We start from the raw sequence: 42,544 nt of genomic DNA on the forward strand, positions 1-42,544 counted from the left end.
TTAAAAAATCAAGGGGAAAATAAAGTGAATCATGGTCAAACCTCCTATGAAAAATCCAACGACCGCAATAAGAGAGGGTAGCTGCAAATTGCTGAGTCCAGAAATAGCATGTCCAGAGGTACAGCCTCCAGCGTACCGTGCACCAAAGCCCACCAACAAACCACCTATACTTAAAACAGCTAAACTTTTGATATTGGATAATGCATCAAGATTAAATAATTCCGTAGGCAAATAAGCTTCTCCTGCACTGCCAAATCCCAAACCATTCAATTCTGTAACTGTTTCCGGATTTATAGCCACCGCAGTATCAGTTGAGAGAAAAGTTGCACCAACATATCCTCCCATTATTGCACCTAAAACTACGATCAAGTTCCATCGGTGTGCTTTCCAGTCAAACTTAAAAAAATCAGAAGTGTTGCCCGCACCACAGATAGTACATAGCGTACGTAAGTTGGACGACATTCCAAAGTTCTTGCCCATCATCAGAAGCAGAAACATTACAAAAGCTATCATAGGGCCGGATACATACCAAGGCCAAGGTTCTAAAATCCAATCCATATCAAAAATTTATTTAGTGCAAAATAACATTCTTTTTTAGGATACCATGTAACTTATGTCACAACACTTTTGAATAACATAGAAATTTGTTTCCAAAATATTCTTGACATATTTTATTGAAGCTGCAAACTAAAATTGTTTTCCAAAATATGCCGATGGAAGTATACTATTAAGCTTTTGAAGGTAATACCTTATATATAGTGCAATTAAATCCATTAATACAGTGCCGCTACAATTGAAGTAGTTTCCCAAACGACAACCGAATTTACCGTACAGCGCTATAACAACGCGGTCAACGCTATTAACGGAAGTTGGTTTTTCACGGTCATAGACCTTTAGTCCGCTCTACTATACACAATAGAAATATTCCCGTTCATAAGTAGTTGAATCCTTCGGAATCTTAAATGCAGCACATTCTTAAAAAAGAAAAAGCCACTCCAATAAGAAGCGGCTTTCTGAAAAGTAGTGGTCCCACATGGGCTCGAACCATGGACCCCCTGATTATGAGTCAGGTGCTCTAACCAGCTGAGCTATAGGACCTGCAATTTGCGGATGCAATATTACCATTTATTTTTTGACGTTGCAAGCATTTACAAGCCATTAAATAGGTTGGTAGAAAACTATGAACATTACTCCCTCTCCTTAGGGGAGGGTTGGGGAGGGGCCTCTTGACATAACTCTACCAGTACCCCATTAGAAGTTTTAGGGTGTACAAAAGCGACCAATTTATTGTCCGCTCCTTTTTTTGGCTCCTCGTTCAACACAATAAACCCCTCATTTTTTAACCTCGCTATTTCGACCAAGATATCATCAACTTCAAAGGCTACATGATGTATGCCCTCGCCTTTTTTCTCTAAAAACTTGGCAATAGGTCCGTCTTCCTTAGTGGACTCCAAAAGTTCAATCTTATTGGGGCCGTTCATGAAAAAAGACGTTTTTACGCCTTCGGAAGCAACTTCCTCCTCTTTATAGGGAGCCACTCCCAAAAGTTTCTCAAATAAATCATTGGACGCATCCAGATTCTTTACGGCTATTCCCAAATGTTCTATTTTCTTCACTTCTATTCCTTTAATCGCAACATCCGAATTAGAAAGGATGCTTTCCGTTCTATTTTACTAAAATACGTACTATTCTGCGTATTTTTGTCCTATGGAAACGCAAAGACAACGAAAAATTGCAGGGGTCATTCAAAAGGATATTGTAGATATTCTACAAAAGGCGGCGATTGATGGCGGACTAAAAGGAACCTTGATTTCCGTCTCAAAAGTATCCGTAACTACGGACCTTTCCATTGCAAAAGTGTATCTGAGTATTTTTCCAACCGGTCAAGCAGCTGAATTATTGGAAGGTATAAAATCCAACCAGCCACTGATTAAGCACGAACTCTCCCAACGTACTCGAAATCAATTGAGAAGAGTGCCCGAACTACTATTTTATATAGACGATTCCTTGGATTATATCGATGGAATCGAGAAATCCTTGAAGGGAGAAGAAAACCCCATCGAAAACCGAGATTTGCTCGAAAGAAGAAAAAAGTCCTGATTTCTTGAACTTTCCCTTATATATCGCCAAACGATATCTGCGTTCCAAAAGCTCACAGAACGCGGTAAACATCATCAATTTCATCACCTTTTTAGTCATTGTAATCGGTTCTGCCGCACTGTTTATCGTGCTGTCCGGTTTTGCCGGGCTCAAGACCTTTAGTCTTTCCTTTACCAACTCTTTTGATCCAGAACTAAAAGCGCTTCCCGCTTTCGGAAAATATTTCTCTATTACACCGGAGCAAGAAGCACAATTGCAACGTTTAGATGGGCTGGCCCATTATTCCAAAGAGATTGAAGAAAAAGTTTACCTGGAACACAAAGGGAAAAACCACATCGCTTTCATTAAGGGAATCGATTCTAATTATACTAAGGTCACGGGGGTTGACAGTACTTTGTATATTGGGGATTGGACCATAAACGAGCAACAAGTAGTTTCCGGAATTGGGATTGCCAATATTCTGGGAGTGACCATCAACCAGTTTAGGAGCCCCATGCAAATCTATGCCTTTAAGCCGGGAAAAGGTTCCATTACCCAGGGTGCATTAAGTTCAAGTTCCCTTTACAATAGATTGCCCGTTGTTATTGGAGGAGTATATGCCGTAGAGGCCGACTTGGATAATAAATATGTATTTACGGATTTGGCATTGGCCCAAGCGTTACTGGAAAAAAAACCTTCTCAACTTTCAGGAATCAATTTTAAGGTCGATCAGGATGCGGACATAACAAATCTTAGGGCGAAAATAGCATCCATTTTAGGAAAAGACATTCAACTCAAAAACAGGCAGGAATTGAACAGCACGCTCTATAAAATGCTCAATACCGAAAATGTGGCCACTTATCTTATTTTTACGCTTGTACTCATCATTGCCTTATTCAATGTGGTAGGCGCCATTATCATGATGATATTGGACAAGCAGCAAAATTCTAAAACCCTTTATAGTTTTGGCACGACCATTAAAGAATTGCGACGCATCTATTTTGTTCAAGGGGTTTTGGTCACCGGATCGGGAGGATTGATCGGAGTGTTGATCGGGTCTATTTTGATTTGGTCTCAAATGGCTTTTGGATGGCTCAAAATAACGTCTTCTGTGGCCTATCCCGTGGCCTATGAATTCATCAACGTCTTTATAGTGCTGGCCACCATTTTGGTGCTAGGTATTATTGCTTCCAAAATTGCAAGCAGTAGAATCAATAAAAAATTAGTCCAAGCCTCCTAACCTCTAAAGAGGAAACTGTCACTGTTATAAAATTTAAGTTCGAGTAAGAGTTCCCCCTTCGGGGGCTAGGGGGCTGCGAATTCGTAATCCCCAAATTTTTCCAGTACCTCATCAAACGCGGCAAAAACATCGGCCGACTCATCGCTTGTCACCATTTTCATCCGGTATTCCTTAAAATTCGGAATGCCTTTAAAATAATTGGTGTAATGTCTTCGTGTTTCAAAAACACCTAATTTTTCACCTTTCCAGTCAATGGACATTTGTAAATGTCTCCTAGCGGCTTCAACACGTTCTATCATGGTTGGTGGTGCCAAATGGCTGCCTGTTTCAAAATAGTGTTTTACCTCTCTAAAAAACCAAGGATATCCTATACTTGCCCTACCGATCATGGCACCGTCCAATCCGTATTCATCACGCATTTTCATGGCTGCCTCGGGACTATCCACATCTCCGTTTCCAAAGACGGGAATATGCATTCTGGGATTGTTCTTTACTTTGGCTATAGGCTCCCATTTGGCATGGCCCTTATACATTTGCGCTCGGGTGCGCCCATGAATGGCAATGGCTCTACAACCTACATCTTGGAGTCTTTCCGCCACCTCCACGATTCTTATGGAATCATCGTCCCAACCCAATCGCGTTTTTACGGTCACAGGCAATTTGGTATGTTCCACCATGGCTTTGGTAAGGGAAACCATTAAATCAATATCTTTTAAAATACCCGCACCTGCTCCTTTTGATACTACCTTTTTTACGGGACAGCCAAAATTAATGTCGATGATATCCGGCCCGGACTTTTCAACAATTTCTACGGATTGCAGCATGGAATCCAGGTTCGCCCCAAAAATCTGTATCCCAACGGGACGCTCCTTTTCATAAATATCCAGTTTCATAACGCTTTTCGCGGCATCGCGAATCAATCCTTCGGAAGAGATAAACTCCGTGTACACCACATCCGCACCCTGCTCCTTGCACAACGCACGAAAAGGCGGATCGCTCACATCTTCCATGGGCGCAAGCAGCAACGGAAAATCGGGCAACTGAATGTCTCCTATTTTGGGCATGGTACAAATTTACAACATCTCGCTAAGCCCCTAAAACTATTCATTGACCTACCTTTGGTATCTTATACTTTTTAGTTGATGCTATTGCAACATATAGAACTTTCACTCATAGCTTTGGGAATAGTTGGGATAAGCTTGCCTTTTGAACCTATCGTATTCGGTGTAAAGTTAAACATGCATCTTATTCTGGAGTATCTGGCATTTTTCGTTGGTTTCCGGTATTATGTATTCCTTCGGAAGAAAAATAACGATACCATTTCTTCCAACAACAGACTTTCCATTATTATCGGAGCAGTTTTTGGGGCTTTGTTGCTGTCCAGAATTATTGCTTTTTTTGAAAACCCAACACTGCACTACGAACAGGGTTGGCTATCCATCTTAAATAACAAAACCATCATGGGTGGACTCTTTGGCGGGCTTTTGGGGGTGGAACTTGCCAAAAAAATGATTGGCGAAAAAGAGTCTTCCGGAGATTTGTTTACGCTCCCGATTATTTTGGGGATTATCATTGGTAGAATTGGTTGTTTTTTAGCCGGAATCAAAGAGTTTACCTACGGAAAAGAAACCGGTTTCTTTTTAGGTATGGATCTGGGCGATGGGCTACAAAGGCATCCTATTGCGCTGTATGAAGTATTCTTCCTTATGCTACTTTTTGCGTTTATCAAGCAAATTCAGAATAGAAAATCGGCTTTAAAAAACGGAACTTCGTTTAAGATATTCATGATCGCCTATTTTTCCTTTCGGTTTTTAATCGAATTTTTAAAGCCGAATGCCTTTTTCTTCCTAGGCTTGAGCAGCATCCAATATTTATGCTTAATTTGTTTGATGTACTACTCAAAAACTTTGAAAAAAGGACTTATTTATGCCGGAAAGAAGTTATACCTATTATGATTTTACGCTAAGTCTTTGTCCCGAATGCCTTCGCCGCGTAGATGCCAAGATCGTCTTTGAAAATGAAAAGGTCTACATGCTCAAAAATTGCAAGGAACATGGGAAAAGCAAGGTGCTGATCGCCGATGACATCGAGTACTACAAGAACATTCGCAACTATAACAAGGTTTCCGAATACCCAAAGACGTTCAATACAAAAACACACTACGGCTGTCCTTATGACTGCGGCCTATGTCCGGACCACGAGCAACATTCCTGTCTAACGGTCATAGAGTTAACAGATCGGTGCAACCTTACCTGCCCCACTTGCTATGCCGGCTCTTCCCCAACGTATGGGCGACATAGAACCTTGGCAGAAATCAAAAAAATGCTGGATGTCATCGTAAAGAATGAAGGTGAACCGGACGTAGTGCAATTAAGTGGCGGCGAACCCACCATACATCCGGAGTTTTTTGAAATTATGGATTATGCAAAAAGTCTGCCCATAAGGCATTTGATGCTGAATACCAATGGCATTAAAATTGCCAAGGATTTTGATTTTGCAAAACGATTGGCCACGTACGCGCCCGACTTTGAAATCTACCTTCAGTTTGATTCGTTGAACGATTCCGTTTTGCAGGCCCTTCGCGGGGCGGATCTGTCCGAAATACGATTGCAAGCTTTGGAACATCTGAACCGATTAAACCTCTCAACGACTTTGGTCGTCACCCTTCAAAAAGGATTGAACGATCATGAAATGGGAAAAACGATAGATTTCGCTTTACAACAAAAATGCGTTCGCGGGGTTACGTTCCAACCCACACAGATAGCAGGGCGATTGGAGAACTTTGAAGTTGATGAAAACCGGATTACCCTCACCGAAGTACGAAGAAAAATATTGGAGCAATCCCCTATTTTTGAGGCCGACGACCTTATTCCGGTTCCTTGCAATCCAGATGCGTTGGTCATGGCCTATGCCTTAAAATTAGGTGATGAGATTAGTCCTTTGACGCGCTATATTAATCCGGATGATTTATTGAACGAAGGAAAAAATACGATTATCTATGAACAGGACGAACAACTTCACGGTAAAATGATCGAATTGTTCAGCACCGGAAATTCGGTAGAAAAAGCATCCGAAAACCTGAAGAGTATCATGTGCTGTCTTCCCGAAATCGATGCTCCCGAATTAGGGTACGACAATCTTTTTCGTATCATTATCATGCAATTTATAGATGCCCATAATTTTGATGTCAGGGCCATTAAAAAATCTTGTGTGCACATTGTAAACAAGGATTACAAGATTATTCCCTTCGAGACGATGAATCTTTTTTACAGGGATGATAAAATAGAACGCCTAAAAGAGCTTCAAAACGAAGTGTTATGAGAAGTATCTTTCCTTTGGAAATCTATATAAGCGATGCCGTGTTCATCGGTTTCCTCTTATTGATTCCCGGAATCCTACTATTCATAATAGGTATCATTTTTTTAATTGCCAAACAGAAAAAAAGTGCTAAGGTTATTCTGATCCTATCTGGTTGCTTACTTTTAATAAGCGCCGGGTTATGTGGTCTAGGATAGCGTGCTTAAATTTAGAATAGTATGAAATACCTTTTACTTTTGGAAGGCGGGACATTGGACTTGGGCGGAATTATCATCATGATATTTTTGATTATGCTTGGTCCTCCATTATTGTTTTTGATTATAGGAATTATTTTGATCATAAAGAAGAAGAAAAAAGCCGGAAAGATTTTCTGTATTATTGCCGGTATCTATCTTTTGATTTGTCTGGGGATTTGCGGTGTCCTATGAGCGGTTACTCTTTAAATCCGTCCGCGTTCCTCAACTCTTTTTCGCTTTTTGTTGTTCTTTATCTTAGTATTCCCAAAGGAATACCTGAAACCAAGCACCAACAATCTGTTCTCGGCCCTGAAGGATGATGTATTATCTTGATTAAGGTAGCGTCTTGTATTAAAGAGTTTGCCTCTGTTGAAAATATCTCTAATTGCCAGGGAAATACTGGCTTTCTTGTCCCATATGGTTTTTCGAAAAGCCAATCCGGTCTCATTATAGGATTTCTGTCTTGAGTTTCCACTGACCGTAGGCGAAAAATAATCCAACGTCAAATCAGCAAATAGCGATTTGTCTTTCAACAAGGTAAAGCTATTGTTAAATCTCAAGCGGGCAGTCCAAATATCATTGGTAAGCTCCGTTCCCGTATCCAAATCCGTAAATCTACTCTCCCTATAAAAATAAGCGAACAATAAATAAGTATCCCAGAAGTCGGTAACGTTTTTGTTTATGGAAATATCCCCTCCGTAACTGGTATTCAGGCCTAGATTCGTGCTTATAAAGCGTAAAAAATTGGACTCGTTATCTTGAAATACCTGTTGTAAATATTGGTTTTTACGTTCGGTAAAATAAAATTCCAGTCTGTAATCCTTATCGAACGTGTACCCTAGGGCAATGTAGTTTCTTGTAGAAGGCAATAGATCGGGATTGCCCTCGATCACGGAATTATTCGTCTGAAAATATTGAAAGGGGTTCAACCTATTGTATCTAGGTCTGGTAATCCTACGGTAATAATTAAGGTTGATGCTATGCTTTTCTGCCAATTCATGGGAGACGGATAACGAAGGGAACAATTCAAAATAGGTATTCTTGGTGACTGTTGGTTCCGTATCCAAATCTCCAACAGTCTCCGTGTATTCTGCCCTAAGACCAAATTTCAATTTCCATTTGTTCCAATCATTGGATAAGCTCACATAGGCCGCGGAAATATCTTCATCATATGAAAAAGTACCGGCTTCGGTCGGGTCAATTCCGGGCTGGCTCCTGTCAAAGCCTTCCTGGGAAATATCGTTCTCGGAATTTATGCCCGCATATCTCAGTCCCGTTTCGAACTTAGTAGATGCTCCAAAAGGTGTCGCATAGTCCACTTGTATGCTGAACAGTCCCGTTTTTTGACCGGACATGGTAGTAAAATCATTCTCGCCCGTGAGTGTTCTGTTTACGTCGAAAAAATCAGTCTCCAAATTCTGTACCCTATCATAATCATAATAGGTATAATGGGTATTAAAAGACAGTTCTGCACCTTTCTTTTTAAAACGATGCACCCAATCAAAATAAATGGCCGTATTGTAAACATCATAGTCCGAATCATTTGTTGTCTCAAAACTAGAATTCAAGTTCCCGTTTAAATCCGTTATCAAGGTCTCCGAATCATAAAACCGATTTACGGAAGGTGTCAATGCGTTAATAGTAGAAACACTTATCGTATTTCTTTCATTGGGCGTATAATCAAAAAAGGCGCTTACATTATGTTGTTTTCTGTTAGTTGTAGCGTCTTGTTCTGCCGTCCATTTTTCTGTTATCGTACCGTTTTCAAAGAAATTGGCGACATCTGTGTAACGGGTAATATCTTTGTTATCCCTAAAGCTATACGCTAAAGAAAAATCGGTTTTTTTTCCTTTGAAGAAATGGTCCGTTCCCAGGGTATGCTTTGGGAAAATGCCTTGGGTATAGCTATTGTATACTGCCCCATTGTAACCCGCAATAAGGTTGTTCTTCATTTTAATATTGATGAGAAGCCCTCCTTCCGCACTGTACTTTGCCGGAGGATTGGTAATCACTTCAATGGCCTCCACATTACTGGCAGAACTTCCGGATAGCAGGTTGACCACATCGTTCTCAGGGATGTTCACTCTTCTACCATTTATCAAAATACCCACATTGGATTGTCCTTTTATGGTCAACTGGTCTTTAACTACTACCACACTGGGTGTGCGCTTTAGCACACTCCAAATATCATTATCGGAAAGTGCCGTGTTTTTAATATTGAATACTATACGGTCAACTTTTTGTTCAATAGTAGGTTTTTTATAGGTAAGGGTAACTTCTTCCAGTTCTTGGGCATCTTGTGCAATGATCAAGGAGCCGATATTCAAATCGGCCGCGATGGTAATCGTTTTTATCTGGGAAACATTTTCGATATAACTTGCGGAAATAAGATATTTTCCCTTTTTGATGTTCTCCAATACAAAAGAACCATTGTTGTCCGTTGCGGTTCCTTTAGCTAAAACCGTGTCCATGGTTTGCAAGAGCACGTTCGCAAAGACCAAGGGCTTTTGTTCATGGTCCAGAACCTTACCTTGAATAGTGAACTCTTGTGCATTTACGAGGGAAAATAAAAACACAAACATTATAAAAAACCAAAAATCCCTCTTCATGAATACGCTGTAGGTAAGCTGTAAATATAACAAAGTTGTAGAGAAATACCTTACATGTATACAATACTTCTTTTACAAAAGATATTAATTTAGTGAAACAGAAAATCATTCCGGGTTTAAGCGGTCTATTTCAATCTTATCAATATTGCGCTGATTGTCTTCCAACCTGAAGTTTCCAAAGTTATAGGTGAAGCCAAAACGCACGTATTGTGTTTCCGGTACTGTAAAATAATTATTGTCCTGATTTAAATATTTGGAAGTTATTTTGGCATTGGCGAGGCCTAAAATATCGTTAGCGGAGACACTGACCAGTGCCCTTCTGTTCCAAAAAGACTTGCGAAGACCCGCAGTGAGATTTATGGTTTCGGCCTGCTTATAGGAACCTTCCAGAAATCCGGAGAGGTACACAAAGCCCAGCTCCCCTTTGAAAGTACCGTCTTTGGATAGGGTAAGATAGTTTGCAAGGCTTACATATATACCATCTACGCTATTTGTAGCTTCATTTTCCTCACTCTCCAATGCTAAAAAGGTTTCGTCCTCATGAAAAATAGAAATGTAACTGTATACATACCAATTATTACTGATGGACTTACCATGATTAAAATCGAACCCGTAAGAGGTGCTTTTCAGTACATTTTGGGTAATGTCTCGTAACACCTGATTCTCATTATCCTGAAATGAGAGCCTACTGATATAGTTGCCATTGTCCCGATAGTAAAAATCGAAGAAAAACTCCTGTTTAAGCGTGTAGTTAAAATTGAAATTATTGCTAAAATTGGGCAACAAATTTGGATTCCCTTCAATAAAATTATTCTCATTGATAAAAACCCGAAACGGGTTCAGATCCTCATAGCGCGGTCTCGACAATTTACGCGAATAGTCAAAAGCAAAACTGTGGTTTTCACTGGCCGTATGCAATACGTAAAAGGTAGGGAACAGCTCAAAGTACTCCAGATCGTTAATCTCCGAAAGTGCCACGGACGTTCCCGTGCTTTGTGTATGCTCGGCCCTTAGACCTCCTTTTAAACTCCATTTCTCCCAGTCCTTGTTCAGGCTAAAATAACCTGCATAAACGCTCTCATCATACTTGAAATTATCCGATAACTCCGGAACGAAAGTGCTTCCATTGTTCAAATCAAAATAATCAAGTATGCTGGTAGAATTGATAAAGGAGCCTTTGACTCCGGCTTCAAAAGCAACGGTTCCCAACAGATTGGAATAATCCAATTGTCCGGTGAAAATCTCAATATCTTGATTGGCATCCGTTAGAAAATCAAAATCCCTGATGAAACTTTCGTCCGGCGAAAAATAATTGGAGCTTATGTCCTGGGTTCTGGACAAATCAAAATTTGTGTAATGGCCGTTTGCACTTAAACTGCCTCCTTCTTTAAAACTGTGTTTGAACGATAAATCGGCTGAAATATTATTTTTGTTTCCTTTTATCGAGCTAGCTGTGGTGAACGTGGAATCCAATACTCCTACCCCATTTCGCATTCGGGTTGTTTGGAAAGCAGCTTCATTTCTTACGGGAGAAATTTGGGAGTTTGAAGTAAAGTTCAAGGTGTTTCGCTCATCGATTTCATAATCCAAAGTGAGGCCAATGCTGTGTGTTCTATTTCGTTTGGTGCGGTTGTCATCGGTGTTCCATCTGGAGAAAATTCCGGTATCATCAATATAATTAACATTACTTTCTATAGATTTCAACCTTTTTTCAGGTGCATAGGCATAACTCACGTTCATATTTAATTTATCGGTTTTATAAAAATGTGATGTGCCAAAATTATACTTGGGGAATATTCCCTGCGTATAGTTCGTGTTGATGTTTCCTTTATAGCCCAAGGAAATGTTTTTACTTGTTATGATATTAAGTACGGGTCCTCCTTCGGCATCATATCGCGCAGGAGGATTGTTGATGACCTCTACGGATTTTACATTCGCTCCCTGATAATTTTCCAATAGGCTGCGAACCTCTTCGCTAGAAAGTTGCACCTTTCTATCGTTAATATAAACGGTAGTGGATTGCCCCCTAATTTGAAGTTCATCCTGAGAGACGATAACCCCCGGCGTTTGCTTTAAGATATCCCAAGAACTTCCTTGCGAGACCACTGTATTTTCTACATTAAAAACTAGACGGTCTATCTTCCGCTCTACTTTTGGGCGAGACGAAACCACTGTAACCTCATCCAACTCGTTCGCGTTCTGTGGTATGATCAAAGCCCCTATTTTAGTATCGCTACCAATATCCAACGCGAGCGATTTTGAGGCTGTCCCTATATAACTCGCTTTTAAAAAATAAAGACCTTCCAAGATTGCATCAAGGGAAAAATATCCGCTTTCATCCGCAGAGGTTCCCTTTACCATGGTGGAATCTGAAGTGTTCAAAAGAAATACCGATGCGAAAGGAATTACTTCACCATTTTCGTCCTTGACCTCCCCGGTAAGGGAATAGGTTTGACCGTGTATCGTTTGAAGCATACCAAAACCAAGCAATAAAAAAAGTAGTGGTCTCAATTTTCGTTTGGGTTGAACATCAAATCTAACAAAATATTCCTATTTTATAAGTTAAATCTGTCAACTAGTGTAAAGTGCATAAGTACTCCATACGTGTTATTTTAGCGAAAACCCCATGAAATAGCGGTTTAAATTAAACTATATTTGCAATTGATTTTGTTCCTTTTGAAAACATGAGGATTTTGGGAGCATCATTACCTTTTTATCGCTATGAAAAATATTCGGAATTTCTGCATTATTGCCCATATAGACCATGGTAAAAGTACCTTGGCCGATCGTCTGTTGGATTTTACAGGCTCCGTTACGGAACGTGAAAAACAGGATCAACTGCTGGATAGTATGGATTTGGAACGGGAGCGTGGCATCACCATAAAAAGCCATGCCATACAGATGGAATATACCTACAAAGGGGAGGAATATATACTAAACCTCATTGATACTCCGGGCCATGTGGATTTTTCCTATGAAGTCTCCAGGTCTATCGCTGCTTGTGAAGGCGCGCTTTTAGTGGTTGATGCCGCACAAAGTATTCAGGCGCAGACCATTTCCAATTTATATTTGGCCTTGGAAAACGATTTGGAAATTATTCCTGTGCTCAATAAAGTTGATCTGCCCAGTGCCAATCCAGAAGAAGTTACGGACGATATTGTAGACCTATTGGGATGTGATGCCGAGGAAGTGATTCCCGCTAGTGCCAAGACCGGTATCGGTATCGAGGCCATATTGGAGGCTATCATAGAACGAATTCCTGCTCCTAAGGGCAATCCTGACGAATCCTTGCAAGCCTTAGTGTTCGACTCCGTGTACAATCCTTTTCGTGGGGTGGAAACCTACTTTAGGGTCATTAACGGCGAAATAAAAAAAGGTCAAAAAATAAAATTCGTCGCCACCGATAAAGATTATTTTGCGGACGAGGTAGGTACGCTTAAATTAGAACAGCATCCGCAAAAAAGCGTAAAAACCGGAGATGTGGGTTATCTGATTACCGGAATCAAAGATGCCCGTGAAGTAAAGGTTGGCGATACGATTACCGATGCCGCAAAACCTACCGAAAATGCCATTGCGGGTTTTGAAGATGTAAAACCTATGGTATTTGCGGGTATATATCCTGTGGATACGGAAGATTTTGAAGAGTTACGCTCTTCTATGGAAAAGCTACAACTTAACGATGCTTCCTTGGTTTTTACACCGGAAAGCAGTGCAGCGCTCGGTTTTGGTTTTCGCTGCGGGTTCTTGGGAATGTTGCATATGGAAATCATTCAAGAGCGTTTGGAGCGTGAATTCAACATGACGGTCATAACGACCGTTCCCAACGTAAGCTATTATGCCTATACGCGTAAAAATCCGGATACGCCCATTACTGTAAATAATCCTACGGACTTGCCGGACCCCTCTACCATTGACCGTGTAGAGGAGCCTTACATAAAAGCTACGATTATTACAAAATCGGATTTCGTGGGCAACGTAATGAGTCTTTGTATTGAAAAAAGAGGCCAGATTACCAATCAAACCTATTTGACTACGGAACGTGTTGAGCTAAATTTTGATATGCCGTTGGCCGAAATCGTATTCGACTTCTACGACCGATTAAAAACGGTTTCTAAAGGATATGCTTCTTTTGATTATGCTCCCATAGGAATGAAGGTTTCCAAATTGGTGCGTGTTGACATTCTTTTGAATTCCCAGCCAGTTGATGCTTTATCCGCTTTGATACATGCGGACAACGCCGTGACCATTGGCAAGAAGATGTGCGAAAAGTTAAAGGAACTTATCCCAAGACAACAATTTGATATTCCCATACAGGCCGCTATTGGTGCCAAAATCATTTCTAGGGAAACCACCAAGGCCCTTCGTAAAGATGTGACCGCAAAATGTTATGGAGGTGATATTTCCCGAAAGCGTAAATTACTGGAAAAACAGAAAAAAGGTAAAAAACGTATGCGCCAAGTGGGTAACGTAGAAGTGCCGCAAGAAGCCTTTATGGCCGTACTGAAATTAAATGATTAAAATACAGACGCACCCGAATATGTAGATAAGGGAGTGTATTTATTTCAAAAACATATTCGTTATTCGGAATTGTCATCCTCATCTAAAGAGTCCTCCATTGGGAACTTTTTCCCAAGATAGGCCAATTGATCTCCCTCCTGAATATCCGTTAACTCTTTGCTGAAGGCAGGAATGATCTGTATTTCTCCATCGGATTTTTTAACGAACAATGGTACAATTTCTTCATCTGCCTTAGTGATTTCAATCAATCTTTGATAGTGCCCCGTGTCGTTGAGGTCAATTTCATGGATTACCGGATTTTTCCGTGCGGCCTCTGATAACTTTATAAAATCGTCCGTATGGGAAAAGAGCCCCACCTTTGGGTTATTCTCCGGATCGTTCATTTCATCGGCATCTACCAATCTAAAAGAACCATTCTCGCCGAACTGCTTTTCAAACTTGGTGATTGCATATTTATTGATATCCGAGTTGCCCGTGAGTGCCATTAAATAACCAATATCATTGAGTTCGATATTATTGGTCAGCGCATCCGAAAATATGTTGGCCGAAAAGGCCTCAAGACCATTTCTCTTTGCTTTATTGATATTGGTCTGGTTGTTATCGATCAAAACCACATGGCGATTGTTCTTATGTAAATATTCCCCGATCAATCTGGAAACTTTTGATGCGCCTACAATGAGAATCCCTTCCGATTTTTTCAAAAACACCCCTACAAGTTTTGCAAATAATCTTGCTGTCGTTGCATTTAGGAGTACCGTGCCCAAAACGATTACAAATACCAATGGCGTAATATATTCCGCACCAGGTTCTCCTTTTGATAATAATTTGGAGCCAAAAAGCGATGCGATACCTGCGGCTACAATACCACGCGGACCTACCCAACTCACAAAAAGCTTTTCGTTCAGCTTTAGATTGGAGCCTGCGGCACTCAGAAAAACACCGAGAGGCCGTATTAAAAAAACGATGGCCGCAAAAAGAGCCGCCGTTTTCCAATTTAAAATAAGTTCCAAATCTGAAATATTGATGTTTGCTGCCAATAGAATAAAAAGAATTGAAATAAGCAGCACACTGAGCGATTCTTTGAAATACAATAGTTCCTTAATATTGGGCAAGTCCATATTTCCCAATACCATACCCATCACCACTACCGCCAATAAGCCCGATTCGTGCGCAAAAATATCCGACTCCACAAACACCAAAAGTACCACTGATAGAGAGACTACATTCAATAAGTAATGTGGTATAAAGTTCTTTTTAATGGCATAGGCCAAAGCATGCGCAAAAGTGAACCCAAAGGTAAATCCAAATAAAAGGATTTTCCCGAACTCGATCAAAGCGGTCTTTGTATAGGCCTGTCCTTCGCCCACACTAATGAATTCAAAGACCAATACTGCTGCCAAAGCGCCAATGGGGTCAATAAGTATTCCTTCCCATTTCAGTACAGCGGACAAGTCTTTCTTTAACGGAATATTTCTTAGGATGGGAGTGATTACGGTAGGACCCGTAACTATAATCAACGCCGAAAACAAAAACGATATCTGCCAAGAAAGTCCAAATATAAAATGGGCGGCAATGCCTGCTGCAAAAAAGGTAACTATACTGCCCAATGTAATCAGTTTCGTGATGACCGGCCCTACGTTCTTGATTTCAGAGCGTTTTAAGGTAAGTCCTCCTTCAAAGAGAATGATACTAATGGCCAAAGAGACAAAATAATAGAGTCCTTCCCCGGGGAAGAGTCCTTTTTCCCCGTTCCAAATAGGTTCAATAAGTTTCGTTCCATCTTCCGTGTACAATGTGGATAAAGGTCCAACTAGAAGACCGATCAATATTAAGGGCAAAATAGCGGGCAACTTTAAACGCCAAGCGACCCATTGTGCTATTATTCCCAAAATAATAATTCCTGCCAACTCCAGCATAAATCTTCGTTTTGCGTAAAAATAATCATTAAAGCAGTGGAAACGGTAGTGGTGGGCAACGAAAAAATTAATGATCTTTCATGGTCAGCCTTAAAACCGAACATGCAGATTTTTCAGTGTATTTATCTTTTCCCGTACCAAAAAGAATGCTGATCCAATTGTCTTGTTGGGGCGTTCCCAAAATAAGCAAATCATAACTTGCGGAAATTTTAGAAATGGCACCAATGGAGTCATTGTTTCTCTCAATAATTACAGTACTTTTTGTATCAACCTTTTTCAACAGTTTTATGGAATTGGCTTCCATCTCTAAAATTCCTCTTTCCGGCATGTTCTCGGGAACTACATGAAGCAGGGTTAGGGAAGCATTGTAAAACGCACAAATTCTATCCGCAACGGCAATAAAATTCTTGTCTTTTCTGCCGGGCCTCAAGGCTAACAATACTTTGCCAATATAACGCACACCATCATCCTTGAATAAGGCGAAATCAGAGTTAATGTGGGTCAACAGCCATCCAATGGGATTACTCACCAAAATACCGCTATGCGCCCTACCGTTCCATCCCATGACCAACCAATCACAATGCGTCTGGTCACTTAACTCATGAATGGTATCCGAAATTTCATGGGTCACGGCAGCTTCAAAATCGATGCTTATTTTCTGTGATTTGCCCAAACGTGCCAGACGCCTTTCCAAAGAAGCAATTCTTGGATTCTCCTCTACCATGGCATCCAAAAAGGTTTGATTGGGCACCTCGGTAATATTGACCGCCTGTATTTTTTCTCTCTTATTAATGGCCGCGGCAATTTCTACCAGCATTTCGGGCGATCTTTCATTTCCCAACAAAGGCACCACCACTCCGGCATCCGAAGCTAATTTCCCGTCCAAGTTCTGCATACCTTCCGGCTGGTTGTTCCGGTAACTGATCTGTCCTCTTTTCTTTCGCTTGTACAACAAATACAGGGCAGGTCTATGACCGTATTTACGCAATATGCCTGTTCTTGTGGCGTTCTTCCCGAAATAGATATAAATCAATACCCCTAATATCAAAATAGCTAAAATGGCAAGTAGCGGTGTTGCCCCCAATAGGACCAATAACGCTACTCCACTAAAAATTCCGAATAGCTGTACAAAAGGATACAATGGCGATCGGTAAGGAGGCGCATACCACTGCGCAGCTGTTTCCCGTAGCACAATAACACAGGCATTCACCAAAATAAACATCATTACCATAAAAGCACTGGCCAGTTTTGCGATTTTTTCAACATCCAAGAAAAGTATCACCATGGCCATTACAAAACAGGTTATAATAATGGTCACTACCGGAGTGAGATATTTAGAATGGATTTTCGCCATAAAATCCGGCAATAGCTTATCTATGGCCATGGCAAAAGGAAATCGAGAGGCCGCCAAAACCCCCGAATTGGCCATGGAAATCAAAGTGATGATCCCAATAATAGCGGCAATGTAGCCTACGTAGCTTCCCCCGATAATATTGGCAATCGTATAAATAGGTTTAATGTCGGACTGTAATGCATCCAACGGAATATTACCGACCAAAACAAAGGCTACGAACACATAGATGGAGGTCATGATGCACAAGGACAAAATCATTGCCCTTGGTAGATTTTTACTCGGGTTCTTTATTTCACCGGCTATTGCAGCTACTTTGGTTACCCCGGCATAGGATATATACACAAACGCAACAGTAGATAGTAGTCCCATATTTCCTTTCAAAAGAAATGGGTCCAACAATTCCGATGAAGTTCTTGGCAGTCCAAAGAGCAAAATAAGGCCTAATGTTATCAAGCTGATGGTTACGATTACAATTTGAACCTTACCAACTTTCTTGACACCGAGGATGTTCAAGAACAATATCAATCCTAAAAACGATAAGGCAATATATTTTGTGAGCCCTGCATCTATATTGACCAAAATAGAGAGATAGGCACCAAAACCTACAAGTGCAAATGCACTCTTGAGCAAAAGGGAAAGCCAAAGCCCTATTCCTGCAATAGTTCCAAAAAGTGGCCCAAATGCCCGTTCTATATAGACATAGGTTCCCCCTGAAGAAGGCATGGCGGTGGCCAGCTCCGATTTGGAAAGTGCAGCGGGCAAAATACAAACAGCGGCCAATAAATAGGCCAACCAGACGGAAGAACCCGTTTTTGCGGCCGCCAAACCCGGCAACACAAATATACCACTGCCCAACATACCACCAATACTAATGGCTATAACAGAGGTTAAGGATAGGCTGCGTTCTAGTTTTTTCAAAGTTAGTTGGGTATGAACGCTAAAATAGGCTTTTTAATATAATTGAAAAATGATAATATCTTCTTAATAAATAAGGGATTTCCCATTGTTTTATTAATTTGCGCAGCATGAAAATCTACCCTGTAGAAACCGGTAATTTTAAATTGGACGGTGGCGCAATGTTCGGAGTAGTTCCCAAAACCATTTGGCAGCGAACCAATCCTGCGGATCACAACAATTTGATAGATTTAGGGGCAAGAAGCCTTCTTATTGAGGACGGGGACAGACTTACCTTGGTAGATACCGGTCTGGGCAACAAGCAATCCGAAAAGTTTTTTAGCTATTACCACCGTTGGGGAAATTTCACCTTGGACAGTTCTTTGAACAAGTTAGGTTTTCATTCGGACGATATTACGGATGTTATTCTAACGCACCTTCATTTTGACCATTGTGGTGGCTGTATAAAATGGAACAAGGACCGGACGGGTTATGAGCCAGCTTTCAAAAATGCACGTTTTTGGACGAACGAAAATCATTGGAAATGGGCAACGGAACCCAATGCTAGGGAAAAAGCTTCTTTTTTAACGGAAAACCTGCTTCCTATGGAAGAAAGTGGCCAGCTGAATTTTATAGATCGAAAAGATTCGACGATGCTAGAAAAATCAGAACTTGGTTTTGGCATTCGTTTTGTAGATGGTCATACGGAGAAGCAAATGTTGCCGCAAATCAAATACAAAGGAAAAACTATTGTTTATGTGGCGGATTTAATTCCAACCGTTGGGCATATTCCCTTGGTTTACGTAATCGGTTATGATACAAGACCATTATTGACCCTCGCGGAAAAAGAACGTTTTTTGAACGAAGCAGTCAAAAACAAATATTACCTCTTTTTTGAGCATGATGCCCACAACCAACTTTGCACTTTAAAACAAACGGAAAAAGGAGTGCGCTTGGACCGGACCTTCACATTTGACGAGGTCTTCAACTGATAATTTTTAATTTACGAAAGCTAATTTTAATACCTATATATGACACGCTCTTTTTATAAATCGATTCTACTGATTTCGTGTTCCGCCTTAATTTTTGGATGTGGCAGCACAGGACCTGTAGGCGGACTCATTTCTACTCCTGTTGAAAATATTGATGCCATTCCCATAAAGATTGCCGACCTGACCAAAGCCGAAAAACAAAACTGGGGGCATTTGGATCTGGTTTCGGATACCATTCCGGGTATGAGCGTAGACAAGGCCTATAAAGAAATCATTAAAAATAAAAAAGGAAAAAAGGTAATTGTAGCCGTAGTGGATTCCGGAATAGATTTGGATCATGAAGATTTGGACGGCGTCCTTTGGACCAATACCAAAGAAAGACCGGGCAATGGTAAGGATGACGATAATAACGGTTACGTAGATGATATCCACGGGTATAATTTTTTGGGGGAATCCTATAACGAGCAATTGGAATATGTCCGTATGCTCCGTTTGGGTATTGGTGACGCCGCTACCCAGGCAAAGGCAAAGGCGGAATTACAAAAAAAATACGCCGAAGCGCAGCAAAACAAGCAACAGTACGAACAAATTCTACAAGCGGTCAAAGGTGCGGATGCTGAAATGAAAAAGCATCTTGGAAAGGATAGCTATACCAAAGAAGACGTTGCCGGGGTCAAGGCCACGGACCAAGCCATGCAACAAAACGTGGCCATTCTTACACAAATGTTTTCCATAAAAGAAACAATTCCAGAAGTATTGGAAGAATTGAACGATGGGGTAAAATACTTTACGGAACAATTAAACTATAACCTCAACAAAGATTTTGACGGTAGAAAAGTAGTTGGGGACGATCCTTATGATTGGAACAGTACCGATTATGGTAACGGCAATCCGCAAAACAGGGTAGATGATGAAAGTCATGGAACGCACGTAGCGGGTATTATTGCCGCTGAGCGCAATAATGGCATAGGGGTTAACGGAGTTGCCAACAATGTAGCCATTATGAGTCTTAGGGCCGTTCCCAACGGGGACGAATATGATAAAGACATTGCCCGTGCCATTCGCTACGCTGTGGACAACGGTGCCAAAATAATCAACGGGAGTTTTGGAAAGTCCTATTCTCCAAAGGCACAGTGGGTATATGACGCCATAAAATATGCAGGTGAGAAAGATGTGCTTTTTGTACACGCGGCCGGAAATGATGGTGCTAATCTAGATGACCCTGCGAATCCTAATTTCCCCAACGACCAAATAAACAATGGACCGGAAATATCGGATAATGTATTGACCGTTGGCGCCTTGGACCCAAATTACGGGTCGGAATTATTGGCTTCCTATTCTAATTACGGAGATATCAATGTGGATATTTTTGCACCGGGAACGGACATCTATTCTACCTATCCCAACAATGAATACGAATATTCTCCGGGTACCTCTATGGCTGCTCCTGCTATTTCAGGTCTGGCTGCGTTATTATTTTCACAATACCCTAATTTATCGGCTCCACAGGTAAAACAAATTATTATGGATTCCGGTTTGCCTGTAAAAGCTCAGGTCATTCTTGGTGGTGATCCTTCAAAAAGTGCTTCCCTTAGTCAGATTTCTACTTCAGGTAAAATTGCCAATGCTTACAACGCCCTGATCATGGCAGATCAAGTGAGCAGGGGCAAGCTAAAACTATAATTAAATCTTTATGAAAACGAACAAACTTTTTTACGCGCTTCTAGTTTTTCAAATTAGTGTGTTTACTGCCTTTGCGCAAGGAAATTCCGCCTACTGGCAGCAGCATGTTGATTATACTATGGAGGTAGACATGAACGTGGAGGATTATACCTATACCGGTTCCCAAAAATTAGTTTACACCAATAATTCTCCGGATGAACTAAGTCGCGTTTATTATCACTTGTATTTTAATGCGTTTCGGCCGGGAAGTGAGATGGATATTCGTTTACAGACCATTAAGGACGGGGATTCTAGAATGATGATCGAGGGAAAGAGTAGGATCATGGGCCTTTCCGAAAACGAAATGGGATATCTACATGTGAACACCTTAACACAGGATGGTCAAGAAGTACGTTTTGCAGAAGAGGGAACCGTTTTGGTAGTAGATTTGGCAAAGCCTATTCCGGCTGGCGGAAAAACGACTTTGGAAATGAGTTTCAAAGGACAGGTGCCTTTGCAAATAAGGCGTTCCGGAAGAAATAATGCAGAAGGAGTTGCCCTTTCCATGAGCCAGTGGTACCCCAAGCTAGCAGAATACGATTTTGAGGGATGGCACGCCTATCCATACATTGCGCGAGAGTTCCATGGTGTTTGGGGAGATTTTGATGTAAAGCTCACCATAGACAAAAATTACGTAGTCGGTGGCTCCGGTTACCTCCAAAATCCAAATGAAATTGGGCACGGTTACGAAGACGAAGGAACCAAGATCAAAAAGCAAAGAGGCAAAACCTTGACTTGGCATTTTAAAGCGCCCATGGTTCATGATTTTATGTGGGCGGCAGACCCAGAATATTTACATGACAAGGTGCAGGTGGAAAACGGACCAATGCTTCATTTCCTTTATAAAAACGACCCTGAAATTCTTGAAAATTGGAAAAATCTGCAACCCAAAACGGTAGCGGCCATGGAATTTTTCAGTAAAAATGTTGGCAAGTATCCTTATGACCAATATTCAGTCATCCAAGGTGGGGATGGTGGCATGGAGTATGCCATGAGTACCCTGATTACCGGAAAACGAAAATTTGAAAGTTTAGTGGGTGTCATGATACATGAAATGGCGCATTCCTGGTTTCAACATATCTTGGCCACCAACGAATCCAAACATGAGTGGATGGATGAAGGATTTACCTCCTTTATTTCCAGCCTTTGTATGAATCAGGTGATGGAGCAGAACAAGGAAAATCCCTTTGAAAATTCCTATAAGGGGTATTACAACTTGGCCCGCTCCGGCAAGGAGCAGCCTCAAAGTACCCATGCGGATCGTTACGATCTTAACTTTGCCTATGGGATCTCGGCCTATAGCAAAGGTTCTATATTTCTATCCCAGTTGGGATACGTTATCGGTCAGGATAAATTGATGGAGACACTTCGTAAATATTATGAGGATTTCAAATTCAAGCACCCTGTTCCCAATGATATCAAAAGAACGGCAGAAAAAATTTCAGGCATAGAACTGGATTGGTATTTGACAGATTGGACGCAAACCACCAACACTATAGATTATGGCATTAAAGAGGTTATGGCCAATGGGGAGGAAACGGAAGTTATCTTGGAACGTATCGGCCTCATGCCAATGCCCCTTGACCTTTTGGTGGTATATGAAGACGGTTCCCAAGAAACCTTTTATGTTCCTTTAAGTATGATGCGCGGTGAAAAAGAAAACCCTTATCCACAGCTAACGCGTTCGGTTTTACCCGATTGGGCATGGGCCTACCCAACCTATAGCTTTAAGATAAGCAAGCCCATGTCAGCTATAAAAGCAATAGTTATAGATCCATCACAATTAATGGCGGATATAGCAGCTGATAATAATGTTTGGCAAAAGACCCCCTAGCCCAAACTAGGAGAATTTATTCGTATTTTAAGGTAAATCGTAATATGACCGTGTTCTCCTATCCAAAAAGGGAAAAACTCAAAAGTAAGAAAGCAATACAGGCACTTTTCTCCGAAGGGAAGAGTGTTTCTGTATTTCCATTAAAACTTATTTATCTAAAAACGCAGCTTCCGGAAAACGTTTCCGTACAGTGCGGTGTGGCCGTTCCTAAAAAGAACTTTAAAAACGCCGTAAAGAGGAATAGGATAAAACGACTTATGCGAGAAGCCTATAGGCTTAATAAAGCGTTGGTTTTTAACAATACTGAGGCCAAGTTTGCGTTTCTTATTTTATACCTTGGGAAAGATATGCCTTCTTTTCAAGGATTGGCGCCCAAAATGAAATTGCTTTTAGACAAATTTAATACCCTTCCACATGAATAAAGTCTTCAAAAAAAGAATTATAATTCCCTTTTTAGCCATAGCCTTTCTTATTGCCGGAAGTAGTTTTAAGAGCGATTTTTTTGAAATAGCCAAGCAAATTGAAATTTTCACTACCCTGTTCAAGGAACTGAACATGAATTACGTAGATGAAACCAATCCAGCAGAACTTATGGATACCGCCATAAAGAACATGCTGGAAGATTTGGATCCCTACACTAAATTTTTGAACGAACAAGATGTAGAGGCCTATCGCATTAACAATGCGGGCGAATATTCGGGTATTGGGGCCTTGGTACGTTCCTATAAAGACAGATTGTTGATCATTGAGCCACACGAAGGTTATCCGGCGGACAAAGCGGGACTTAAAGCGGGCGATGAAATTATCCAGATCGGGGATATCAAAGTGGCCGATTTTGACGATAATGCCAGCGAACTGCTAAAAGGTGCCAACGACACCGAAGTGGAGATTACCTATAAGAGACAAGGTAAAACAAGCATCACTACCATAAAGCGTGGTGGTATAGAGGTAGATGCCGTTCCGTTCTATGAAATGATAGACGATAAAACAGGATACATCGTTCTGGCAAAATTCAATGCAAAAGCTTCGGGCCAAACAAAATCGGCCTTACTAGACCTAAAAGGAAAGGGTGCTAAAAAAATCATTCTAGATCTTAGGGGAAATCCTGGAGGGTTATTGTCCGAAGCCATCAATGTGACCAATCTTTTCGTTCCCAAGGGAGAGTTGATTGTCACTACCAAATCAAAAGTCAAAAAATTCAATCGGGAATACAAAACTAGAAATGAAGCAATAGATACTGAAATCCCCTTGGTGGTTTTAGTCAACGGAAGTAGTGCCTCTGCAAGTGAAATTGTTTCTGGGAGTTTACAGGATTTGGACAGAGCTGTTATCATGGGCGCAAGAAGTTTTGGAAAAGGTTTGGTGCAAAGACCTTTAAAGCTTACCTACGGCACACAATTAAAAGTGACCATTTCCAGATATTATACCAGTTCAGGGAGATGCATACAAGCTTTGGATTATTGGAATAGGGATGATAAAGGAAACGCCGTAAGAAATACCCAATTCAAGGATTTCACCACCCGTAACGGCAGAAAAGTACAAGATGGTGGCGGCGTATTGCCGGATATTGAGGTGGCAGCGGTAAAAACAAATGACCTGACACTGGCATTATTACAAAACAATGTCATTTTTGATTATGCAACGGACTATTATTACCAGAACAATTTGGCCGATATTTCCGATTTTAAATTTTCCGATACCGACTTCAACAGCTTTAAGGATTATGTAAGGCAAAGTAATTTCTCTTTTGAAACCAAGGCGGAAGAAGCCATCAAAAAAGCACTTTCCGGTGAAGAAAACGATTTTCTGGGCAATGAGGTCAAAGAAAGCTATAAAACACTTTTGTCCAATATTGAAAAAGGTAAAATAAATGCCTTGGACAAATATCAGGGCGAAATACAAAAAAATCTTGAGGACGAAATCGTAAAGCGTTATTTCTACAGAAAAGGGCTTTACAAGTATTACCTTTCCAATGACGATGCCATTCTAGCGGCTACAGAACTTTTAGGCAACGAAACCAAGTACACAAGCGTTTTAGAATAATCTTTTTTCACCAAGTATAGGAAGGCGGTTACCGTAAGCAATGTATCCATTTGCGAAGATAAGCTGGGTAGAGTAATTAGACGCCATACCATAATGCATGTGCCGAATATGGTCAATTCCGACAGCTCGGTTTTTTGTTCACTGAGAGAATTATACTCTTAGTGGGTTTTGCAATCGTACTGCTTGGTAGATAATAATAAATAGTTCTAGATACACAGGTTTTTCTTCAATCCCATATGTTAGGCCGTTCAATTCCTATTGTTCTTAAATAATCTAGCATATGACCTGTATGAACAGATTCGTGGTATGCGATTCGGTTCAGATAATCCCCAAGTTTTTTGCTTTGTCCAACTTCTTTTCGCTCAATCCTTACGTTTTCTAAATCCGCCTCTTCGAGTCCTTTTATCATACCTAAAAATTCTGTCCGATATTTTTCGGAAAATTCGAGTTCGTTCTTCAAGTCCGTATATATCAGTCCGGTCCAAGGTGACCGATAATTGCCCAGATTTCCTCTATTATTAATTATTTTATGGAACAAATGCTCGCCTTCTAAAACATGTCTAATCATTTCAATGACCGTGAAGGCTTCTTCGTCAGGTTTCCAATTTAGATATTCATTTGGAATTCCGCTCCATAATTTTATACTTCTTCTTCTAATTTCAGAAAAGTTTAATATGATGATTTCGATTGAATTCATTAATCGTTCTTTTGCTTTGTGTTTTATTTTCAGTCTGTAGTTAACGGCTATTATATATTTAGTTCCTGCGGCGTACTTTTCCAATCTGGTCTCAGCGGCCGAAGATAATAAATTCAAAATCGGATAACAGTTATACCGATTTGCCATCACCATGTCATTATTTATAAAAAATTACCTTTGAGCAAGATGTTGGGCAGAAACTATCATTGGTCTTGGATTATGTCTCTATTGATCTTGGGGAGTTGTAAAGACAGCCCTGACGAAAAAATAGCGAAACGAAACTCCATGGAAATCACGGAGAATTTTTCCGCGCTACCTCAAAATGTGCTGTCGCCAAAAAACAACCCTTCTACCCCGGAAAAAGAAAAACTGGGCAAATTGCTTTTTTATGACCCCATCCTCTCCGGTAATAGAGATGTGGCCTGTGCTACTTGCCATCATCCAAATAATGGCTATGCCGAATTTTTGGATATCTCCATCGGTGTGAACGGAAAAGGCTTTGCCAGCCAGCGCACCTTTAAAAGTCCCAATGACATTCCCTTTGTAAAACGAAACGCCCATACGGTATTGAACACCGCGTTCAACGGGATAAGCATTCAAAATGCCTATAATGCGAAAAAGGCACCCATGTTTTGGGATCTAAGAGCGGAAAGTTTGGAAAAACAAGCCTTGGAGCCTTTGAAAGCCTTTGAAGAAATGCGCGGACACGATTTTTCCGAAACGGAAATTTTAGACGAGATAGTTGATCGACTAAAAGCTATTGCGGAATATGAGTCGCTTTTTGCGGAGGCTTTTGCGGATGGGGTCACTATTGAAAATGTTTCTAAAGCCATTGCTGCCTTTGAAAGGACGCTAGTGGCCAATAATTCAAGGTTTGACCAATATATGCGAGGAGACGACGATGCTATTTCCATGGCCGAAAAAGAGGGTTTTAAACTCTTTAAATCCGTGGGTTGCGCCCAATGTCATAATGGGCCCATGTTTTCGGATTACAAACCGCATGTACTTGGGGTTCCCGAAAATAAAAAACTATCTGTCCCAGATGGTGGCATTCAAGACACTTTTGCTTTTAGAACACCGTCTTTAAGAAACTTGCGTTTCACCGCTCCTTACATGCACAATGGTACTTTTACGGATTTAAAACAGGTATTGGAGTTTTACGAGGACATCACTTTTAAAAAGTCGAGAAACCCTTTGGTTCCAAAAGAAAAGCTGGACCCGTTAGCGTTAGATTTGAAATTAAGCGTTAAAGAAATGTCCCAGATTATTTCTTTCCTCAATACCTTGAACGATAGTGATTTTGACAAGGAAATTCCGGAATCCGTTCCGAGTGGACTCTCCGTTGCAGGAAATATTCAGTAAGTACAGCGCTCATCGTTGGACTTCACATAATAGGATTTATAATTTTTAGCCTTTGGATCCTTGCACCCTTCCAGATTTTTAATTCTCACGTTTCTAAAATCTACAGGTTGGCCTTCGCTTTGTAAAGCGATAAAACCTTCCTTTAAAAGTACTCCGCTTTTATCTTCCATCTCCGGACGGCCTCCTTTAACCACGCCTGTACGGCCAATTTGAGGTTGGGTGTACTCCAGGACCACCTTATCGTTTACGATATGCTTTACCAGAGAATCTCCATAAACAATTACATCGGCCTTTACCCATTGCTCCCCATAATAGGTTTTAGAGGTTGATTTGATACAATGTCTAGGGTCTATTTTTCCTTGATAAACAACATCGGTACCCGGAGAGCACATGTTTCCAGTAGGTCTTGGCTCACCTTCATTGATGCCGCCAAGAAACTGCATCTCTACGGAAATGGGCCAGTTTTGTTCTTTCAACATTTTCCTTGGGTCTTCCGAGTGGAACATTACCCCACTGTTCTTTTCTACAAAAACCGGAGCTCCGGGATGCATTTCCCCTACAAAATGATATTCCATACTCAGATGAAAATAGGAATAGGGCCTATCATAATACAAGTGCCCAAAACGGTCATTGTAATCTCCCTTATACTGGTCATAACGTACTTTTAAAATACCGTCTTCCACCCTGAACGTGTCGCCGTGATTGTCGTTCAAATCATAATGGTGTATTTTGACCGTCCATCCAAGTTTTCTCCATTAAACAAGTTTGTCCATTGGCTTTCGGTCGTGTTCACTTTTGCCGTACCGCAACTGCTAAGAAATAATGTGGCCGAACAAAGCAGAATAATCAGAAGCAACTGTCCAGGATAGTCATTTTTAAGAAATGGAGCCATGGCTTAGGTGTTGTTTGGTTATTCTAAATATAGCTATTTATTTACTACATTTAAGCTTAGCGAAACAAACAGCCCCACAGGAAAAATTCTATACAAATGAGTAAAAATTACATCTTTTTAGTACTTCTGCTTTCGGGTGTGTTCACCGTGGCCCAAGACAAAAAAGAGGAAGCACCAAAACCAATACCGCCGGCCAAGTCTTTTGTAACCTATTATCAAGGTACGTTCGGGGGTAAATCCATACCCTATACCGCTACTGCGAAAGAAACCTATCTTACCAACATGAAAGGGGATTCTGTGGCTTCCTTTTGGTCCGTTTCCTATGTAAAGAAGACGGATGGCAACTCCGCCAAAAGGTCGGTGACGTTTATTTTTAATGGTGGTCCCGGCTCTGCTTCGGTATGGTTGCACATGGGACTTTTTGGACCCCAGTTGGTCCAAGTGGATACCGATGCGAAGAAGGACGACGGTGCTGCGCCATATACTTTAAAGAAAAATGAAAACGGGTTGTTGGACCTTACCGATATGGTATTTATTGACCCCGTGGGCACGGGATATAGTCGCGTCATCGGAAAGGGAAAAGAAAAAGACTATTGGGGATTGATGGAAGATGCCAAATCGGTATCCCAATTCATCAGAACTTGGATTACCCAAAATAAACGGTGGATGTCACCTAAATACCTTGCTGGAGAAAGTTTTGGCACGACCAGGGCGGCAGAAGTAGCCAAACAACTGGAAGGCAACGGTCAGAATATGGCACTGAACGGGTTAATTCTCATCTCCCAAGCGTTGGATTATGCAGGATCTACCTCCACACATCATAATGTAACGTCCTATATTACATATTTGCCTTCCATGGCCGCCACGGCATGGTATCATAAAAAAGCAGGTCAAGGAAAAACGCTGGAAGCATTTGTAGAAGAATGTCGTGATTTTACCTATAACCAATACGTGCCGGCACTTTACAAGGGCAATGGTATTAATACGGCGGAGAGAAACGAAATAGCGGAAAAGCTGGCCTATTTTACCGGATTAAAAAAGAACTATATTCTACAATCCGACCTTCGGGTCTTGATGCCTCGATTTCAAAAACAATTGCTATACGATAAAGGCCTTACTATAGGGCGGTTGGACGGGCGTTTTATGGGGGACGAGTATGATGATGTAGCCGATCGCCCAACGCTTGGTGATCCGGCAAGCTATCAAATTGGTGCTGCCTATACCGCAGCTTTAAATCATTATTATGCTTCCGTCTTAAAAGTTGAGATGGATAGGCCCTACTTGACCAGCAATAGCAAAATTGGTCAAAAATGGCGTTGGCGTACTGTTCCGGACGAAAGTTATTGGGAGCCTACCCCCGTTAATACAGCTGGTTCATTGGGCGAGGCCATGAGAAGGAATACGGCTATGAAAGTTTTGGTGGCCAGCGGTTACTATGACTTGATTACTCCGTTCTTTGATGCCGAATATACCTTCGCCAGAAACGGCATTGTAAAAGACCGGGTTAAAATGACCTATTACGAAGGAGGGCACATGATGTACACCCACCAGCCGGATTTGATAAAACTGTCGTCCGATATCCGTGAATTTCTGACCCAAAATTAGCATCAACATATGAAAAAGACACTATCGATATTTGTTTTTCTCTTTTTTGCCGTTTTTTTGACGGCCCAAGAAAATCAATGGAAAATCATATCTAAAAACGAAATTCAAAGGGAGTTTTCCGAAACCGATCCCAAAAGGTATTCGGACAATATTGAAATGGCCGGTAAACGAGTGGCCGGAATTGTTAGTTATACCATTGATTCTTTGGGAAATCTTTCTGTTGAGCGAGAAGTTTTTTTTCCACAACTACATCCGTTCATCAAAGAAAACGACCCAGATTGGTTTGTATACCGATCTTATTTAAAAAACACCCATACCGATGCTATTTTGCCACAATTGTTTCTGGGCGAAAAACAATTTGCCCCCGGAACGCTTAAGAATATTTCTATTGATGGGATGTTGCATTTTGAACACTATCCGTCAAAATCGGGGATTATTTTGGAGCGAAGTTTTTTGCCTTCCATGAGCGAACGTCTTTTTTTAGAACGGCTTCGATTAACAAATACAACAGATGAAACAGTGCGCTTGGTGTCTGCAAACACCTATTCGGAATATGAGGATTTTGGTGCGGATGGCACTTTTAAAACAATTGTAACGTCAAATGCGCCAGAAACAATAACTTTAGAACCCAGAGAATCGATTTCTTTTTCCGTTGAAATCATGGCGGTGTTGAACGATGAAAAACCACCTTCCAAAACCATGGAGGAAGTCCTTGCAGAGCGCCAAGCATTTCTACAACAGCTATCCGGTTCTTTACAATTGGAGACACCAAATCCAGTTTTGAATACCCTTTTCGAATTTTCAAAGACGAGAGCTTCCGAAAGTATTTTTGAATCAAAATTAGGATTGATTCATTCTCCCGGAGGCGGGCGATATTACGTAGGTATTTGGGCCAATGACCAGGCAGAATATGTGAGTCCGTTTTTTCCGTATTTGGGCTATGAGATCGGGCATGCTTCCGCTATGAATATGTACAGGGCCTTTGCACAGAAAATTAATCCGGAATACACAAAATTGCCTTATGCCTTCGAAGTGGAAGGCTTGCCACCGCCGAGCCCTTTAGATCGTGGTGACGCGGCCATGATCGCTTACGGGGCCAGCCAATATGCATTGGCCACGGGCGACAAGAAAATAGCGGAAGAGCTCTGGTCCCTTATAAGTTGGTGTTTGGAATATTGCAACAGGCAACTAAATAGTGAAGGAGTGGTCCTATCGGAATCGGACGAGATGGAAGGACGAATAGAAACAGGTAAGGCCAACCTCTCAACTTCATCCTTATACTACGGCGCTTTGAACTACGCCATGGACTTAACCAATGCTTTGGGGAAATCCAGATCGGTTTTCAAACAATATCGCAAACAGGCCAAAAATCTTGAAAAAGCTATTGAAAACTATTTTGGTGCCACTATAGAAGGTTTGGAAACTTACCGTTATTATGATGGGCATAAGACCTTGCGGCACTGGATTTGCTTGCCCTTGGTGGTAGGGATAGATGACAGAAAAGACGATACGATTACTGCTCTTTTTGACCGGTTGTGGTCCGGAAAAGGAGGTGTACACGTGGAAAAAAACAATCCAAATAAGTCCGTATCGGAAATTTTTTGGGACAGGGGAACCTTGTACGCGTTGCGTGGTACTTTTATTGCAGGAGCCACTGAAATTTCATTGGACAAGCTAGAATCTTTTTCCCAAGAGCGCTTGTTGGGCAACCGAGTACCCTATGTCGTAGAAGCATATCCGGAAGGCGGTATGGCCCATCTATCCGCGGAAAGCGGATTGTATTGCCGTGTTTTTATCGAAGGACTTTTTGGAATGAACCCTACAGGGCTCAACAGCTTTACCTTAAAACCAAGATTGCCCAAGGGATGGGATAAAATGGCCCTTAGAAATATTAAAGCTTTCGGTAAGGATTTTGATATTGAAGTAAACCGAAAGGATGATAAAATGCTCGTTAAAATATTGAACAGTGCCAATGGCATAATTCTATTACAACAAATAACGAATCTTGATAAACCCGTTTTCTATCATTTTTAAGGTGAACTCGTTTCTACACCAAGAAAAAACAAAAATCCGGAGCTTTCTTTATATAAGCTTCTAAGTAAGCCCTATTTTTTAGCAGCTGATCGCTAAGATGTCATCGTTATGAACAAGGAACTTATTGCTCATTTAGAATACTTGCTTTGTACTAAAATCCAAAAAACAAGGGCTATTTCCGGGGGCGACATTTCAAAAGCATATCTACTTGAAACCGATGGCGAACATTTTTTCTGTAAAATAAATTCGGAAACTTATGCGCAGCGTATGTTCCAAGAAGAGAAGCTGGGTCTGGAAGCCATCGCAAGTACCAAAACCATAAAAACGCCCAAAGTACTTTTGTATGAGCCTTTGGAAAAAGGGGCTTTGTTGCTGATGGAATATATATCCCAAAAAAAAGCGGATAAATTTGATATGAAGCATTTAGGTCACCAATTGGCCATGCTGCACGAGCTTTCAGAATCCAATACGTTTGGATGGAAAACCGATAACTTCATTGGGAGCTTGCCACAGTCCAATATTTCAAATACCGATTGGAACTTATTTTTTGCCAAAGAAAGAATACTGCCGCAGCTCCGTTTGGCCCGTGATAAAAACCGATTGTTGCCAATTGAAATTCCAAGCGAATCACAATGGCTCAAGCTATTTGAAAACTACTTTCCAGAAGTTGTTCCTTCGCTCCTACATGGCGATTTATGGTCCGGAAATTATGTAATTTCCACAGATAGCACTCCCTATCTCATTGACCCTTCCGTTTATTACGGTCATCATGAGGTAGATTTGGCCATGACCCGTTTGTTCGGAGGGTTTGATACTAATTTTTACGAAGCGTATCATGATATAATTCCAAAGGAGAACGGTGTATCAATACGTATGGATTTGTATCAACTATATTATCTTTTAGTGCATTTAAACCTTTTTGGAAATTCTTACTATTACCAGGTTTTGGAAACCCTGAAACGATATTTCTAAAAACAGCCTGTATTCCCTAACTTTAGAAGAACCTTTTATATTATTTACAATGAGGATTCTGGTCGCTTTTCTTTTTTTATTCGCCTCCTGTTTTTCATGGTCGCAGACTGCTTTTGAAAAGGGTATGGTCTTGGATTCCATACCTGTGCCCAATACAAAGGAGACCTTTGCGATTTACCTGCCTACTCAATATAATCCAAATGAACCGTCCCCCATTGTTTTTATTTTTGAACCTGCAGCCCGAGGAAGAATTGGTATAGAGCCTTTTGTACTGGCGTCCGAAAAATATGGTTATGTGCTGGTCTGTTCAAATAACTCCCGTAATGGTCCATATAACCGTAACATTCCCATTGCAGAACGGCTATTTGACTATTTATTTTCTATTGTAAATATCGATTCAAAACAAATATTTCTCAGTGGATTTTCCGGTGGTTCCCGATTGGCTTCTACCATTGCCGCTTCAAGCGATAGTATTGCCGGCGTTATTGCCTGTGGTGCCGGACTATCCTCGAATCCTGCTCTGGTGCCTTATGAAGGAACGTTTCTTTATGCTGGAATTTGCGGAAATCGGGATATGAATTATTCTGAAATGTTGGGACTACAGCCTTTTTTAAAATCGATTGGCCTCACACATGCCTTGTTTATTTATGATGGGAGCCATACTTGGCCTCCGCCCGATGAAATGGAAAAAGTGTTCGATTGGATTGCCGTACAACTTCACAAAAGAAACATTGAGCCTTTAAAAAGGGAAGAACTTCAAGGTTACTATGAAGAAGAGTATGCAACGGTGTTGCAGGATACAAAAGAAAAAAACTATTTAAGAACCACGGAAGGGCTGGAGCGAATTTTATTGAGCTATTCTACAATGTTTAACTTGGATAGTATCTCGCTTCAGCTTAAAGAGCATCAAAAATCAAAAGATTATAAACTGGCCGTAAAATCCAATGAAAAAACGATTGCCCAAGAAAAATTATTGAGCCAAAAGTATATAGATCGTATTTTTTCGGATTTTAAGGATTTGGATCAGACGGACCTCAGTTGGTGGAGAAAAGAATTTGAAAAATTAAAAAAGAAATCTATAAGCGGAGATGTTTATACCCAAAAAATGGTCGAACGGTTACGATATAGGGTTTTTGCATTTTTATACGAAAATACCAGTCCAAACCTCAACGCTAATACTACAGATGCACAATTAGCGTACAGTAAACAAATCATTGAGCTTTTAAAAACTTTCTCTCCAAACCGATGAAAAACATTGTGAGCTTTTCTCAAAAAACAAATTATAGATTAAAATAAATGTCAGTTTTTTAATACTTTTAGTGTTCGAAAATTCCTTTTAAGTAATGGCCGCCAACCCTAAAACCAACCCTTCTAGTACTAAATCATCAAAAGTTAAAAACCAAAAAACGTTTTCCATAATAGGCATTGGTACCAGCGCCGGCGGTCTAGAGACGCTGAAAGCATTCTTTGACGAGGTACCTGAGGATTGTGTGCATAGTTTTGTGGTAGTACAACATCTTAGTCCGGATTATAAAAGTTTAATGGCGGAGTTACTTTCCAAAAACTCTGCACTGCCCATATTGGAGGTCAAAAATAAAATGGAGGTTGAAAGCGGAACGGTCTATTTAATTCCTCCGAAAAAAAACATGACTTTAAGGGACGGCCACTTAATACTCTCCAATAAACCCAGTGGAAGGGAACTAAACCTTCCCATAGATATATTATTTTCATCGCTTGCTAGAGAGTGTCAAGAAAAGTCCATAGGTATTATCCTTAGTGGTACGGGAAGCGATGGCACCAGTGGTGCAGGGGCTATCAAAGAAGCCGGTGGAATGGTCATGGTGCAAAGTCCGGTACAGGCAAAATTTGATGGTATGCCCCAAAGTGCCATTAATACTGGGTTGATAGACATTGTGGCACCCGTGGAAGAATTGCCCGGCGAATTATTGGATTTTATAGAGCATCCAAAATTAAGCGGTTCTTTAGAGGAAAAAATTTCCAGAAACGAAGACGTTCTCGTGAAAATCCTAAATCATGTCCATAATTTGACTTCAATGGACTTTGAGGATTACAAACGTCCTACTTTGATCAGAAGGGTTGCAAGGCGTATTGGGGTCAACAAATTGAACAGCTTGGCCGAATACAAGGATTTCATCTATGAAAATCCCAGTGAATCACACGTGCTGGCGAGAGAGTTTCTCATTGGTGTGACCAGTTTTTTTAGGGATACCGATGTTTGGGATTTGCTAATGGAAGATATCATTCCCCAACTCGTTGAAGGCAAAACCAAAGGAGAGATTATTAAAGTATGGTGCGTAGGTGTAAGTACGGGTCAAGAAGCTTATAGTCTTGCCATTTTATTGAATGAGGAGCTCCAAAGACAGGGAAAATCAAACACCATTAAAATCTTTGCTACCGATATTGAAAAAACGCATTTGGATATTGGAAGTAAAGGGGTATATACAGAGAGTATGATAGCTAACATTTCCGAAAAACGCAGAGATGCCAATTTTATCAGAAAAGGAGATGATTATCAGATAAGAGAGCATATTAGAAGGATGGTAATTTTTAGCCAGCATAACATATTAAAAGACCCTCCTTTTAATAAAATGGATATTTCTATCTGTAGAAATTTACTTATTTACATGCGTCAAAGTGCGCAAAAGAAAGTCCTCGATGTACTGCAATACTCCCTTAAATTAAATGCCATATTGATTTTGGGAAGTAGCGAAAGCGTTGGCGACCATAGAAAAATGTTGTTAGAGGTAAATCGCAAACTGAAAATCTACAAAAACGCGCAGGTGTCCAAGACATTAGGGGCCGACCCCATGAACAGTCCGGACATTACCTTAAAAAGTGCCGAGCCTTCCCTGAATCTCCAGCGTAAATTAATGGAATCTAAATTATCGGAAGCCATGAGTTCATCTTTGGCAGAAGAATTGGATGTGGCCGCCGTTTTTTTTGACGACACCTTTAAAATCGTAAATGCATACGGAGAATTTGGAAAATATGTAAGTCTTCCGGAGCGCGGTTTTAGCATCAGTATCTTAAGAATGTTACCGGAACATGTGGCGTCGATCGTGAGCAGATCCGTAAAAAAGATAAAGAAGAACGGAGAGGAAAAAATTCGTTGCCAACATGTTAATCTCAATAAAGACGGGTCTAATCTTATTGCAAACCTATCCATCTCCTCTTTTTCGCTGAATCCCTCTGATGAAGATGTTCTTTATTTATTGGTCTTTGCTCCTCAAGATGTGGATCAGGCCAATGTTCCCGCTTTGGAGCTTACCAATTATAGCTCTAATGATTTGCACGTAGCGGAGCTAGAAGCGGAGCTGAAAGAAACCAAACAGGATTTAAGGGACCTTGTACAGGAAATAGAGACCAGCAACGAAGAATTACAGGCTACGAATGAAGAATTATTGGCCTCGAACGAAGAACTACAGAGCACCAATGAGGAGTTACAAAGCGTGAACGAAGAATTGCATACCGTAAATGCAGAATTACAGCAGAAAGTAGAGGATTTGGCCTCTATAAATGCGGATATGGACAATCTTTTGAAAAGTACGGATATCGGGACTATTTTCCTGGACCGGAAAATGCGCATTAGAAAGTTTACTCCAAAGCTCAGGGATTATTTCAATTTATTGGAGTCGGATATTCAACGACCCTTAAATCATTTTACTTCAAATTTTTCAAATTCGGACCTGAATATTCTAAAAATTGCGAAAGAAGCCCTAACCACCGGAAAACATATACAAAACGAGGTTCAGGACAATGATGGCAACTGGTTCCTTTTAAAGACGATTCCGTTTTACAACACAAACCTAACTATTGACGGGGTAGTTCTAAGCTTTGTGGACATTAATGAGCTTAAAGAGGTCGAGAAAGCACTGCGCGCAAGCGAGGTCGAATTCAGAAGTCTTTACGACAATGCGCCCGATATGTTTCTGAGTATAGACTTTAAAGGTAATATCATTAACTGTAACAATAAACTGATCGAGACACTGGGTTACGATAAAAAAGAAGATTTGATCGGAACCTCCAGGGCAGAAATCATAGATTCTAAATTTGTAGCACAATCCATCAAGGATTTAGAATTGGTCAAGGAAAAGGGAGAAATCATAAATTCCTTTAGGCTGATAAAAACGAAAAGCGGCAATCGTATTCCAGTGAGGCTCAATGCTGCTATGGTTCTAAACGAAAGAGGCGACCCAAGTTATATTCTTTGTAGTTGGAGGGATATTACCGCATTGCATAATGCCGAACAAAAATATATAGCACAGAACAAGGCTTTTGAGCAGGTATTAGAAGGCACCATGGCTGGATATTTTGATCGGAACATCAAGGAAAATACAGAATACCTGAGCCCTACCTTTAAAAAAATGTTCGGTTACGAAGACCATGAAATGGAAAACACGCCAGAATCCTGGCAACGTATCATACATCCGGACGATCTTCCCGCGGTTTTGGAAAATTTTAATATTCACCTTGATAGTAAAGGTGATGTCCCTTTTGACAATCAGGTAAGGTATTACCATAAAGATGGCTCCATCGTATGGGTCTGGAGCAAGGGTAAGGTTATTGAATGGGATTCCAAAGGGAATGGGATCCGTATGGTCGGGAGCCATGTAAATATCACCTCGTTGAAAAATTACGAGGATAAATTAAAGGAAAGTAATCAGCAATTGGAACGTTTTGCCTATGTGGCCAGTCATGACCTACAGGAGCCGTTGCGTACTATAAATGATTTTATATCATTGTTGAAAAATGAAAACATAGATGCGCTGAACGAGGACAGCAAAACCTACATTGATTTTATCATGCAAGCTTCCAACAGAATGGGCGCTCTTGTAAAAAGTATCTTGGCCTATTCAAAAATTGGACAAACCGGCGATTTTGAAAAAGTTGATCTGAACGAGGTCATCAAAGATGTGCTGAACGATCTTAGATTAAGGATAGAAGAACAAAACGCCGTGCTCCATATAGACAAAATGCCTATAGTTCCTGGAGATAAAATGGAGCTACATTCTCTTTTTCTTAATTTAATAGGTAATGCCATAAAATTTGTGGCCCTTAACAAGGCACCTGAAATCGTATTAAAAGTTACCGAGCATAGGGGCATTGTCCTATTTGAGCTAAAGGATAACGGAATAGGCATTCCAAAAGAACACCAAACTAAAATATTCGAGGTCTTTAAACGCTTACATAATAGTGAGGATTACGAAGGTACCGGTATTGGTCTGGCACACTGTAAAAAAATCATATCCCTGCACAAGGGAGAAATATGGGTGTCTTCCGAACCTGGTAAGGGAAGCACCTTCTCTTTTACGATAAATACCAAATAGAAGCAATATGTTGCAGAAAATAATGCTGATAGACGATAATGCAGCGACCAATTATATTCATAAAAAGTTTATAGGCCAAGCTGGATGTGCCTCGGAAATCCTCGCATTTCAAAACGGCCAAGATGCGCTTGACCATTTAGACGACACCGCAAATATCTTCCCAGAACTGATATTTATCGATATTAACATGCCCACCATGGATGCCTGGGAATTTTTAAAAAAATATGAGGAAAATAAACGAGAGGAAAAAGAACGAACCATCATCATTCTTTTAACTACGGATTTAAGCCCTTTGGATCTAGAAAAAATAGAAACCGTGGATACCATATCGGACATTATGATAAAACCCTTGAACATAGAACGTGTGCATGAGGTTCTAAACAAGTTTTTTAAAAAATTGGCCTAATCTTTGAACAAACGCGCTTCGGAGAGATTGATCAATCCTTTTTCCTGATGTAGCATCCGTTTGGTGCGCAGGTACCTGTTCTTGTTAAATGCATCATAATTTTCCGCCTGTTCATCCATACTGCTAATGCGTACCTTTTCCGACGAATGAATAAATTCATTGTTCCCGATCCACATACCTACATGTACTACTTTTTCAGCAGTGGAATCCGTTGCCTTTCGGCCAAAAAACAATAAATCCCCCTTTTTTAAATTTGAAAAGTTACCTATGGAGTCAATCGGCTTTCCAGTATGTACCTGTTGGGAAGCATCACGGGGAATGACCATCCCATTAAGAAAATAAACGGTTTTGGTAAAACCACTACAGTCCACGCCTTTGGTTGAGGTCCCGCCCCATAGATAGGGAACACCCATTAAGGTTTTAGAAGTTTTGACCAACGAATCTTCGGTAGGTTTTAGCGCATTTAGCCACTCGCTATAGGGCTGTGCCTCGTTTTTGGCTACACAAGCTTTTCTTCCATCGGGAAAACCCACTAAATAGTGGTCTGCAGTTTCTCCGACCACCTCCAATATGCTTCCTGCCACAATATCGGAAACACGCTCCTTTTGTTTTGGATCGGAATAGGTGTGCCCATATGTTTTTGTATAAATTATCTTATCCGATCGTAGCCAAGCGCCAAACCTTTTTGGAGTCATCAAAGCAATACCTCCATGGTCTACCCACGCTAGATAACCGTCCGGCGTCTGTATCAAATACCACTCGCCCTCCTGTTTTAAAACCATTACCGGTGTTCCCAAAGTGGCTTGTGTGGCCAATTCCGCAGCATGTTTCGGTTGGCTTCTTAGATTGGAAACCGAGTTGGAAATTATACCTTGGGCCTTGCCTCCCAGGGAAATTAGGGGCAGTTGTTGTATGCTGTCCAAAAACTTGATTTTATTTGCCGTTAGTCTCTGTTTCAACATATCCAATGCTTCAGAAAGATTGGTTTCCCCTTTCAACAACCATTTTTCGCCATAGGGTTTGGCATCGATCTCAAACAGTGCGACCCTTTTATCAGGGGCATATACTGCAGTAATTGAATCTATGTAAGGCTGCACTATATTTTCTTCGGTCTTAGGGATATCGGTCTTACAACCGAACCATACAACCATCGCTATAAGAAATACCACGTGTTTTCGTGCTAAAAACATATCTTTCATTTTCATCAAAAATACTGAATAACCCTTACTTGATATTATTTTCTTACCTCGCGCACATGATAATTTAGCTAATTTAGCAGCCGATGAAAAAACTGAGCGTTCTTGAACTTTTTGCCGGGGTAGGCGGTTTTAGATTAGGTCTGGAGCAGACCCAAAAATATGAAGTGGTCTGGAGCAACCAGTGGGAGCCCAGTACAAAAACCCAACATGCATCTATGGTGTACGAAGCCCGTTTTGGAACCGAAAACCATAGCAATAAGGATATTTCCGAAGTGGCCGCGGCGGATATTCCAGATGCGGACATATTAGTGGGTGGCTTTCCCTGCCAAGATTATTCCGTTGCCACCACATTACAAAATTCAAAGGGGCTTATTGGCAAAAAAGGGGTGCTTTGGTGGAGTATTCACAGAATACTTTCCGAGAAAAAAAACCCCCCAAAATATCTTTTCCTGGAAAATGTGGACCGTCTCTTAAAATCTCCCTCGTCCCAACGGGGAAGGGATTTTGCCATTATGCTAAAAAGTTTGGATGAACTGGGCTATGCGGTAGAATGGCGTGTTATCAACGCATCGGAATACGGTATGCCACAACGCAGACGGCGCGTGTTCTTTTTGGGTTATCATACCTCTACCCCTATCTATAAAAAGCTTATGAAAGCGGCAACAACGGATTGGGTTCAAAACAAAGGTGTTCTGGCACAAGCTTTTCCAGTGAATGAAAATTTGGAAAAACAGCAGTGCTTTTCCATAGAAGAAGATTTAGTTTCGCTCTCCAATAATTTCAATAAGGACGAAAAAATATCTCCTTTTGAAAACAGTGGCGTATTTATAAAGGGCAAAGTTTTTACGGCAAAGACCTTTCCTGGCTTTGATGGTAAACGAACGGTTCTAAAAGATGTGTTACAAAAACAAGATGTTCCTGCCGATTTTTATATTTCCGAAGCGGATTTTCCAAAATGGGAATATCTAAAAGGGTCCAAAAAAGAACAGCGGACCGCAAAAAACGGCTATACTTACAACTATAGCGAAGGCGCCATGATTTTTCCGGATGCCCTTGATAATGCCTCTCGCACTATTATCACCGGGGAAGGCGGAAAATCCCCATCCCGATTTAAACATGTAGTGCAAACCAAAAACGGTTTGCGAAGATTGACCCCTGTTGAATTGGAGCGTCTAAACATGTTCCCGGACAACCATACCCAACTGGAAGGCATCTCGAATGCCAAACGTGCCTTTTTTATGGGAAATGCTTTGGTGGTCGGTGTGGTAGAAAAAATAGGCAGTGCACTGTACAACGTTATATCTTCCTTAGAATAGTGGCGCTACAAAGTAATTTTGATAATGACCTTAGGAAAGAGCAACTACTTGCCCCGCTTTTGGATACATGCTACTCCAAAAACTTAAAGCTGTATGATTTTGAGAGGATTTCCGATCTAAAAAAACAAATGGCGGGAATTGATTTGATATTTCATAGAAAAAGAGATGGGGAAACATTTTATATTGATGAAAAAGCACAGTTAGATTATATCAACGATGATTTGCCCACTTTTGCTTTTGAAATCTGCTATCTCAAGAAAAACACCTTGAAAAAGGGCTGGTTTTTTGATATTATGAAGAAGACCCAATTCTATAGCCTGGTTACCGGAATTTATCAAGATGAGCCGCAGTATTTCACCTCCTGTAAAATCACATTGGTCAACCGTCAAAAACTACTTGATTTTCTTAAAAGTCGAAATCTAAGTATGAAAACCGTTGAGGATTATGTTGCCAAACATCCAAAACGACAGGGCAAACTCATCTTGAACGAATTAGATACCAAGTCTGAAGGATATCTCTATTTTTCCAGAAACAATAAGGCCGAGCAGCCCGTAAACCTTATTTTAAAGCTGGATTTTCTTTTGGACCAAGGTTTGGCAAAGCGTTTAGTGTAAAATTCTATAAACTGTCCAATGGACTTTTGATATTGGAAAGACTTCTAGGGGTAACCTTGGTATATATTTGCGTAGTCTTTACGGACTCATGCCCCAATAGTTCTTGGATAAAGCGCATATCCGCCCCGGATTCCAGTAAATGTGTTGCGTATGAATGCCTAAGACCGTGAATTCCTATCTGTTTACGAATACCCGCTTTTTTCATGGCCATCTTGAACATTTGTTGTAAACTGGATTTGGCATAAGGCCCACCGTATTGGCCCTCAAAAAGATACTCTTTAGGACGAAACTGTTTATAGTATTCCCTTAGTTTGGGCAGAACACTTACCGGTAGCGGCACATAACGGTCTTTTTTGCCTTTGGCACTCCTTACGTGTACAACCATGCGCTGACCGTCTACATCTACAATCTTTAGCTTTACCACTTCAGATACCCGGAGCCCCATGCCATAACACAATTGTAATGCCATATTATGCTTTAAGTTGGTCGTTACCCTAAAAAGTTTTTTTACCTCAGCTTTGCTTAACATTTTGGGTAATGTAATTGGTTTTTTAGGGCGAGGAATATCAAAAAACATTTTTGGAAGATGAAGTACCTGTTCAAAATAGAATTTAATGGCATTGATTTTACCATTCATCTTGCGTTCCCCCATTTTTTCAATCTTTACACAATAAAGAAAATAATCCTTTAACCTTTTGGGCGTTAGATCGTTCACCTGATGGTGATTAAGAAGTAACAGTAGATGTTGAAATTCCGCCAAATAAATGCGAACTGTATTGGGGCTGTATTTTTTTAACATCAACTGCTTTTCCATTGTGCTATAGGCTTGCCGATTCACCGGATGTATGTTTTGCAATTTTCTTTCCGAGGTGTTTTTGGCGGTCATTTTTAATTGTTGTCTAACTACGGGCAAATCTGGTAAATACCATGCTCTTTTAGTTGCGCTCCATCTAACGGAAGGAAACCTTTTGCGCAATTTATACTTAAGATCTTCGTTGTATTTAAATTTTATCAGAATTATTCTTTTTTTGCGATGTGTTGCTGGCTGAAAAATATATTGTGCGAAATCCATACAGGTATTTTATATAACAATTTGATAAAGATACTTAAAATGTTATATAGAATGATGTAGCAGTTGTTTTGTATAACACTATATTTTAATGGGAATAGCAAATAATTTGTATTTTTAGAAAAACAGCGTAAATACAGACTTATTTACGAGTTGTGCTTCATTATAACCAACCGCTAACCAATGATAAAATTCTTTAGAAAAATTAGACAAAATCTACTTGCAGAAGGAAAAACTGGAAAGTATTTGAAATATGCGATGGGAGAAATTGTTCT

The 42,544-nt window shown here is 40.6% G+C and carries 33 protein-coding genes and 1 tRNA gene; 21 read left to right on the top strand and 13 right to left on the bottom strand.

The features are described from left to right. The 3 genes from ACKWBX_RS14400 to mce all read right to left on the bottom strand — a co-directional run bounded on the left by ACKWBX_RS14400 (position 1) and on the right by mce (position 1,616). A complete protein-coding gene (locus ACKWBX_RS14400; protein WP_413969406.1) occupies positions 1-558 on the bottom strand; it encodes a YeeE/YedE family protein in 558 nt (185 codons plus the stop codon). Between the two features lie 466 nt (positions 559-1,024). After that, positions 1,025-1,098 (bottom strand) — tRNA-Ile (locus ACKWBX_RS14405). A gap of 89 nt (positions 1,099-1,187) precedes the next feature. Next, positions 1,188-1,616: a methylmalonyl-CoA epimerase gene (mce, locus tag ACKWBX_RS14410; protein ID WP_413969407.1), complete on the bottom strand. Its 429-nt coding sequence runs from the start codon at positions 1,614-1,616 to the stop codon at positions 1,188-1,190. A 91-nt stretch (positions 1,617-1,707) separates the two neighbouring features. Between mce and rbfA the strand changes: the two genes are divergently transcribed. Both rbfA and ACKWBX_RS14420 read left to right on the top strand, forming a co-directional pair. Beyond that, entirely contained in the window at positions 1,708-2,100 is a 393-nt protein-coding gene (rbfA, locus tag ACKWBX_RS14415) for a 30S ribosome-binding factor RbfA (RefSeq protein ID WP_413969408.1), read from the top strand. 4 nt (positions 2,101-2,104) lie between these two features. Continuing rightward, entirely contained in the window at positions 2,105-3,319 is a 1,215-nt protein-coding gene (locus tag ACKWBX_RS14420) for an ABC transporter permease (RefSeq protein WP_413969409.1), read from the top strand. Positions 3,320-3,384: 65 nt separating this feature from the next. Here the strand turns inward: ACKWBX_RS14420 and dusB are convergent, their stop codons facing one another. Then, positions 3,385-4,383: a tRNA dihydrouridine synthase DusB gene (gene dusB / locus ACKWBX_RS14425; protein ID WP_413969410.1), complete on the bottom strand. Its 999-nt coding sequence runs from the start codon at positions 4,381-4,383 to the stop codon at positions 3,385-3,387. 78 nt (positions 4,384-4,461) lie between these two features. Between dusB and ACKWBX_RS14430 the strand changes: the two genes are divergently transcribed. From ACKWBX_RS14430 to ACKWBX_RS14445, 4 genes are read left to right on the top strand one after another with little or no spacing between them, the layout of a single operon-like run. Next, positions 4,462-5,274: a prolipoprotein diacylglyceryl transferase family protein gene (locus ACKWBX_RS14430; RefSeq protein ID WP_413969411.1), complete on the top strand. Its 813-nt coding sequence runs from the start codon at positions 4,462-4,464 to the stop codon at positions 5,272-5,274. Then, positions 5,246-6,640 carry a radical SAM protein gene (locus ACKWBX_RS14435; protein ID WP_413969412.1) on the top strand — a complete coding sequence of 465 codons (1,395 nt, stop codon included), beginning with the start codon at positions 5,246-5,248 and terminating at the stop codon, positions 6,638-6,640. Before ACKWBX_RS14430 ends, ACKWBX_RS14435 begins: the two co-directional genes overlap by 29 nt. Further along, positions 6,637-6,834, top strand: a complete 198-nt coding sequence (locus ACKWBX_RS14440; protein WP_413969413.1) for a hypothetical protein — start codon at positions 6,637-6,639, stop codon at positions 6,832-6,834. The genes ACKWBX_RS14435 and ACKWBX_RS14440 overlap by 4 nt, the downstream gene beginning before the upstream one ends. A gap of 21 nt (positions 6,835-6,855) precedes the next feature. Beyond that, entirely contained in the window at positions 6,856-7,065 is a 210-nt protein-coding gene (locus ACKWBX_RS14445; protein ID WP_413969414.1) for a hypothetical protein, read from the top strand. 11 nt (positions 7,066-7,076) lie between these two features. Here ACKWBX_RS14445 and ACKWBX_RS14450 read toward each other — a convergent pair whose 3' ends face one another. Both ACKWBX_RS14450 and ACKWBX_RS14455 read right to left on the bottom strand, forming a co-directional pair. After that, positions 7,077-9,455: an outer membrane beta-barrel family protein gene (locus tag ACKWBX_RS14450; protein ID WP_413969415.1), complete on the bottom strand. Its 2,379-nt coding sequence runs from the start codon at positions 9,453-9,455 to the stop codon at positions 7,077-7,079. 132 nt (positions 9,456-9,587) lie between these two features. Continuing rightward, positions 9,588-11,993, bottom strand: coding sequence for a TonB-dependent receptor (locus tag ACKWBX_RS14455; RefSeq protein WP_413969416.1), 2,406 nt, complete (start codon positions 11,991-11,993; stop codon positions 9,588-9,590). Positions 11,994-12,203: 210 nt separating this feature from the next. On the opposite strand from ACKWBX_RS14455, the gene lepA reads away from it, so the two are divergent. After that, on the top strand, positions 12,204-14,000 hold the full coding sequence (gene lepA / locus ACKWBX_RS14460) for a translation elongation factor 4 (RefSeq protein WP_413969417.1): 1,797 nt from the start codon (positions 12,204-12,206) through the stop codon (positions 13,998-14,000). 59 nt (positions 14,001-14,059) lie between these two features. Here the strand turns inward: lepA and ACKWBX_RS14465 are convergent, their stop codons facing one another. Together ACKWBX_RS14465 and ACKWBX_RS14470 are read right to left on the bottom strand one after the other, a co-directional pair. Then, positions 14,060-15,916, bottom strand: a complete 1,857-nt coding sequence (locus ACKWBX_RS14465) for a cation:proton antiporter (RefSeq protein ID WP_413969418.1) — start codon at positions 15,914-15,916, stop codon at positions 14,060-14,062. A gap of 67 nt (positions 15,917-15,983) precedes the next feature. Next, on the bottom strand, positions 15,984-18,188 hold the full coding sequence (locus ACKWBX_RS14470) for an amino acid permease (protein ID WP_413969419.1): 2,205 nt from the start codon (positions 18,186-18,188) through the stop codon (positions 15,984-15,986). A gap of 107 nt (positions 18,189-18,295) precedes the next feature. Here ACKWBX_RS14470 and ACKWBX_RS14475 point away from each other — a divergent pair, with 107 nt between their 5' ends. The 5 genes from ACKWBX_RS14475 to ACKWBX_RS14495 are packed head-to-tail and all read left to right on the top strand — an operon-like array spanning position 18,296 to position 24,755. Beyond that, positions 18,296-19,156, top strand: a complete 861-nt coding sequence (locus ACKWBX_RS14475; RefSeq protein ID WP_413969420.1) for an MBL fold metallo-hydrolase — start codon at positions 18,296-18,298, stop codon at positions 19,154-19,156. 39 nt (positions 19,157-19,195) lie between these two features. Next, on the top strand, positions 19,196-20,839 hold the full coding sequence (locus tag ACKWBX_RS14480) for a S8 family peptidase (RefSeq protein ID WP_413969421.1): 1,644 nt from the start codon (positions 19,196-19,198) through the stop codon (positions 20,837-20,839). Positions 20,840-20,849: 10 nt separating this feature from the next. Beyond that, a complete protein-coding gene (locus tag ACKWBX_RS14485; RefSeq protein WP_413969422.1) occupies positions 20,850-22,712 on the top strand; it encodes a M1 family metallopeptidase in 1,863 nt (620 codons plus the stop codon). A gap of 44 nt (positions 22,713-22,756) precedes the next feature. Further along, a complete protein-coding gene (gene rnpA, locus ACKWBX_RS14490) occupies positions 22,757-23,134 on the top strand; it encodes a ribonuclease P protein component (RefSeq protein ID WP_413969423.1) in 378 nt (125 codons plus the stop codon). After that, complete coding sequence (locus tag ACKWBX_RS14495) at positions 23,127-24,755, top strand: S41 family peptidase (RefSeq protein ID WP_413969424.1); 1,629 nt, start codon at positions 23,127-23,129, stop codon at positions 24,753-24,755. Before rnpA ends, ACKWBX_RS14495 begins: the two co-directional genes overlap by 8 nt. Before the next feature lie 226 nt (positions 24,756-24,981). On the opposite strand, the gene ACKWBX_RS14500 is transcribed toward ACKWBX_RS14495, so the two are convergent. Further along, positions 24,982-25,569, bottom strand: coding sequence for a DinB family protein (locus ACKWBX_RS14500; RefSeq protein ID WP_413969425.1), 588 nt, complete (start codon positions 25,567-25,569; stop codon positions 24,982-24,984). Between the two features lie 69 nt (positions 25,570-25,638). Between ACKWBX_RS14500 and ACKWBX_RS14505 the strand changes: the two genes are divergently transcribed. Then, on the top strand, positions 25,639-26,814 hold the full coding sequence (locus ACKWBX_RS14505; RefSeq protein ID WP_413969449.1) for a cytochrome-c peroxidase: 1,176 nt from the start codon (positions 25,639-25,641) through the stop codon (positions 26,812-26,814). On the opposite strand, the gene ACKWBX_RS14510 is transcribed toward ACKWBX_RS14505, so the two are convergent. Continuing rightward, positions 26,808-27,527 carry a 3-keto-disaccharide hydrolase gene (locus ACKWBX_RS14510; protein WP_413969426.1) on the bottom strand — a complete coding sequence of 240 codons (720 nt, stop codon included), beginning with the start codon at positions 27,525-27,527 and terminating at the stop codon, positions 26,808-26,810. The two genes, ACKWBX_RS14505 and ACKWBX_RS14510, sit on opposite strands and share 7 nt — an antisense overlap. After that, positions 27,524-27,706, bottom strand: a complete 183-nt coding sequence (locus ACKWBX_RS14515) for a hypothetical protein (protein WP_413969427.1) — start codon at positions 27,704-27,706, stop codon at positions 27,524-27,526. Before ACKWBX_RS14515 ends, ACKWBX_RS14510 begins: the two co-directional genes overlap by 4 nt. A gap of 96 nt (positions 27,707-27,802) precedes the next feature. Here ACKWBX_RS14515 and ACKWBX_RS14520 point away from each other — a divergent pair, with 96 nt between their 5' ends. The 6 genes from ACKWBX_RS14520 to ACKWBX_RS14545 all read left to right on the top strand — a co-directional run bounded on the left by ACKWBX_RS14520 (position 27,803) and on the right by ACKWBX_RS14545 (position 38,071). Beyond that, positions 27,803-29,311 carry a S10 family peptidase gene (locus ACKWBX_RS14520; RefSeq protein ID WP_413969428.1) on the top strand — a complete coding sequence of 503 codons (1,509 nt, stop codon included), beginning with the start codon at positions 27,803-27,805 and terminating at the stop codon, positions 29,309-29,311. Between the two features lie 9 nt (positions 29,312-29,320). Beyond that, entirely contained in the window at positions 29,321-31,345 is a 2,025-nt protein-coding gene (locus ACKWBX_RS14525) for a six-hairpin glycosidase-like protein (protein WP_413969429.1), read from the top strand. A 108-nt stretch (positions 31,346-31,453) separates the two neighbouring features. After that, entirely contained in the window at positions 31,454-32,317 is an 864-nt protein-coding gene (locus ACKWBX_RS14530) for a fructosamine kinase family protein (RefSeq protein WP_413969430.1), read from the top strand. Between the two features lie 49 nt (positions 32,318-32,366). Then, positions 32,367-33,566, top strand: coding sequence for a hypothetical protein (locus ACKWBX_RS14535; RefSeq protein ID WP_413969431.1), 1,200 nt, complete (start codon positions 32,367-32,369; stop codon positions 33,564-33,566). Between the two features lie 94 nt (positions 33,567-33,660). Further along, positions 33,661-37,665, top strand: a complete 4,005-nt coding sequence (locus ACKWBX_RS14540; RefSeq protein WP_413969432.1) for a chemotaxis protein CheB — start codon at positions 33,661-33,663, stop codon at positions 37,663-37,665. Positions 37,666-37,672: 7 nt separating this feature from the next. Beyond that, complete coding sequence (locus ACKWBX_RS14545; protein ID WP_413969433.1) at positions 37,673-38,071, top strand: response regulator; 399 nt, start codon at positions 37,673-37,675, stop codon at positions 38,069-38,071. Here the strand turns inward: ACKWBX_RS14545 and ACKWBX_RS14550 are convergent. Continuing rightward, positions 38,068-39,261, bottom strand: coding sequence for a C40 family peptidase (locus tag ACKWBX_RS14550; RefSeq protein ID WP_413969434.1), 1,194 nt, complete (start codon positions 39,259-39,261; stop codon positions 38,068-38,070). The two genes, ACKWBX_RS14545 and ACKWBX_RS14550, sit on opposite strands and share 4 nt — an antisense overlap. 92 nt (positions 39,262-39,353) lie before the next feature. Here ACKWBX_RS14550 and dcm point away from each other — a divergent pair, with 92 nt between their 5' ends. Then, the gene (gene dcm / locus ACKWBX_RS14555; protein WP_413969435.1) at positions 39,354-40,586 is read left to right on the top strand and encodes a DNA (cytosine-5-)-methyltransferase; all 1,233 of its coding nucleotides are present in this window, start codon (positions 39,354-39,356) and stop codon (positions 40,584-40,586) included. After that, entirely contained in the window at positions 40,586-41,200 is a 615-nt protein-coding gene (locus tag ACKWBX_RS14560; protein ID WP_413969436.1) for a hypothetical protein, read from the top strand. The genes dcm and ACKWBX_RS14560 overlap by 1 nt, the downstream gene beginning before the upstream one ends. 4 nt (positions 41,201-41,204) lie before the next feature. On the opposite strand, the gene ACKWBX_RS14565 is transcribed toward ACKWBX_RS14560, so the two are convergent. Continuing rightward, entirely contained in the window at positions 41,205-42,272 is a 1,068-nt protein-coding gene (locus tag ACKWBX_RS14565; protein ID WP_413969437.1) for a tyrosine-type recombinase/integrase, read from the bottom strand. Between the last annotated feature and the right edge of the window lie 272 nt (positions 42,273-42,544).

It is taken from the genome of Maribacter algae, from assembly GCF_047345745.1.
Taxonomy (GTDB): domain Bacteria; phylum Bacteroidota; class Bacteroidia; order Flavobacteriales; family Flavobacteriaceae; genus Maribacter.

What these genes read in the sequence shown, in the direction of transcription:
- ACKWBX_RS14400 (WP_413969406.1), bottom strand. Translation starts at nt 558, where the DNA reads ATGGATTGGATTTTAGAACCTTGGCCTTGGTATGTATCCGGCCCTATG.
- rbfA (WP_413969408.1), top strand. Translation starts at nt 1,708, where the DNA reads ATGGAAACGCAAAGACAACGAAAAATTGCAGGGGTCATTCAAAAGGAT.
- dusB (WP_413969410.1), bottom strand. Translation starts at nt 4,383, where the DNA reads ATGCCCAAAATAGGAGACATTCAGTTGCCCGATTTTCCGTTGCTGCTT.
- ACKWBX_RS14430 (WP_413969411.1), top strand. Translation starts at nt 4,462, where the DNA reads ATGCTATTGCAACATATAGAACTTTCACTCATAGCTTTGGGAATAGTT.
- ACKWBX_RS14435 (WP_413969412.1), top strand. Translation starts at nt 5,246, where the DNA reads ATGCCGGAAAGAAGTTATACCTATTATGATTTTACGCTAAGTCTTTGT.
- ACKWBX_RS14440 (WP_413969413.1), top strand. Translation starts at nt 6,637, where the DNA reads ATGAGAAGTATCTTTCCTTTGGAAATCTATATAAGCGATGCCGTGTTC.
- ACKWBX_RS14445 (WP_413969414.1), top strand. Translation starts at nt 6,856, where the DNA reads ATGAAATACCTTTTACTTTTGGAAGGCGGGACATTGGACTTGGGCGGA.
- ACKWBX_RS14450 (WP_413969415.1), bottom strand. Translation starts at nt 9,455, where the DNA reads ATGTTTGTGTTTTTATTTTCCCTCGTAAATGCACAAGAGTTCACTATT.
- lepA (WP_413969417.1), top strand. Translation starts at nt 12,204, where the DNA reads ATGAAAAATATTCGGAATTTCTGCATTATTGCCCATATAGACCATGGT.
- ACKWBX_RS14465 (WP_413969418.1), bottom strand. Translation starts at nt 15,916, where the DNA reads ATGCTGGAGTTGGCAGGAATTATTATTTTGGGAATAATAGCACAATGG.
- ACKWBX_RS14475 (WP_413969420.1), top strand. Translation starts at nt 18,296, where the DNA reads ATGAAAATCTACCCTGTAGAAACCGGTAATTTTAAATTGGACGGTGGC.
- ACKWBX_RS14480 (WP_413969421.1), top strand. Translation starts at nt 19,196, where the DNA reads ATGACACGCTCTTTTTATAAATCGATTCTACTGATTTCGTGTTCCGCC.
- ACKWBX_RS14485 (WP_413969422.1), top strand. Translation starts at nt 20,850, where the DNA reads ATGAAAACGAACAAACTTTTTTACGCGCTTCTAGTTTTTCAAATTAGT.
- rnpA (WP_413969423.1), top strand. Translation starts at nt 22,757, where the DNA reads ATGACCGTGTTCTCCTATCCAAAAAGGGAAAAACTCAAAAGTAAGAAA.
- ACKWBX_RS14495 (WP_413969424.1), top strand. Translation starts at nt 23,127, where the DNA reads ATGAATAAAGTCTTCAAAAAAAGAATTATAATTCCCTTTTTAGCCATA.
- ACKWBX_RS14505 (WP_413969449.1), top strand. Translation starts at nt 25,639, where the DNA reads ATGTTGGGCAGAAACTATCATTGGTCTTGGATTATGTCTCTATTGATC.
- ACKWBX_RS14515 (WP_413969427.1), bottom strand. Translation starts at nt 27,706, where the DNA reads ATGGCTCCATTTCTTAAAAATGACTATCCTGGACAGTTGCTTCTGATT.
- ACKWBX_RS14520 (WP_413969428.1), top strand. Translation starts at nt 27,803, where the DNA reads ATGAGTAAAAATTACATCTTTTTAGTACTTCTGCTTTCGGGTGTGTTC.
- ACKWBX_RS14525 (WP_413969429.1), top strand. Translation starts at nt 29,321, where the DNA reads ATGAAAAAGACACTATCGATATTTGTTTTTCTCTTTTTTGCCGTTTTT.
- ACKWBX_RS14530 (WP_413969430.1), top strand. Translation starts at nt 31,454, where the DNA reads ATGAACAAGGAACTTATTGCTCATTTAGAATACTTGCTTTGTACTAAA.
- ACKWBX_RS14535 (WP_413969431.1), top strand. Translation starts at nt 32,367, where the DNA reads ATGAGGATTCTGGTCGCTTTTCTTTTTTTATTCGCCTCCTGTTTTTCA.
- ACKWBX_RS14540 (WP_413969432.1), top strand. Translation starts at nt 33,661, where the DNA reads ATGGCCGCCAACCCTAAAACCAACCCTTCTAGTACTAAATCATCAAAA.
- ACKWBX_RS14545 (WP_413969433.1), top strand. Translation starts at nt 37,673, where the DNA reads ATGTTGCAGAAAATAATGCTGATAGACGATAATGCAGCGACCAATTAT.
- ACKWBX_RS14550 (WP_413969434.1), bottom strand. Translation starts at nt 39,261, where the DNA reads ATGTTTTTAGCACGAAAACACGTGGTATTTCTTATAGCGATGGTTGTA.
- dcm (WP_413969435.1), top strand. Translation starts at nt 39,354, where the DNA reads ATGAAAAAACTGAGCGTTCTTGAACTTTTTGCCGGGGTAGGCGGTTTT.
- ACKWBX_RS14565 (WP_413969437.1), bottom strand. Translation starts at nt 42,272, where the DNA reads ATGGATTTCGCACAATATATTTTTCAGCCAGCAACACATCGCAAAAAA.